At 42.7% G+C, this 57,671-nt stretch carries 48 protein-coding genes and 1 tRNA gene (1 of these 49 running past the window's edge); 11 read left to right on the plus strand and 38 right to left on the minus strand.

Going from position 1 to position 57,671, the window contains the following annotated elements; all coding sequences use genetic code 11:
* Positions 1-238: 238 nt before the first annotated feature.
* Positions 239-448, minus strand: coding sequence for a DUF1858 domain-containing protein (locus EDD59_RS07290; protein ID WP_132380471.1), 210 nt, complete (start codon positions 446-448; stop codon positions 239-241).
* 841 nt (positions 449-1,289) lie between these two features.
* A complete protein-coding gene (locus tag EDD59_RS07295; protein WP_132380473.1) occupies positions 1,290-2,396 on the minus strand; it encodes a C40 family peptidase in 1,107 nt (368 codons plus the stop codon).
* 783 nt (positions 2,397-3,179) lie between these two features.
* On the opposite strand from EDD59_RS07295, the gene EDD59_RS07300 reads away from it, so the two are divergent.
* From EDD59_RS07300 to rbr, 4 genes are all read left to right on the plus strand, one after another.
* The gene (locus EDD59_RS07300) at positions 3,180-3,578 is read left to right on the plus strand and encodes a Fur family transcriptional regulator (protein ID WP_132380475.1); all 399 of its coding nucleotides are present in this window, start codon (positions 3,180-3,182) and stop codon (positions 3,576-3,578) included.
* Positions 3,579-3,963: 385 nt separating this feature from the next.
* Entirely contained in the window at positions 3,964-4,365 is a 402-nt protein-coding gene (locus tag EDD59_RS07305) for a Fur family transcriptional regulator (protein ID WP_132380477.1), read from the plus strand.
* A 104-nt stretch (positions 4,366-4,469) separates the two neighbouring features.
* Positions 4,470-5,012 (plus strand): NADH peroxidase, encoded by a 543-nt coding sequence (locus EDD59_RS07310; protein WP_132380479.1) that lies wholly within the window; start codon positions 4,470-4,472, stop codon positions 5,010-5,012.
* A 66-nt stretch (positions 5,013-5,078) separates the two neighbouring features.
* Entirely contained in the window at positions 5,079-5,615 is a 537-nt protein-coding gene (gene rbr / locus EDD59_RS07315; protein WP_132380481.1) for a rubrerythrin, read from the plus strand.
* 80 nt (positions 5,616-5,695) lie between these two features.
* Here rbr and EDD59_RS07320 read toward each other — a convergent pair whose 3' ends face one another.
* The 6 genes from EDD59_RS07320 to ileS all read right to left on the minus strand — a co-directional run bounded on the left by EDD59_RS07320 (position 5,696) and on the right by ileS (position 14,405).
* Complete coding sequence (locus EDD59_RS07320; protein WP_132380483.1) at positions 5,696-5,947, minus strand: GIY-YIG nuclease family protein; 252 nt, start codon at positions 5,945-5,947, stop codon at positions 5,696-5,698.
* An 80-nt stretch (positions 5,948-6,027) separates the two neighbouring features.
* Entirely contained in the window at positions 6,028-6,777 is a 750-nt protein-coding gene (locus EDD59_RS07325) for a M23 family metallopeptidase (RefSeq protein ID WP_132380485.1), read from the minus strand.
* A gap of 42 nt (positions 6,778-6,819) precedes the next feature.
* Positions 6,820-7,809, minus strand: coding sequence for a SpoIID/LytB domain-containing protein (locus tag EDD59_RS07330; RefSeq protein WP_132380487.1), 990 nt, complete (start codon positions 7,807-7,809; stop codon positions 6,820-6,822).
* Between the two features lie 117 nt (positions 7,810-7,926).
* Positions 7,927-8,760, minus strand: a complete 834-nt coding sequence (locus tag EDD59_RS07335; RefSeq protein ID WP_132380489.1) for an RNA-binding protein — start codon at positions 8,758-8,760, stop codon at positions 7,927-7,929.
* 9 nt (positions 8,761-8,769) lie between these two features.
* A complete protein-coding gene (locus EDD59_RS07340; RefSeq protein ID WP_330571972.1) occupies positions 8,770-11,247 on the minus strand; it encodes a glycogen/starch/alpha-glucan phosphorylase in 2,478 nt (825 codons plus the stop codon).
* A gap of 2 nt (positions 11,248-11,249) precedes the next feature.
* On the minus strand, positions 11,250-14,405 hold the full coding sequence (gene ileS / locus EDD59_RS07345; protein WP_132380493.1) for an isoleucine--tRNA ligase: 3,156 nt from the start codon (positions 14,403-14,405) through the stop codon (positions 11,250-11,252).
* Between the two features lie 515 nt (positions 14,406-14,920).
* Between ileS and EDD59_RS07350 the strand changes: the two genes are divergently transcribed.
* Positions 14,921-16,114 carry an AfsR/SARP family transcriptional regulator gene (locus tag EDD59_RS07350; protein ID WP_132380495.1) on the plus strand — a complete coding sequence of 398 codons (1,194 nt, stop codon included), beginning with the start codon at positions 14,921-14,923 and terminating at the stop codon, positions 16,112-16,114.
* A 22-nt stretch (positions 16,115-16,136) separates the two neighbouring features.
* Here the strand turns inward: EDD59_RS07350 and EDD59_RS07355 are convergent, their stop codons facing one another.
* The gene (locus EDD59_RS07355; protein ID WP_132380497.1) at positions 16,137-17,525 is read right to left on the minus strand and encodes a D-alanyl-D-alanine carboxypeptidase family protein; all 1,389 of its coding nucleotides are present in this window, start codon (positions 17,523-17,525) and stop codon (positions 16,137-16,139) included.
* 370 nt (positions 17,526-17,895) lie between these two features.
* Here EDD59_RS07355 and EDD59_RS07360 point away from each other — a divergent pair, with 370 nt between their 5' ends.
* From EDD59_RS07360 to EDD59_RS07375, 4 genes are all read left to right on the plus strand, one after another.
* Positions 17,896-18,954, plus strand: a complete 1,059-nt coding sequence (locus tag EDD59_RS07360) for an ABC transporter substrate-binding protein (RefSeq protein ID WP_132380614.1) — start codon at positions 17,896-17,898, stop codon at positions 18,952-18,954.
* Positions 18,932-19,705, plus strand: coding sequence for an ABC transporter permease (locus EDD59_RS07365; protein WP_132380499.1), 774 nt, complete (start codon positions 18,932-18,934; stop codon positions 19,703-19,705). The genes EDD59_RS07360 and EDD59_RS07365 overlap by 23 nt, the downstream gene beginning before the upstream one ends.
* A 3-nt stretch (positions 19,706-19,708) precedes the next feature.
* Positions 19,709-20,284, plus strand: coding sequence for an ATP-binding cassette domain-containing protein (locus tag EDD59_RS07370; RefSeq protein ID WP_132380502.1), 576 nt, complete (start codon positions 19,709-19,711; stop codon positions 20,282-20,284).
* A 393-nt stretch (positions 20,285-20,677) separates the two neighbouring features.
* A complete protein-coding gene (locus EDD59_RS07375) occupies positions 20,678-22,411 on the plus strand; it encodes an ammonium transporter (protein WP_330571974.1) in 1,734 nt (577 codons plus the stop codon).
* Positions 22,412-22,442: 31 nt separating this feature from the next.
* Here the strand turns inward: EDD59_RS07375 and EDD59_RS07380 are convergent, their stop codons facing one another.
* The 24 genes from EDD59_RS07380 to EDD59_RS07495 all read right to left on the minus strand — a co-directional run bounded on the left by EDD59_RS07380 (position 22,443) and on the right by EDD59_RS07495 (position 50,924).
* Positions 22,443-23,153: a DNA/RNA non-specific endonuclease gene (locus EDD59_RS07380; protein ID WP_132380504.1), complete on the minus strand. Its 711-nt coding sequence runs from the start codon at positions 23,151-23,153 to the stop codon at positions 22,443-22,445.
* A gap of 159 nt (positions 23,154-23,312) precedes the next feature.
* The gene (locus tag EDD59_RS07385) at positions 23,313-25,391 is read right to left on the minus strand and encodes an ABC transporter permease (RefSeq protein ID WP_132380506.1); all 2,079 of its coding nucleotides are present in this window, start codon (positions 25,389-25,391) and stop codon (positions 23,313-23,315) included.
* On the minus strand, positions 25,384-26,148 hold the full coding sequence (locus EDD59_RS07390; RefSeq protein ID WP_132380508.1) for an ABC transporter ATP-binding protein: 765 nt from the start codon (positions 26,146-26,148) through the stop codon (positions 25,384-25,386). Before EDD59_RS07390 ends, EDD59_RS07385 begins: the two co-directional genes overlap by 8 nt.
* Before the next feature lie 81 nt (positions 26,149-26,229).
* Positions 26,230-27,027 (minus strand): sensor histidine kinase, encoded by a 798-nt coding sequence (locus tag EDD59_RS07395; protein WP_243117364.1) that lies wholly within the window; start codon positions 27,025-27,027, stop codon positions 26,230-26,232.
* A 215-nt stretch (positions 27,028-27,242) separates the two neighbouring features.
* Positions 27,243-27,911, minus strand: a complete 669-nt coding sequence (locus tag EDD59_RS07400) for a response regulator transcription factor (RefSeq protein ID WP_132380512.1) — start codon at positions 27,909-27,911, stop codon at positions 27,243-27,245.
* A 163-nt stretch (positions 27,912-28,074) separates the two neighbouring features.
* Entirely contained in the window at positions 28,075-28,347 is a 273-nt protein-coding gene (locus EDD59_RS07405; protein WP_132380515.1) for a hypothetical protein, read from the minus strand.
* A 353-nt stretch (positions 28,348-28,700) separates the two neighbouring features.
* Positions 28,701-29,774, minus strand: a complete 1,074-nt coding sequence (locus EDD59_RS07410; protein WP_132380517.1) for an alcohol dehydrogenase catalytic domain-containing protein — start codon at positions 29,772-29,774, stop codon at positions 28,701-28,703.
* Positions 29,775-29,800: 26 nt separating this feature from the next.
* A complete protein-coding gene (locus EDD59_RS07415; protein WP_165920887.1) occupies positions 29,801-31,195 on the minus strand; it encodes an FAD-dependent oxidoreductase in 1,395 nt (464 codons plus the stop codon).
* A gap of 10 nt (positions 31,196-31,205) precedes the next feature.
* A complete protein-coding gene (locus EDD59_RS07420; protein WP_132380521.1) occupies positions 31,206-31,775 on the minus strand; it encodes a hypothetical protein in 570 nt (189 codons plus the stop codon).
* A gap of 11 nt (positions 31,776-31,786) precedes the next feature.
* The gene (locus EDD59_RS07425; RefSeq protein ID WP_132380523.1) at positions 31,787-33,946 is read right to left on the minus strand and encodes a hydantoinase/oxoprolinase family protein; all 2,160 of its coding nucleotides are present in this window, start codon (positions 33,944-33,946) and stop codon (positions 31,787-31,789) included.
* A gap of 12 nt (positions 33,947-33,958) precedes the next feature.
* On the minus strand, positions 33,959-35,260 hold the full coding sequence (locus tag EDD59_RS07430; protein ID WP_132380525.1) for a C4-dicarboxylate ABC transporter: 1,302 nt from the start codon (positions 35,258-35,260) through the stop codon (positions 33,959-33,961).
* Positions 35,261-35,534: 274 nt separating this feature from the next.
* Entirely contained in the window at positions 35,535-36,665 is a 1,131-nt protein-coding gene (locus EDD59_RS07435; protein ID WP_132380527.1) for an ROK family transcriptional regulator, read from the minus strand.
* Positions 36,666-36,840: 175 nt separating this feature from the next.
* Complete coding sequence (locus EDD59_RS07440; RefSeq protein ID WP_132380529.1) at positions 36,841-37,596, minus strand: response regulator transcription factor; 756 nt, start codon at positions 37,594-37,596, stop codon at positions 36,841-36,843.
* Between the two features lie 34 nt (positions 37,597-37,630).
* A complete protein-coding gene (locus tag EDD59_RS07445) occupies positions 37,631-38,485 on the minus strand; it encodes a carbohydrate ABC transporter permease (RefSeq protein WP_132380531.1) in 855 nt (284 codons plus the stop codon).
* 11 nt (positions 38,486-38,496) lie between these two features.
* On the minus strand, positions 38,497-39,381 hold the full coding sequence (locus tag EDD59_RS07450; protein ID WP_132380533.1) for a carbohydrate ABC transporter permease: 885 nt from the start codon (positions 39,379-39,381) through the stop codon (positions 38,497-38,499).
* Between the two features lie 177 nt (positions 39,382-39,558).
* Entirely contained in the window at positions 39,559-40,899 is a 1,341-nt protein-coding gene (locus EDD59_RS07455; protein ID WP_132380535.1) for an ABC transporter substrate-binding protein, read from the minus strand.
* Positions 40,900-41,086: 187 nt separating this feature from the next.
* Complete coding sequence (locus tag EDD59_RS07460) at positions 41,087-42,880, minus strand: sensor histidine kinase (protein ID WP_165920888.1); 1,794 nt, start codon at positions 42,878-42,880, stop codon at positions 41,087-41,089.
* A 20-nt stretch (positions 42,881-42,900) separates the two neighbouring features.
* Positions 42,901-44,325 (minus strand): phosphoglucomutase/phosphomannomutase family protein, encoded by a 1,425-nt coding sequence (locus EDD59_RS07465; RefSeq protein WP_132380539.1) that lies wholly within the window; start codon positions 44,323-44,325, stop codon positions 42,901-42,903.
* Positions 44,318-46,738, minus strand: coding sequence for a glycoside hydrolase family 94 protein (locus EDD59_RS07470; RefSeq protein ID WP_132380541.1), 2,421 nt, complete (start codon positions 46,736-46,738; stop codon positions 44,318-44,320). The genes EDD59_RS07465 and EDD59_RS07470 overlap by 8 nt, the downstream gene beginning before the upstream one ends.
* A 159-nt stretch (positions 46,739-46,897) precedes the next feature.
* A complete protein-coding gene (locus EDD59_RS07475) occupies positions 46,898-47,761 on the minus strand; it encodes a MetQ/NlpA family ABC transporter substrate-binding protein (RefSeq protein ID WP_132380543.1) in 864 nt (287 codons plus the stop codon).
* A gap of 50 nt (positions 47,762-47,811) precedes the next feature.
* Complete coding sequence (locus EDD59_RS07480; protein WP_132380545.1) at positions 47,812-48,477, minus strand: methionine ABC transporter permease; 666 nt, start codon at positions 48,475-48,477, stop codon at positions 47,812-47,814.
* The gene (locus tag EDD59_RS07485) at positions 48,467-49,489 is read right to left on the minus strand and encodes a methionine ABC transporter ATP-binding protein (RefSeq protein ID WP_132380547.1); all 1,023 of its coding nucleotides are present in this window, start codon (positions 49,487-49,489) and stop codon (positions 48,467-48,469) included. The genes EDD59_RS07480 and EDD59_RS07485 overlap by 11 nt, the downstream gene beginning before the upstream one ends.
* A 490-nt stretch (positions 49,490-49,979) precedes the next feature.
* A complete protein-coding gene (locus tag EDD59_RS07490; RefSeq protein ID WP_132380549.1) occupies positions 49,980-50,339 on the minus strand; it encodes a molecular chaperone Hsp90 in 360 nt (119 codons plus the stop codon).
* A gap of 102 nt (positions 50,340-50,441) precedes the next feature.
* A complete protein-coding gene (locus EDD59_RS07495) occupies positions 50,442-50,924 on the minus strand; it encodes a metal-dependent transcriptional regulator (protein WP_132380551.1) in 483 nt (160 codons plus the stop codon).
* Between the two features lie 149 nt (positions 50,925-51,073).
* Between EDD59_RS07495 and EDD59_RS07500 the strand changes: the two genes are divergently transcribed.
* The gene (locus EDD59_RS07500) at positions 51,074-51,340 is read left to right on the plus strand and encodes a FeoA family protein (RefSeq protein WP_132380553.1); all 267 of its coding nucleotides are present in this window, start codon (positions 51,074-51,076) and stop codon (positions 51,338-51,340) included.
* Positions 51,327-53,480: a ferrous iron transport protein B gene (feoB, locus tag EDD59_RS07505; protein WP_132380555.1), complete on the plus strand. Its 2,154-nt coding sequence runs from the start codon at positions 51,327-51,329 to the stop codon at positions 53,478-53,480. The genes EDD59_RS07500 and feoB overlap by 14 nt, the downstream gene beginning before the upstream one ends.
* A gap of 39 nt (positions 53,481-53,519) precedes the next feature.
* Here the strand turns inward: feoB and brnQ are convergent, their stop codons facing one another.
* The 5 genes from brnQ to EDD59_RS07530 form a co-directional block, all read right to left on the minus strand.
* On the minus strand, positions 53,520-54,872 hold the full coding sequence (gene brnQ, locus EDD59_RS07510) for a branched-chain amino acid transport system II carrier protein (protein ID WP_243117365.1): 1,353 nt from the start codon (positions 54,870-54,872) through the stop codon (positions 53,520-53,522).
* A 219-nt stretch (positions 54,873-55,091) separates the two neighbouring features.
* Positions 55,092-55,165: transfer RNA gene (locus EDD59_RS07515), tRNA-Arg, on the minus strand.
* A gap of 116 nt (positions 55,166-55,281) precedes the next feature.
* Entirely contained in the window at positions 55,282-56,157 is an 876-nt protein-coding gene (locus tag EDD59_RS07520; protein ID WP_132380557.1) for a DUF3881 family protein, read from the minus strand.
* A gap of 92 nt (positions 56,158-56,249) precedes the next feature.
* Positions 56,250-57,536 carry a serine--tRNA ligase gene (serS, locus tag EDD59_RS07525; RefSeq protein ID WP_132380559.1) on the minus strand — a complete coding sequence of 429 codons (1,287 nt, stop codon included), beginning with the start codon at positions 57,534-57,536 and terminating at the stop codon, positions 56,250-56,252.
* A 134-nt stretch (positions 57,537-57,670) separates the two neighbouring features.
* Position 57,671: a 1-nt sliver of a DUF4446 family protein gene (locus EDD59_RS07530; RefSeq protein WP_132380561.1), read on the minus strand. The gene runs 524 nt beyond the window's last position; just 1 of its 525 coding nucleotides falls inside the window; the start codon falls outside the window, past its right edge — the gene reads right to left on this strand; the stop codon is cut by the window's right edge — 1 of its three bases falls inside, at position 57,671.

Genomic DNA, 57,671 nt, shown 5'->3' on the forward strand with positions numbered 1-57,671 from the left:
TACGCAGCCCTGCTGCTATCTCAGGGCCTGCCTGAGGCAGTCCCTGAGATGAAGAAAACCCCACACTTCTGACGAAGTGAGGGGCTTTCTTCTGTAGGGGAGGATACTCGGAATCCGCTCCGCTTCTTCCTCGTAATCTTACGCAGCCCTGCTGCTATCTCAGGGCCTGCCTGAGGCAGTCCCTGAGATGAAGAAAACCCCACACTTCTGACGAAGTGAGGGGCTTTCTTCTGTAAGATTATATACCAGCAGCTTGCATTGAAGCGTTAATTTTCTCAAGAAGTAGTTCTGCATCCATACCGTGTACCATAGCGGCCTCTTCTAAAGATTCTACCTGTGAAGCCGGGCAGCCGAGGCAGTGCATGCCAATTTCCATTAGGATTGGTGCTGCATCAGGGTATATTGTCAATAATTCACCAATGGTGGTGTCTTTCGTAACCTGTCCCATCTTTGTTCCCTCCTTTGTTATAAGATGTTTTCTATTATAATCCCTATTTTTTAAATAATCAACCATCGAAAGTATAAATCACAGTCATTGGACCTTCTGAACTGTTATGTAATTTTAGAAAAATGGAATATCTCAGGCCTATTTACCAAATTGTCGGAACAATTATTTTCACTTTTTGACTTCTTAAAAGTCAATCTTTTTGCTGCTTTTTTTCGACAAAAAACCAATTTCATCATAACTTAACAAAACGTTCGTTCTTTTTTTTATAAAAGTAATCCACCAAAAACACATGTTTTTATGTGGATAATGTGAATAACTTTTACAAAATCTGGGTTTTTCCACGTTTTTTCAGGTTTTGAATGTGGATAAGTTGAAAACTACCCTTTTTCGACTTTCGACATAGTTTTACATTTTTGTGCATTTTGTATATGCCATCCTTTTCATATCAGCGGCAAAAATCGATTGTTTCCCGCCAAAGAAGAGGAAAATGTCTAATAAAAAACTACACTTTAAGTCGAATGACCCGAAGTAACCGACAAGGTCAATCAAATTTGACTTTAGTGCGGTATTTTATCGGAAAACTGACTGTTTAACTTTGCTTCAGCTAAATCCGAGTCAAAGACCCCGCAGCAAGCTGACGGGGCATCAAACTTGCAGCGCAGCAAGCTGCGGGGTCTTTGACCCTCGCGGCAGTCGCCAAATGGAAATGCAAGCATTTCCATTTGGCTCGTTGCCCGCGGGAATAAAAATATCCACAAGCACCCCTTAGCAAGCGAGCTTGCGTGGGCTGTTTGTGGATATCTCTGCCCTTTTAAATATAATTCCCAATATTTTATAAAATCTACAATACTCTTCTGACCGTTATAATAGGTGTATAGGTTGCACTACAAATTCCAATTCCATCTGCCTCATTCATCGCGTTGACAATATTGCCATCTCCCATATATAGACCTACATGGCCATCGTACAATATAATATCTCCCGGCAGCGCCTCTTCATAGCTTACCGGAGTACCTACGGATTCCATATCCCAGGTGGTACGTGGAAGGCCGACTCCAAAGTGTGCATATACCGCCTGTACAAATCCGGAGCAGTCGGCACCGTCTGTCAGGCTTGTCCCTCCCCATACATAAGGATTGCCTATAAACTGACAGGCATAATCAATGATGGCCTGTCCACTGGAGGTCTGAGACTGAATAGCTGCTGCCCTCTGGGCTTCCTGCTGCTTTTTGGCTTCCTCTGCAGCCCTGGCAGCTTTCTCCTCAGCTACACGCTTTTCCTCCTCTTCTTTGGATTCTGCATAGGCATAATTTTGCTGAACATTTACGTAATCTCCATATACCCATCCAGGTGTCTCTCCGACTTCGACCGGGTACCAGCCGTTCACTGCTTCACCAGTCACCTCATACTGTTCATTCGCTGTAATCTGTGTAATTATGCTGGCTGAGGTATCCTGACCATCCCGCACATTTAACACATCTACAGTTACTGTGGCCTGATTCTGTTCATATTCCCCTGCATGTTCCTCGGCTTCTTTACCTGTAAACAGGCTGTCTGCGGGTACATATCCTTCTACAGAACCAGATCTAATTTTTGTCCAGTCGCCGTTATACTCCAGTACATCAGCTGTTGAATTGCTGTACAGTTTTCCTGTCCAGTCACTTGTTTCATCCGGAGCGCTTCTGATATAAACATAATCACTCACATTAGAAAACGCTCTATTTAAATACTCACCCTTGTCATCTTGTACCAGATATAAATCAATGTTATTTTTTACATCCTCCTTGTAACATTCTTTTAGCACCGATTCGATTCCTGCAACCGGCAGGATCTGGGTATCCTCAGAAGGCTTGTCCTCTGCTCTGGCCGTCATTACACTCCCCGAAATCAGAATCGTTCCTGTTAAAGCAGAAAGAATCAATTTCTGCTTTACACTTACTGTCTTCATATAAAACCTCCTTATATATGTTTCATCTTTTGTAGGAAGTTCTAAATATTACATAATTGTTAAGTTTGTTACGTTTCCATTATATCAATCTCATATCCGTATGTCAACCATTTTTATAGGATTTTTAGCTTACACATTTCGACATAAGCTATATTGTTTTTTATTTTTACGTAATCATTTAATTCGTTTGTTAAATATTTTGTAACATTTTCTGTATTGTATTCCTTAATATGATACCAGGGTCAAAAGGTCATGCGTTTCATGCTTGCATGAAAAAGCATGACTTTGGGACCCGCAAAACATGAGAAAGTAGCCCGAATAGGGCGGATTTCGAATGTTTTTAGGATTGCGGGAGCACAAAGTGCGGAGCAATCCGCAGGTATCAAGGGTCAAAATACCTTTTGACCCCAACATCTTAATATGATACCAGGGTCAAAAGGTCGTGCGTTTCATGCTTGCATGAAAAAGCATGACTTTGGGACCCGCAAAACATGAGAAAGTAGCCCGAGCAGGGCGGATTTCGAATGTTTTTAGGATTGCGGGAGCACAAAGTGCGAAGCAATCCGTAGGTATCAGGGGGCAAAATACCTTTTGCCCCCTACATTATAATATATATTTTTTCTAAAATACCATTGACATTTCATAGAAATATATTATATTCTAAATAGATATGATTACTAATATTCGTGCAACTATTCAAAACTAAGCTCAAAAACCTATGGTTTTCTCTCTGCTTGGTTCTGAATAGTTACATATTCGTTTTAATTTGAAAGGAGGCCTACATTGACAGCATTAAAGTATAGCCGGCAGCGTGAAGCTATTAAAAATTATCTGATGGCAACAAAAGAACACCCGACCGCTGATATAGTCTATCTCCATGTAAAGGAAGAATTCCCTAATATTAGTCTGGGAACCGTCTACAGGAATTTGAATTTGCTGACAGATATCGGCGAAGCACTTAAAATTCCTTCGCCGGATGGTGCCGATCGGTTTGACGGAAACGCATTGCCCCATAATCACTTTTTCTGCACTACCTGTGGAAGAGTCTTGGATTTAGATTTAGACATAAAGAAATTAGAAGAAATTAATACATCTGCCTCGGAAAACTTTGACGGTAAAATAGAGTCCAGCAGCATTGCGTTTTATGGTAAATGTGGTAAATGTATTTCCAGGCAAAATTAAACAATGTATTTCCCAGTGATACAGAACTCCCGAAAACGAAAATCTATTTTGTTTCGGGAGCTTTTTAGTTTGTAACAGTTCAGCCATGCGAATTTTCCACAGCGTAGGCAGGAGAAAGCTTGCTTTCGTATGCATATGCTGCCGAAAATTCATATGGCGCTCTGCCACAGCGAGATGAAGCGCAGCACATGTCCTTGGTTAGCAACCGTAGTGTGGTTGTTTAACAAGGACGGTACCCTTGGGGTAGAATCGAGCTGATAGCTGAACTGTTACTTTAGTTTTATTTATTTTTCAAAACTCTATTGACATTTCATTAAATATGTATTATATTCTTTTATAGATAACAATTACTATTATTATTTTAGTTTTTGAAAGGAGGTTCCTATTGGCAGCTTTGAAATATAGCCGACAGCGTGAAGCTATTAAGAGCTATTTGATGTCAACCGAGGCGCACCCAACTGCTGATACCATTTATTTACATGTAAAGAAGGAATTTCCCAATATCAGCCTGGCAACTGTATACAGAAATTTGAATCTACTTACAGATATCGGGGAAGCAATTAAGATTACTTTACCAGGCAGTGCCGATCGATTTGATGGAGTTGTTACGCCGCATAACCATTTTTTCTGCACCAGCTGTGGAAAAATTATAAATTTAGATTTTAATATAGAAGAGTTAGAAGAAATCAACAAAACCGCAGCGCAAAATTTTGACGGAAAGATAGAGTCCAGTAACATTACTTTTTATGGAAAATGCAGTGACTGTATTTCCAAATTATGCAATTAATATAGAAAGTACACCACACTTCCTATATTAATATAAACCGCTGGAGCCTTAAGTGCTGCCGGCAGCAAAACAACTAAAATATATGAGAGAAGGAGACTTTAACTATGAAAAAATTTGTATGTTCAGTTTGTGGCTACGTTTACGAAGGAGAATCTGCACCGGAGAAGTGCCCTGTCTGCGGCGCACCCGCTGAGAAGTTTAAAGAGCAAACAGGTGAGAAAACTTGGGCTGCAGAACATGTTGTAGGTGTTGCTCAGGGTGTGAGTGAGGATATCCTGGCTGATTTAAGAGCTAATTTTGAGGGAGAATGTTCAGAAGTAGGCATGTATCTTGCAATGGCAAGAGCTGCACACAGAGAAGGTTATCCTGAAATCGGACTGTACTACGAAAAAGCTGCTTATGAAGAAGCAGAACATGCTGCCAAGTTTGCGGAATTATTGGGCGAGGTTGTAACAGACAGTACAAAGAAGAACCTGCAAATGAGAGTGGATGCAGAGAACGGCGCAACAGCAGGCAAATTTGATTTGGCAAAACGTGCAAAAGCTGCTAACCTAGACGCTATTCACGACACAGTACATGAGATGGCAAGAGACGAAGCACGCCACGGAAAAGCTTTTGAAGGCTTGTTGAAGAGATACTTTGGCTAATCTCCATTGATTCATAAAGGATAAACTGTTATACTATACGCAATACACATACTAGGAGGATTTACAATGTCAAAGTACGAAGGAACAAAAACAGAAAAGAATCTTATGGAAGCATTCTCAGGCGAGTCACAGGCACGCAATAAATATACTTTTTATGCATCTGCTGCAAAGAAGGCAGGCTATGAGCAGATTTCCGACATCTTCTTAGAAACAGCTAATCAGGAGAAGGAACATGCAAAACTTTGGTTCAAAGAATTCCACGGAATCGGAGATGTTGATGCCAATCTGGAAGATGCGGCCGCTGGTGAGAATTATGAGTGGACAGACATGTATGAGCGCATGGCAAAAGAAGCAGAAGAAGAAGGCTTCAAAGAACTAGCTGTAAAATTCAAAGGAGTGGCAAGAGTAGAAGCTGCCCACGAGAAACGGTACAACAAACTTCTTGAACATTTCCGTGCCGGTGAGACTTTCAAGGATGAGGCTCCTCTCGGGTGGAAATGCAGAAACTGCGGATTCATATATGAAGGAAACGAGGCTCCGGAAATTTGTCCGGTCTGTGCTCATCCACGTGCCTACTTTGAAAGAAAAGCAGAAAACTATTAAAATAATGGTAACTATGCGGGACCTCTGTAAAGGGGACCGCATTTTTTAATCTTTTGCTGAAAGTCAATGAGATAAGCACACTAGAAGCTTTCCTTTTTATTCACCAACTGCAGCTTTTGTCTACGCGACATTTTCTTTATAATGCACTCTCTTTTCATCGCTTCTTCCTTTGTCTTAAATGTCTCAAAATATACCAGTTCCACCGGCCTGTGCGCTTTTGTATACTTTGCGCCCCTGCCCAGGTTATGGTCACTGATCCGCTTCTCCAGATGATTCGTCCACCCGGTATACAAACTTCCGTCTCCACATCTTAATATGTATGTATAATTCATAATCACTGTCTTCTCCTTCGCACATATTATACCATTAAATAGGGCATAGCACATTAAAATTTCTGCTACGCCCTAAGTCATTATGATTCCATAAAATCCATTGGATTTACCGGATTTCCATCCTTTAGTAATTCAAAATAAAGATTTGGACCTTCTACACTGTAATATTTTGTTGGTTCACTCATATACCCCACAGTCTCTCCTGCAGCTACATAGTCGCCAATTTCCAGTGGAACTTCTTTTAGCTGTCCATACACTGCGCTGTATCCATTACCCATGTCCAGCGTGACCGTAATTCCTGTTTGGGCAGTCTGCTCTATATTTGACACAATTCCTGCTGCAGAGGCACCTATCACTTCTCCTACTTCTCCCCCTATAACGAGTGCCGGATTGTATTTATACTGCTCCAGCGTGGAGAAATACACGGTCTGGTCCATACTATAGTTAATCAGTACAGCCCCACTGGCCGGCCATGTAAGCAGACTGTTCGCATCAAAATATACTTCTGCTGCACTTCCCGCTGTATTGGCATCTGCTGCTGCATCATCCTGAGTACTGTTTTCGCTGTCTTCTGTATCATTTTCTGTGGATGTATTACCTTCTGCTTCAGGCAGGACAATATCGTTTGTTGTTGTCGCCTCGCTTTTTTCTTTTGTAAGCTCATCTGTTTCTTCTTCGGCTTTCGCAAGCTGCGCATCCATTTTCTTTTCATAATTGTTGAATGTATATGCTCCTACCATCACAATTACAGCAACAAAGCAGATTACGATGCCGACTGCTGCGCCTTTTCCTTTTAGTGAAAATGGCTTTTCGTTGTTATTTTTATTCATATTCATCACCTCTGGCTATATTTTTGCCAGAAAAGTGATGCCTTATTCTATTTTTGCAAATATTTCTCCGCCATCGGTCAGATTCGTGCCTTCAAAAAAATTTTGAAGAATTTCTTCATAACTTTTTCCTTGTTTTGCCATTTCATTTGCCGTCCACTGACTCATCCCAAGGCCATGACCGACCCCCACCGTTGTGATACGAAGTCCACCATCTGCCTCCTGCAGAGTAAATGAACTGGAAGATAGAGAAAGGGCCTCACGGAATTGCTCGCCTGAGCAGACCGTATCCCCAATCCTAAGCTTCGACACATAGCCCGCAGAGTCATATTCCTGAATCTCAAAGTCCGAGAATTGATAAGTTTTTTCTGCGCTCTCTTTATCGACAGCAACTAAAAACGGCTGGCATTTTGACTGGATTTCCTTATATCCCAGGCTATAGACATGCATCTCATCCTCTGCTTTTTTATCTTCCGGACAGTCCCTGACAACAAGATAGGGATAGTCTGCACTCCCCAGAACTTCCTGGCCGTTTCTTGTTTTCCCATTGCTGGACTGATGAAACGGAACCATGGCGTAAGTATCATTATAGTACAACACTTCATTTGAGGTTTCATCCATAGCCTTCTTCAGCTTAGCCTGGTAAGTGTCATATTTCTTTGCCCCCCACTTTTTTTCCAATTCCTTTGAGCTTAAGTAGCTGTCCTCCAAAATCTTATCTTCACTGCTATCCAACATCTGGTATAAATGAGTTCTGATAAGTACAGCCTGGGCCTTCAGTGCCTCCATCTCATACGCTGCAGGCATTTCTTTTGCAAGTACCCCTGTAAAATACTCATCCCAGGGGACCTCCAGCGCTTTTTCTTTGCTGTCTGCTGATGTGTTTTTTACCCGTACAAAGGCCCTGCCTTCCTTTCCCGCGGCTTTCATGTCACCTCCGTTGACAAAAACGGTGACCACATAGGGAAGCAATATTAAAATAATTAAAAATGAGCAGCCCATCTTAAACTTCTGCTTCATATACCTTTGTCCCATAAAAAGCCTCCTTACTGGTGTACTGCCTCTTTGACAGTACACCAGACACAGTGAAATTTTATCACCTTTAAGTATATGAGAGCCATGAAAGAATTTATGCACCGCTCATACAATTTGTTATTCTGTTATATCTGTATTGTCCTGATCTCTTGTCTCTTCTCCATCCGTCTGTACATCCTGATGCTGTTCCGCTGTCATATCCGGCTGGGATGATGTGTCCGTTTCTGGAGTTATATCTGAATCTGCTCCGGATTCGTCAGCTAAAAGAATTGGAGGAAGGGGACTTACAAAGGAATCGCCCAGATCGGGCTCCATTCCCGGATTAAAGTCTTTGTTCCTCATCACAAAGAGACAGATAGATTCATAAAGTGGTATCACACTGCACAGTACAGCATGCGCAACAGACATATTCTTTGTTGTAAACTTTTCCAGAATCTGGTGGTTTACAAGCACCCCGAACACCTTATATATTGCTTCATAAACAACAAGCACCACAACCCAGATGATTGCCAGAACAAGTATTCCCAGTATGGCCCCTGAACTTACCTGAGGTCCGTAAGAATAAGAATAATCCTCAAAAGAGCGAAAATCAAATATACTGGAAAATGCTGTTCCAAATCCCACAATAATAATGAGCAGATAGAATATAAAATTCACTGCCCCGGCAATAAATGGCAGGGCAAGGAACCATATTCCGGGATTTTTAACAGTTTTAAATTTCAGCGTAATGTTTCCGCCCAGTTCACCGTGAAGATATGTCCTTGCAAATGGAATGAAGGCAAGCCACGGCGAGTCCATCCCCTGGCGCTTTGCAATGGTGTACATTCCAATCCCCTTAAATATATAGCTGATGATATAAAAGATAAAACAAAGTGCAAGTATAATCATATAGATGGCCAGAACACCTGCCATTACCGAATCTATATTTCCATAATTATAAGAATTAAACATAAATACCTCCTAATCCGGCTGTCCCGATGGTACAGCCACCTTTTCCAGTTTCCAGATATCCTCTACATACTCTTCTATGGTTCTGTCGGATGTAAACTTTCCGCTGCACGCGGTATTCATGAGTGCTATTTTGGACCATCTGTGATCATCCCTGTATGCTTCTTCTACCTTTTTCTGAGCCTCCGCGTAGGATCGGAAATCTTTCAGAATAAAATACGTATCTGCCCTGTTTGTACACTGTGTATTAAGAAGGGAGTTATACAGATTCCGGTACATATTATGATCACCGTCCGAATAGGTGCCATCCGTAAGCTGATCAATTACACGCTTTAACTCCCAGTCATTAAAATAAATATCAACCGGGTTATACCCTCCGTTGTTTTCGTAATTAATGACCTCTTCGGAGGACAGCCCAAAGATAAAAGCATTCTTCTCTCCTACTTCTTCCACAATCTCCACATTTGCACCGTCCATAGTGCCCAGTGTGGGGACACCGTTTAGCATGAACTTCATGTTACTTGTTCCTGATGCTTCTTTGGATGCAGTGGAAATCTGTTCACTCACGTCTGCCGCCGCAAATATTAATTCTGCATTGGATACCCTGTAATCTTCTATAAACACGATTTTCAGTTTCCCATTAATACTTCTGTCATTGTTCACGACCTCTGCCACAGAGTTGATCAACTTAATCGTTTCTTTTGCTCTCTGGTATCCGGCCGCAGCCTTGGCTCCAAAGATAAAGGTTCTTGGATAAAATGACATTTCCGGATGCTCTTTAATCTGGTTATACAGATACATAATATGCAAAATGTTCAGGAGCTGCCGCTTGTATTCATGCAGACGTTTTACCTGCACATCAAAAATAGATTCCGAATCCACCTCTATATCGTTATGCTCTTTGATATATGCCGCCAGACGTACTTTATTCTGATATTTAATCTGCATAAACTCTCTTCTGGCCTGCTCATCATTTACCAGGACCTTCAGATTTCCGATCTTTGACAGATCCGTAATCCACCCATCTCCGATTCTGCCCGTGATCCAATCCGCAAGAAGCGGATTGCCGTGAAGGAGAAAGCGTCTCTGGGTGATGCCATTTGTTTTATTATTGAACTTCTGCGGCATCATTTCGTAGAAATCCTTCAACTCCTGATGCTTTAAAATTTCAGTGTGAAGCTTTGCCACACCATTGACAGAAAAACCGGAGATAATTGCCATACGTGCCATGTGCACCTGGCTATCCCAGAGAATAGCCATTTTTTTAACCTTTTCTTCATTTCCCGGATACTTTGCACGTACCTCGCTGACAAACCGGCGGTCTATCTCCTGCACAATCTGGTAAATGCGGGGGAGCAGCCTTGAAAATAAATCTACAGGCCACTTCTCCAGTGCCTCCGCCATAATCGTGTGGTTCGTATAAGCACAGGTCTTTGTGGTCACATCCCAGGCTTCATCCCAATCCAATCCCTCCACATCAATCAAAAGGCGCATCAGCTCAGGAATCGCCACCGTGGGATGTGTATCATTCATTTGAATCACAACTTTCTCAGGAAGTTTCCTGATATCGTCATGGTGCTTTTTATATTTTGCAATCATAGCCTGCAGGCTGGCTGAAATAAAGAAATATTGCTGTTTCAGCCGGAGCTCCTTGCCGGCATAATGATTGTCATTAGGATACAGTACATCTACAATCATTTTTGCCAGGTTTTCCTGTTCCACAGCCTTGTGGTAGTCCCCTCTGTCAAAGGAGGCTAATGAAAAGTTCGTAATGGCCTCCGCATCCCAGATGCGCAGCGTATTCACGACATGGTTGCCGTACCCCACAATGGGCATATCATAAGGAATGGCCCGGACAGATTCATAATTCTCCTGAATAAATATATCCTTTCCGGTCTCAGGGTCCTTCTCAAAACGGATATCACCTCCGAAACGCACTTCCTTCGCATACTCTTCCCTGCGGATCTCAAAGGGATTTCCTTCCTTAAGCCATTCATCCGGGGTTTCTACCTGATATCCATTTTCTATTTTTTGTTTGAACATTCCATACCGATAACGGATTCCACACCCATACGCATGGTAATTCAACGTTGACAGAGAATCCAGAAAACACGCAGCCAGACGGCCAAGTCCACCGTTTCCGAGAGCCGGGTCCGGCTCCTGATCCTCTATCACATTCAGGTCGATGTTCATGTCTTCCAATGCTTCTCTAACCTCTTTATAGGACATCATATTAATCAGATTATTACCCAGGGCACGGCCCATGAGAAATTCCATGGACATATAATATACCATCTTTGCATCCTTTTTCCGGCACTCCTCCTGTGTGGCCAGCCAGTCATCAATAATAATGTCTTTTACCGCGTAAGACACCGCCTGAAATATCTGTTGGGATGTGGCTTCTTCAATGGTCTTCCGATACAATATTTTTACGTTGTCTTTTACCATCTCTTTGAATGCTTCCTTCTCAAAGCGTTTACTGTATGCCAATATCACATCACCTCCTTCTCTACGCCCATTGTAACCGCTTCCCCATTCACCTTCCACTCCTTTACATATCCGGCAGGAACTGCTTTTATGATTTTGTCTGCCAATACTTCGCCTCTGATTTCTTCACCATATTTTGCAAAGATACTTTCTGCCTTCTCACTTCCTGTATAGGTAACTTTAATCTTATCCATGACCTGGAAGTCCGCCTCCTTACGCATAGTCTGAATCTTGCTGATAATTTCCCGCACAAATCCTTCTTCCAAAAGCTCTTCCGTTAGATTTGTATCCAGAACTACGGTAATTCCATTATCATTTTCGGAGACATATCCTTCCATCTGAGCAGTATCAATCAATAAGTCTTCCTTAAATAAAGTAACTTCCTGGTCATTGATGTTCAGCTTTAATGAACCTGTTTCATTGACCTCATCCATCGCCGCATTTCCATCCAGATTATTAAGAGCAGGTTTGATGCTTCCTAACATTTTACCATATTTGGGACCCACTGTCTTTAATTGTGGTTTAAAACTATAGGAAGTAAACGCTCTTACATCCTCTGTAAACTCAATATTTTTTACGTTTAATTCGTCTGCCACGATTTCCTTGTAAAACTCAGTAAGAACAAATGGCGCTTTCACAAACATCCGGCCGATTGGCTGACGGTTCTTGATGTTCGCAGTATTTCTGCACGCCCGGCCCATGACTACAAGTTTCAGGACATTTGACATATCCGCTTCCAAATCCTTGTTGATATACTCTTCATGAACAGACGGAAAATCACAGAGATGGATACTTTCCAAAGCCTCACTGTCAATGCTGCACACAAGATTCTGATAAATTTCTTCCGCCATAAATGGTATCATGGGAGCAGCCGCCTTAGATACCGTCACAAGTGTGGTATACAGTGTCATATAAGCATTGATTTTGTCCTGCTCCATTCCTTTCGCCCAGAAACGCTCACGGCTCCTTCTCACATACCAGTTGCTCATATCATCCACAAAATCCTGAAGCGCCCTTGCACTCTCCGGAATCCGGTAATTTTCCAGGTTCTCATCTACCAACTTTACCAATGTGTTCAAACGGGACAGAAGCCACTTATCCATAACATTCAGTTTATCGTACTCCAGACTATATTTTGTAGCATCAAAGTCATCGATATTTGCATACAACACAAAGAATGCATAGGTGTTCCATAACGTCCCCATAAATTTGCGCTGCCCTTCCTGCACCGCCTTTCCGTGAAAACGGTTGGGCAGCCAGGGTGCACTGTTCACATAGAAATACCAACGGATTGCATCTGCACCATATTGTTCCAGTGCGTCGAAAGGATCTACCGCATTTCCCTTGGACTTACTCATTTTCTGCCCGTTTTCATCCTGGACATGGCCCAACACGATTACATTCTTATACGGCGCCTTGTTAAACAGCAGCGTAGATATTGCCAGCAGAGAATAGAACCAGCCTCTTGTCTGGTCCACAGCCTCGGAGATAAAGTCTGCAGGGAATTGCTGCTCGAACAGATCCTTGTTTTCAAATGGATAGTGATGCTGTGCAAAGGGCATAGAACCACTGTCAAACCAGCAGTCAATTACTTCCGGAACGCGGTGCATCTCACCCCCGCACTCCGGGCACTTAATGGTAACTTCATCGATGTACGGACGGTGAAGCTCAATGTCCTCAGGACAGTTATCGGACATAGACTTTAATTCTTCAATGCTGCCGACAGAATGCTGATGCCCGCAGGGGCACTCCCAGATATTCAAAGGAGTTCCCCAATAGCGGTTGCGGCTGATTCCCCAGTCCTGCACATTTTCCAGCCAGTCGCCAAAACGCCCTTTTCCGATATTCTCTGGAATCCAGTTAATCGTATTGTTGTTGGCAATCAAATCCTCCTTCACCGCCGTCATCTTGATAAACCAGGATTCACGGGCATAGTAAATCAGAGGAGTGTCACATCTCCAGCAGTGAGGATAGCTGTGCTCAAACTTTGGTGCATCAAAGAGGAGCTCCCGTTCTTCCAGGTCCTTTAGCACCAATGGATCTGCCTTCTTTACAAAAATACCGGCAAAGGGAGTAGTTTCTCCCATCAGTCCTTTTTCATCCACTAACTGCACAAAAGGCAAATTATACTGTCTTCCTACTTTGGCATCATCCTCACCAAATGCCGGTGCAATGTGGACAATTCCGGTACCATCTGTCAATGTTACATAGGTGTCACACGTCACAAAGAAGGCTTTTTTATTTTGCTTTTTGGCAGCATCTGCCGCACATTGGAACAGTGGCTCATATTCCTTATATTCCAGGTCTTTTCCTCTATAGGTTTCAAGAACTTCATATGCAGCTTTTCCATCATCTGCCAGCTTTCCAAGTACGGTATCAGTAAGTGCCTGGGCAATATAATATACATATCCATCTGCTGCCTTTACCCTTACATAATCCTCATCCGGATTTACGCAAAGTCCCAGGTTGGAAGGCAGTGTCCAAGGAGTCGTGGTCCATGCCAGGATATATGCATCCTCGTCTTTTACTTTAAATCTTACGATTGCGGATCGTTCCTTTACATCCTTATACCCCTGGGCAACCTCCTGGGCAGAAAGAGGAGTCCCACAGCGAGGGCAGTAGGGTACGACTTTAAAGCCTTTATATAGTAGCTCTTTATCCCAAACTGTTTTCAGTGCCCACCATTCAGACTCAATAAAATTATTATCATATGTCACATATGGGTGTTCCATATCCGCCCAGAAACCAACTGTGCTGGAAAAATCCTCCCACATACCTTTATATTTCCACACGCTCTCCTTACATTTGTCAATAAAAGGCTCCAGTCCATATTCCTCAATCTGCTCCTTGCCATCCAGCCCCAGAGCTTTTTCCACTTCCAGCTCCACGGGAAGGCCGTGAGTATCCCAGCCGGCCTTACGGGGAACCATATACCCTTTCATTGTCCGGTATCTTGGAATCATATCTTTGATAACACGTGTCAGCACATGGCCGATGTGAGGCTTGCCATTGGCGGTAGGAGGTCCATCATAGAAAGTGTACTCCGGCGCCCCTTCTCTTTCATCCATACTCTTCTGGAAAATATCATTGTCGGCCCAGAACTTCTCAACTTCTTTCTCACGCCCAACAAAATTCATATCTGTAGAAACTTTCTTATACATAGCTATCCTTTCCCTTTCTGATTCTGATAAAGTAAAAGACCTCCGTCCTGTAATAGGACGAAAGCCTTAGCTTGCATTTATACCACCTGTTACAACATACTCAAGGCCCAAAGCCGGCCCTTTATATGCGTTCCCATAACGGAGGAAACCCGTCAGCCCCTACTGTCGGTTCGCAGGCTGCGGCTCGGAAGTGATCTTCAGAAACACCTTATTCATACCGGGCTTCCACCCCTCCCGGCTCGCTGTGATTTTCAGATATATCCTACTGTCTTCGTCAAAACTTTTTCTTTATACATACGTCTATATGAAAATATTATATGAAAACACCTTTCAATAGTCAAGGCATTCTACAGAAATTGGACGATATTTGTTGAACTATAGATTTTTTGTGTGATATAATCATCTCATATGTAACAGTTCAGCCAATCAACTCGACTTTACCCTAAGGGCACCGTCCTTGTTAAATTCGCATGACTGAACTGTTATAATCAAATACTATTAAGGAGAATCATTGCATGAGAAGAAAACATGATCTTCGTATCCGCTTTTTTAATGAATTTTCAATATCAAGCCCTTATTACGAGTATGCGCCGAGTTCACACAACAGCACACAGCTTGCCCTATTGATATCTTACCTCGTAGCAAATCAGGACACGAAAGTCCCGAAAGAGGTCCTGATGTCCATGCTCTGGCCCGAAGAAAAAGACAAGGAGCCGGTGGGCGCCCTCCGGAACCTTGTGTATAGAGCAAGAAAGGAACTGCAGTGTCTGTACCCGGATAAAGATATCGACTACATTAAATTTACCCAGGATGCTTATTACTGGAATCCCGATTTATACTGCCAAATTGATATTGTAGATTTTGAGAACTACAATAATCTGGCGCGCCAGGAAACAGACCCGGAAAGGCAATTCCGATATTATTACCGGATGAACCGCCTGCACACAGGAGAATTTCTCTCCAACCTCACAGCCGTGGAATGGGTGCAGTACCGTTACACTTATTATAAGAATATGTATATTAACTGTGCACTCAGCATGTGCGAATATCTCTATACCAGGTCCCACTATGATGAGGCCATTTCTTTATGTGATAAGCTTATTATTCTCTATCCAGAGAAAGAAGGCTTTTACCGCTACAAGATGTTGTCTTACCTGGGGGTTAATTCTATTAAGACTGCCCTGGAATATTACCACACGGCTCTTGACCTCTTTTCTTCCAAGTATGGAACCGATATCAGTGACTCATTCAGAGACATCCATCAGGAGATTCTGGCGCGCCTGCCCAATACAGAGTGCAGCATTGATGAACTCGAAGTGACCCTTGAAGATGACGGCGAGGCTGACAAGACTTTTTACTGCAATTTAGACATATTTAAGAATATATACCAACTGAATGCCAGGTCGGCAAAGCGGTCAGAAGCCAAATACTACCTGCTGCTGCTGACATTGCTTCCTGCCAAAAAGGAAAGTATACCTGATTCTGTAAAAACAAAAGAAATCATGAACGACCTGTATCGGATTCTTTCTGTTAATCTGAGAAAAAATGACGTTTTTACCAGAACCTCACTTACACAGTATTCCGTTATACTGACAGTGATGGACGACAGTAATTTAAATCTCATTTCCCAGCGCATATTGAAGGCCTTCAAAGTAATAAACCACGATACTGATATCCTGATTGATATTGACTGGAAGGTCATCGAATAAACACTAAGAGGACAGTACTTCTTTACCTTCTGTGCTGTCCTTTTTTCTTTCTGCTATACAATAATACCGTGCCAAGCAATATCAAAAATATCACCGCTGCTCCCGTGGCTATATAGAGCTTTGATTTCCCACTGTCTGCAGGTTCCGTAGGGTTATCCTTAGAAGTATCTTCTTGTTTGCTGCCTGCATTTTCATTTTTTACCACGACAGCTTTTCCCGCCAGCTTGCCGTATCCTTCCTCTGTCAGAATAACAGCTGTGCTTCCTACATTTTGCCCTTTATAAGTATAAGTAACCTTTCCATTGCGAATTCCATCTCCCGTTAAAATTATGTTTTTTTCAAGCTGTGAAAAATCTATTCCTTCAGGCAGTACCACATAACCCTCAGGATCGCTGAAGTGTCCTATGTCTCCAGATGTTTCCTTGTCTTTTACTGGTACTTTTTCAAAATTGTCAAAAACATAGTCAAGCATCGCTTTTGTGTCCGTGTAGGCATCTACCCCATAATCATAAAGTACAACTGCTGCCAGATGCATTTTCCCGTTATCCGCCATTGTTACCAGAGTAGTCTTTGCCTGGTCTGTATAACCAGTTTTCCCTCCGGTGCAATATTTGTAATAATAGTAGTTCTCCGGCCACAGCATTTTGTGATTCTGCTGAAAGATCCGTTCCTCTTTGGTCAGGTTCGTGGGACCTATCTTATATTCCAGTGTCCCCATAATTTTTCTGAACTCTTCCTGCTGATACACGGCTGATGCAATCAGAGCCATATCATGTGCTGTCGTATAGTGCTGGTCATCGTGGAGACCATTTGCATTCACCCAATGAGAATTTGTGCAGCCAAGCTCAGTAGCTCTTTCGTTCATTTTTTGTATAAAGGTGTCATAATTACCACCCAGCCTCTGCGCACCTACATTCTCGGCGACCGCATGTGAAACTTCATTTGCAGATGCCAGAAGCACTGCATGCAGAGCATCATCAAGATTAAGCTCCTCTCCTGCCTGCATACCGATCTGAGCATCATCATACTGTAAGAAGGATATGCTGTCCTCTGTAAACTTTACTTTATCTGTTAATTCTGCATTCTCCACTGCGACCAGTGTGGTCAAAAGCTTTGTAATGCTGGCCGGACAGTGTTGTTTATCCCCGTTTTTCTCAAACAGAACAGCACCGCTTTCCATATCCATCACTACGGCTGAATCTGCATAAACCTGAGGACCCTGGGGCCAGCCGGCAAGTTTATTTGTATCGACGTCCGTCACATAAGAATCCGCCTTCTCTTTCTCCTCCTGGGCCGCAAGCTCTTCCTCTGTCTTTTCCTGCGGCTCTGCGTCTTCTGCATATACTGCGGCAGGGTGAAGAATCAGTACTGCAGCGGCCATAATAAAAAATAATATCCGTTTTCCCCTCATGATGTCCTCCAAATAATGATGTAGGGGTCAAAAGGTATTTTGCCCCCTGATACCTACGGATTGCTCCGCACTTTGTGCTCCCGCAATCCTAAAAACATTCGAAATCCGCCCTATTCGGGCTACTTTCTCATGTTTTACGGGTTCCAAAGTCATGCTTTTTCATGCAAGCATGAAACGCATGACCTTTTGACCCTGGTATCAAATAATTAGTTACAATAAAGTATACACCTTTACCGGAAAATATACGAATCCTTTCTTGAATCTTTTATCCAGTATAGTAACAGTTCAGCCATATGAATTTGACATATAAAATCAGGTTAACTATAATGGTTTTAACAAAATAGACTTCAATCAGAAAGGAAAATTTATGATGAAAAAGTTTTTATCCATGTTATATGTCCTGTTCCTTTCCGCAGCCCTGCTGGCGGGCTGTTCTTTTACATCTGCGAAGTCTGCCCCAAAACCCGCTTCCACCTCTGAGGGAAAGGCCTCCGCCTCGGAGATAGAAGCGTCCGCGGCAGAGCCTGTTGATGTAAATATTATGGCATTGAAAGGACCCACAGCTATGGGCATGGTGCAATTCATGTCTCAGTCCGACAGCGGTGCACTGACCGACAATCACTATAATTTTACGATTGCCGCCGCGGTGGACGAAGTTACCCCCAAGCTGGTGCAGGGCGAGATTGATATTGCTGCCGTACCTGCCAATTTATCTTCTGTTTTATACAATAATACGAAGGGCGGTATAGAGGTTCTGGCCATTAACACACTGGGAATTCTCTATATTGTAGAAAGTGGCGGGACAGTTGCATCCATTGAGGATCTGCGCGGGAAAACTATTTATGCCAGCGGTAAAGGTGCTACACCCGAATATGCACTTAATTATATTTTAACGAAAAACAACATTGATCCTGCAGCTGATGTGAATATTGAATGGAAGAGTGAGCACGCAGAGTGCCTGGCTGCACTGATGGCAGAGGAAAATGCAATCGCCATGCTGCCGCAGCCCTTTGTAACCACAGCCCAGATTAAAAGCAAGTCTATTAGAGTGGCTCTTGACCTGAACAAAGAATGGGATACACTCCAGGAGAACAATGACAAGCCTTCTGCTCTTATAACCGGTGTCGTTGTAGCCCGGAGGGAGTTTGTTGAAATAAATCCCGGAGCAGTAAGCGCTTTCATGGATCACTATCGGTCCTCCGTGGAATTTGTGAACACCAGTGTGGCTGAGGCTGCCCAGCTGGCAGGGAAGTATGATATTGTCCCTGCAGCGGTTGCAGAAAAAGCACTCCCTGCATGTAATATTACATTTCTGGACGGCGCCAAACTAAAGGAAAAGCTGTCCGGCTACCTGACTGTACTGCTGGAGCAGAATCCTGCCGCTGTAGGCGGGGAGCTTCCTGCAGATGACTTCTATTATGCACGGTGACAGAAGCCGGTTACGGGGAATCCGAATCTGGGCGGTGCTGTTCTGGCTGATTATCTGGCAGCTTGTCAGCATTGCTGTAGCTAACGATATTCTGCTGGTATCGCCATTGCAGGTCATACAGCGGCTAGGAGAATTGATTTTCACGGAATTCTTTTGGTATTCCATTTTCTTTTCACTGCTTCGGATTATTGGAGGATTTATTTTGGCAGCCTGTGCGGGAATTCTTCTGGCAGTGTCTGCATACCGGTTCCGGCACATTCGAGAGCTGCTGGAACCTGTTATGCTGGCCATTAAGAGTGTTCCTGTGGCCTCTTTTATCATCCTTGCCCTGATTTGGTTTTCTTCGCACAACCTGGCCACCCTGATTTCCTTCCTTATGGTACTGCCTGTAATCTATACCAACGTGCTGGATGGTATCTGCTCTGTTGATAATCAGCTGTTGGAAATGGCACAGGTCTTTCGGCTGCCGGTAATCCGCCGAATCCGTTATATCTATGTCCCCCAGGTCATGCCTTTCTTCCGATCCGGCTGCACAATTTCGCTTGGATTGTGTTGGAAGTCCGGTATAGCAGCGGAAGTAATAGGGATGCCAAAAGGTTCTATCGGCGAGCGGCTTCAGCAGGCAAAGGTATATTTAGACACCCCGGAGCTGTTTGCCTGGACTCTTGTTATTGTGCTGGTGAGCCTGACATTTGAACGGCTGTTTTTACTGCTGTTAAAAAAAATTGCCGGGAGATTGGAGCGAATGTAATATATGGAGCCTATTGTATTATACAAAGTCTGTAAATCCTTTGATGAAAAAACTGTCCTGCAGGAGTTATCTATGAACATTCCACAGGGGGAAACTACCGCCCTTATGGCCTCCTCCGGGCAGGGGAAAACCACCCTGCTCCGCATCCTTATGGGACTGGAACAGGTAGACAGCGGGTACATTTCCGGCATGGAGGGCCTTCAAAAAAGTGCTGTTTTTCAGGAAGATCGGCTGTGTGAGAATTTAAATCCAATTGCTAATATTCGTCTGACCAATCCTTCCTTGTCCTATATACAGATTTTAGAAGCTATGCATGAGATGAAGCTATTTGACTGCGAACACCAGGCCGCCGCTGAGCTTTCCGGAGGGATGCGGCGCAGGGTTGCTATTTTGCGTGCCCTGTTGGCAGAGTGGGATATCCTGTTTCTGGATGAACCCTTCAAAGGACTGGATGCCGAGACAAAGCGGCAGGTCATGGCAGTGACCTGCCGTCTATGCAGAGAGCGTACTGTTTTGCTGGTTACCCATGATTTGTCAGAGGCAAAAGCTATGGCAGCAAGCGGGTTAATCTCGTGGTAAAACAATTTTTCGAATCATTAATGAGAAAAGAAGAGTACTGGTGCTGCTTGGAGTAACTGTTACTAAATTTTACCGGCTCAAGTGAAATCTTCTTGACAAAACAATGGCAATGTATTATAAATGTTTTAAAGGCAAGGGTGCTGAAACTTACTGTTTCAAGCACCCTTGTCTTTCTTTTTTTCCATGATGAAAAGACAGAAAACAAAGGTAACATTAGAAATTGCCTCCAGTTGAAAAATAATGTATTCAACTGGCTTCGCCACAAACTTTTATAGATTTGTCAAGTGTTTTTGGTGAAAAAACAGGTGATTTTTAATATAGGGGTTGAAGTGCCTTATGAAATAAGGACTGCAGATTCCGGGAACTTATTATTTTAAAGAGGAGGAATTGATTATGTCACAAGTTATCATTGACAGCTTCTGGGTGGCCTTGGCGGCCTTCCTGGTGTTCTGGATGAACTTAGGCTTTGCCTCGGTTGAGGCTGGTATGGCCAGAGCCAAAAACACCGTCAACATTTTGAGCAAAAACTTTATTGTTTTTGCAGTATCTTCCCTAGGCTTTATGCTTTTAGGTTTTGGTTTGATGTTCGGCAGCGACAACCCCTTTGTCGGCACCGACAATCTCTGGATCTTAGGTAAGATTCCGGAATGGTATACCAATGAGGAAACTATTCTCCTGGGCTCACCAATTACCTTTTGGATTAAGTTTTTCTGGCAGTTGGTGTTCTGCGGCACTGCAGCTACTATTGTGTCCGGTGCCGTGGCCGAGCGCGTAAAATACATCTCCTTTATCATTTTCTCGTTTGTCTTAACCCTCTTTATCTACCCAATTGTCGGGCATTGGATCTGGGGCGGCGGCTGGCTGGCCGATATCGGCTTTCAAGATTTTGCAGGCGGCGCTGTCGTACATGGTTTGGGTGGTATAGCTGCTTTAGCCGGTGCTATGGCTTTAGGACCCCGCATCGGCAAATATGGAAAGGACGGCAAACCCAAAGCCATTCCCGGGCATAACATGAGCCTGGCGGTCATTGGCGTTTTTGTGCTCTGGCTGGGCTGGTTTGGTTTCAACCCTGGCTCCACCTTGAGTTTTGCCGAACCAGGTGATGTGGCACATGTACTCCTGACCACCAACACGGCAGCCATTATAGCTATTTTGGCTTCTACCGCCACCAGTTGGATTAAAATCGGCAAACCTGATTTGGGTATGACCATCAACGGATGTTTGGCTGGGCTGGTCATCATTACCCCTGGGGCTGCGTACGTCAGCATTCCTGTTTCCATGCTTTTAGGCGCTATAGGCGGTGTCATTGTCGTTTTTGCGGTTATGATGTTTGACAGGTTAAAAGTAGACGACCCGGTCGGTGCTACTTCGGTGCACCTGGTTAATGGTTTTTTGGGCACTATTGCGGTCGGCCTGTTTGCTAAGGAAGGGGTTACCACACTCTCTCCCGCCAATGGCTTGTTCTATGGCGGCGGCTTTAAGCTTTTAGGTGTACAGATTTTAGGTGTTGTGTCTGTAGCCGTCTTTGGCTTTTTGACCTCAATCCTGGTCTGGCAAATATTAAAAAAGACCATAGGTATTCGCGTGACTGCGAAAGAGGAACTGGAAGGTCTGGATATCGGCGAGCACGGCAACGAAGCCTACCCCGGGTTTGCCCCGGCTGTGGAAACGTTGGCCGACGGTGAGGAAGTCATTGCTGTCAGTGTTCCCCAAGAGAGTGTACCTTCTGACGAAGCGGTTAAAGTCATCAACACTGCGGACACCGGTGCCAAGATTACTAAAGTTTCCATTGTAACCGCCCCCGGCAAGTTACATAAGCTGCAGACCGAGCTTGATGCCATTGGCATTACCGGCCTGACTGTTACCAATGTACTGGGCTTTGGTATGCAAAAAGGTCATGCCCGCGAGTATTACCGCGGCAACCCGGTCGAAACCAACCTGCTGCCGAAGATAAAGGTAGATATCGTCGTATGCAAAACACCAGTTCCCGCCCTGGTAGCCGCTGCCAAAAAGGCACTCTACACCGGCAATTACGGTGACGGCAAGATTTTCATCAGCAATGTGGAGAATGCCGTCAAGATCCGTACTGGTGAAGAAGGATATAGTGCTTTACAGGATGAGATTTAAAAATAATTAAAAAAAGGGCTGCCCTGCCATGTTATTGGCGTTGCATAGCGCTATTTGCTTCATCTGGATTAATATTATCAAAGTCATTTATTACATTTTTGCCATTAAGAATATATTCAAAATGATAGTGGGATGGGATTTGGGTTGTTGTATTAGGATAGGTGATTGTAGCAACAAAGCGCTTGCAGCCGCCGGCAGCTCTTATCCCTTTTTCCATGTATGCTTGATTTCCATGTCTGTTTAATATTCTGTTTTGTGGAGTAATGTTATATGCATTAGCTACTCCGCCAAGAGAGTCTGCTATAACATGTCCTTCATCTAAATCTTTCCGCTCGGTACCGGGCACTTTTGCTTCATCGTCAAAATATCTTCCGGCTGTATTAACAGGCTCCTTTGACTCATCTTGTAAAATAATCTTATCTGCAATTACATTAATCAATTGTCCGTATCCATTTGTAAACGCCCAATATGTTCTATCTCCATAACCAACATCCACCGCAGCCTTTAGTTGCCTTTTTCCTGACAAATCGCCGCCATCGACCTCAATAATTTTGTATGTCACACCGTTATACTTTATTGAGCCTTTATTACTTTGTATCTTTATGTTATTGAAGGCCTGCACAGAATCCGTGCCTGTTGATTGGTTAGAAACAGGATTAAATACAATTGAGTCTATTAATACTAGCAATAATAAAATAAATACTTTTATAGACTTTTTCTTTAATGTTTTCTTTTCCCGCATTCTACTACTCCCAGTTGTAACATTAACTTACTGTAACTATATTCCCCCTGTTTCTTTCATTTTATTATGAACTACGCATTTAAGCGTCCAACCTTTGAAAACAATATAATAGAAAGGGACCGCAGCCATCATAAGATAACTTCCGGTCCCCGTAATCCCTTATTTTTTTCCTTCAATATTTCTTTTAAATCCCACATAAGTCGCCATGAAATATATCATGTATATCCCAAAAAATAATAAAACAGAAATCCCAAAATACTGTAGTACAGAGGTGTGCACACCTGTTGCCATAATAAAAATTCTGCTGACACGTATCATGACGCTTCCACTAATGATCATTGCAAACAAAGCGGGGCAAAGATAATACGCCGTAAGCTGCCTGGCAATCAGATAATTAATCTCCGAACGTTCTAGTCCTATCTTAGCCAGCACATCATACCTGAATTTATATTTTGCAGAATCACTTAGCTGTTGAACAGACAATACTGTAAGTGCAGCACATAAGAATACCAGTCCCATATAAAAAGCGGGAACAATAAGTGATGCCAGCATATACTTAACTTCAGGTATCACGTTATCCCTTACCAGATTTGTTGCATTGTAACTGACCATATTATCCGAACCACTGCAGCTGTTTCCTTCTAACGAGAGATCCGCATGTCCGGCAAAATCTTGCTCTTCTTCAGGCACCAGATCATCCAGTTTTTTCATTAACCCGGCAGGAGCCTTCCCTTTAAGGTCAACTGCCATTTCTGAATAATATGGTTTCATTGTCTGAATGACACTGTCGGGGACTATCAGAATGTAATCTCCGCCATTATGCCCATCCTGGGAAAATGGTTCAGTATAAATACCGGCACAGGTTAACTCCTCATTTCCCCCCGCATCTGTTACCTCAAGGCCCTCCGGCATTTCATCTGTCTCCGAACTCAAACGCGCCTTAATTTGGATTGCATATTGCCGGTCTGTCAAAGTGATCTCCTTGTACCCCAGCATTTTCCTCAAATAATTGTAATCCGACAGCCCCATGTAAGTGTCATAAGTGCAATATGTTCCGTCGGTCTTAAGAGCCTTTTCTATTTTTTTCATATTGGGGCGTCCATCGCTGTCCAGGTACATATTGCCAAATGCCTGCAAGTGGGTATACATCCAGACATTTGCCTGGTTGGTCTGATTTGTATAGATACGGTAAATGTACGAGTCCGCGATTTCCACATCCTTGTTCAATATTTCCAGATCATCCTGAAACTCATCCTCCGCATCAGAGCTGTAAATCAGAACATCAAAGGGCCACTTCGTATCCAGTACCTTATTCTCATAATCACTAAACATCATTGCCACTGAACTACCCATCAGTGCAATAGTAAAAAGTGCTGTCAGAGTTCCCATGGTAAACTGCATAGTCCGCACCTTCGAGGAAAACTGACGCAGAAGAAACAAATTCTGGCCCCTGTAAATTCCTTTTTTCTTCTTACGGATGTAGCACATGACCCAGGCAGAAAGCCCTATATAAAAAAGATAAATTACCAGTACCAGTGCTATCAAAAATATACAGGCGGCCCCTACGCTGGAAAGTCCCGGGAAAACGGTCCAGATTGCAACAATAACAGCAATAGATACCGGAAACAGCAGACGCTTGATTCCCTCATTAGATTCTTTGATTTCCTCATTCTGCCGTTTTGCATCCATCAGGTCATGAATGTTCATTTTCTTAAACTTTCGTTTGCATCGAAAAAGTGCCAGCAGATAGCACCCCGCATAGAACAGCAGTGTTACCAGAAAGGTATATTTGTTAAGCGTCGGATGAAATCTGTATTCTACATGTACCATATTTCCGAGAACCGCCATCAGAACCTGCTGCAGCAGAATCCCTGCCGGCACTCCGGCAAGGAAGGCAAAAATTCCAAGTAAAACATTCTCCCGCATATAAAGTCTTGCAATGGCTTTTTTCTTCATGCCCAAAAGCATATAAATCCCAAATTCGCTGCTTCGTTTTTCCAGCATAAACCGCACCATATAGTTAATCAGCCATGCGACAATCAGAACAATAAAAAAAGTAGCCATCCCCGTCATCATCTGCATCATCTGGGCTATTTCAAACAACCCGGTAAATTCTTTATCAAAAAAGAGACTGCTGAAAGCATACATAAGTGCGGTTACAACAGCCATAGTAAACATATAAACCAGGTAATCTTTTGCAGAGCGCATGACATTTCGAAAAGCAAGTTTACTATACATTGGACAGTTCACCCCCTGTCAATGACAGTACATCCAAAATCTCCTGCAAAAACTCTCTGCGCTTTTTTCTTCCCTTCACAAGCTCATGAAATATTTTTCCATCCTTTAAAAACAGAATCCTGCTGCAATAGCTGGCAGAAAATGCGTCATGCGTCACCATGAGTATTGTCGCCCGCATAGTTTGATTCAGCTCAGTAAATGTCTCCAGCAAAATCTGTGCTGATTTAGAGTCCAGCGCACCAGTAGGCTCATCGGCAAGTAAAAGCTTCGGATGATTAACCAGTGCCCTTGCACAGGCACAGCGTTGCTTTTGCCCGCCTGATACCTGATAGGGAAACTGACTGCGGATGTCTTCAAGCCCCAGCAAGTGCAGCATCTGATTGCTCTGTTTTTGAATCGTTTTCCTGCTGCCGCCGCGTATGGTAAGTGCAAGTATAATATTTTCCTCAATAGTCAGGGTATCTAAAAGATTATAGTCCTGAAATACAAAACCAAGATTGTTCTTTCGAAATTCAGACAATTTGTCCTCAGACAACTCCGTAATATCCGTATCTCCATAATAAATATGTCCTGCTGTTACCCGGTCAATAGTAGCAAGCATATTTAAAAGGGTTGTTTTTCCTGAGCCGGAAGCCCCCATGACACCCACAAATTCTCCTTCTTCAACATTAAAGCTTACCCGGTCTACAGCTTTGGTCACATTAGAGCCATTGCCGTAATATTTTTCAATATCACACACTCGAATATATTCATTCATTCTCAGTCACTCCTCTTATATTGGTAACCTTATTCTACCAATTATAAGCAGACTCTGGTATCTGGCTGGCTTACATTTATCTTACAATTTTGAAAGATAGCTGCTGATCGGGAAATCCAGAATCATCCGGGTTCCTTTTCCAATTATAGATTCTGCCCAAACTTCAATTCCAAGCTTTTGACACAGCTTCCGGCACAGATATAGTCCCATGCCGGTAGCCCGTTCATGGCTGCGCCCATTGCTGCCGGTAAATCCCTTTTCAAAAATACGCGCCAACTCACTTTCCCCGATGCCTGTTCCGTTATCCTCCAGAGCCAGCAGTACTCCCTGTTCCTGCTTTGTTGTATAAAACTTAAACATCGGAGTATCTCCCCGGTATTTGATACTATTTAAAATCATCTGATTCAATATGAATGCAATCCATTTCTTATCCGTATATACTAAATCCGGGCAATCAACTTCTGCCTGTACCTGATTCTGGATCAGATATCCCTGGTTCTTCGCCAGAACTTCATATACTACTTCCTGCAGGTCTGTCTCGGAAATTAGATAATCCTTATATACCTCATCTGACCGGGCATAATAAAGCGCCATATCCACATAATTTTCAATTTTCTGGTTTTCCAGCCCTATAGTCCGGAACTCTTCTACATTGCTCCTCCTACGGTTTTCGCATGTTAGTGCAATACTTGTAATCGGCATCTTTATCTCATGAACCCAACTTTCAATATATTCCCTGTAATCCTTCTTCTCATCTTCAATCTGATGTATCTTCTCGATAACAGATTTATTAGATTTCCGAATCATCTCCCTGTATAGCTTATCCTCCAGGCGATAGGAGTCCGGCAGCATTTCCCCCAGAAGATAGCGCTGGTCCATCCTATCCAATGTTTGCTCAATTTGCCGGAAATAGCAATATCTCTGAATATATGTTACGAGCAGCCATGTACCCAATATGAGAAGCCAAAATATCTCAATCAGTATGAGATTGGAAAAGGAATAACCTGTTACATGCAAAAATATCCCGAGTGTGCACATGCAGAAAATATGTAAAAGTATGAGCAGAAATTTATCCTTTAAAAAGTCAATCAATCTCATACTCTGTACCCCATACCTCTCTTCGTTTCAATCAATCGGGTCACTCCGATACTTTTTAGTTTCTCTCTTATACGTGTCACATTTACGCTCAACGTATTATCATCGATAAACACTTGATTTTCCCATAAATGCTCAATCATATCCAGACGTGGTACTATCTCACCTGCATGTTGAAACAGGTAGTGTAAAATCTTTAGTTCATTTTTAGATAAATCAACACGTTTTTCACCATATTCCAGACAGGTATGTACAAGATCCAGATGCACTCCATGGCAGGTCAAGACTGTGGATTCTTTTGTTTCTGAGATTCTTGTCCGCTTTAAAACTGCGGCTATCCGTGCAAGAAGTATAGGGGCCTGATATGGCTTCGTAATATAATCATCTCCGCCTTTCAACATTCCTGTCAATTCATCCATAGAATCCGTTCTGCCCGTCAGAAAAATAATAGGAATCTCCGACTGTTCCCTGATCTCTGTGCAGATGTCAAACCCCGTGACATCGGGCAAGTTTAAATCAAGCAAAACCAAATCCGGTTTCTTCCTGATTACCTGCTCCGCGACCGAGTCAAAATCCTCCAGTGCAGTCACCTGATAGAGAGCATTCTCTAATAAAATTTTTAACTCTTTTCTGATGACCGGTTCATCCTCAATAACTAAAATATACATATTCGTTTCACTCCGCAACAATAAAACTTATTATAAAAATTGAACCCCGATTGCAATAGAAAAGCAAAGAATTGCACCGAAAAGGAACAGCCAAAATGTCCATTTTGCATTGCAATACCTTAATACATAAGCCAGCTTCGGTTTATTTGGATTGTAAAAAACATCAATTGTAGAACCTTTTGGGAAAAGCTGGGCCAATAACCTTATACTCCTTTCCATTCACTGTATAAGCTACAACCGGCAGGTGAACCGAACTATCCTCACCGCCTCTGGACGCGAGAGTATAGCTTGTTACAGTACCTGTTGTCTTAGCTGTACATTGCCTCTCCTGCACTAGATATTTATAACTTCGCATAAATCCAATTAACAGTAGTACCAGGCCTCCAATCGCAGGCAATATTCCAAAAACAATTTTTATAACTTGTATATCATCCATATTAGTGCCTTACCCCTTTTTATTTTGATTTTACCGCATTTGCAAATTATTGTAAACTTATGCTATCATAAAAATGATACATAAGTAACAATTCAGAACTTATATTATAGGGGATTTTAAACTTGAAATGGGATAGCGCTCTGGTGTAAATGCCTATCAGAGATTGCTGATTACCGAAGGCTCAGGGTAATCGCACATAAATAACTTGGCCGGCTTTTAAGGCTTTTAATGCCCTAAAAGCCGTAGTAATCCACTATAAGTTATTTTCCTGAAGCAGCTGTTTTCTGAACTGTTCGTATTCAGCCCTACAAGATAAACCGTTAAACAAATCTGCAAATATTTTAGAACTTCTGTCAGAATTTAATAGCCACCTTAAAGTCACCATGGCTACCGGCTGCATATTCGAACGCTTTCTCCCATTCTTCAATATGAAACACATGCGAAACAATGCCATCTGTTTTCAGCTTTCCATTCATAATATTTTCAATAACAAAGGGATAACAATATGGACTTAAGTGAGATCCCAGTACATCCAACTCTTTTCTATCCCCAATGATAGACCAGTCTACCGTCGTTTCTTCGCCGAAAACACTAAATTCCACAAATGTACCCAGTTTTCTGATCATATTCAGTCCCTGTTTTACACTTGACGGATGGCCTGTAGCCTCTATATAGACATCACACCCGTATCCATCTGTCAGCTCCAGAACTTTTTCGACCACATTCTCTTTTCCAGGGTTCATCGCAATATCTGCACCGAATTCCTTAGCCTTTTCAAGCCTTTCATCAATTATATCCAGCGAGATCAGTTTAGCTGGATTCTTCATTTTCGCATAAGTAATCATGCCCAGACCCAGAGTCCCTGCACCGGATATTACCACAATATCCTCATTGCCGATTCCAGCTCTGTCTACCGCGTGTTTGGAACAGCCGTAAGGCTCAATAAGTAAGGCCTTTTCAAGTGATAATTCCGCAGGAACCCTTGAAATTACAGCTGTCTTTGGATACCGGACATATTCAGCCATTCCACCGTTATTTTCCTTTTGAAAGCCAAACGTAGCATGAGGCTGACACATCCAGTATTTCCCGGTTTTACAAAATCTACATTTCCCACAAGGAACAATCTGATCAGCTGTAATGCGCTCTTCTGTTTTAAATTCTGTTACATTTTTTCCCACTTCGGCAATCTCTCCCAAAAACTCATGTCCCGGAATAAAAGGAGGTCTTACCCATGCGGGCTGATCTTCATTTCCCCAGAACATTGCTGCCCCATGAAAACACTTTAAATCGCCCGCGCAAATACCACATGCCTCTGTTTTAATAATAATATCATCCGGCCCACACTCCGGAGTTGGGTAATCAATTTCCAGCTTATAGTCCCCTTTCCCATAAGCAACCAAAGCTTTCATCTTTTTAGGTACCGACATTTCAAAACCTCCTCCAAAAATACCAGTTATTTTGCCTCATCCAATGTTAGAATAGCTCCCTTTTGGAGCAAAATTTTCCTCACTTCTTCTGGGTCAACTTTTCTCGGCTGTATTTTATTTTTAGATGCCAGAGCAGCACCTACCCCTGCACCCTGTCCTATTGCCATACATAAAGTCATAATTCTCGTTGACCCAAAGGCAACGGCATCGACACTGATACAACGCCCGGTCATCATCAGTCCATCAATATCCTTTGCAACAGTGCATCCATAAGGAATTCCATACGGTTCTTCTATAGTCTTAGTATAGGTCTTATCGCCCTTTCCACTATGTATATCAATAAAGTAAGAAAACAGTCCGATTGCATCATCCGGTATGCTGCCTGAAACAGCATCTTCCTTTGTGAATTTTTTAATACCCATAATCCGCCTAGACTCCCTGACACCAATCGTTGCATTCACTGATGTGAGATAACATTTTTCAAATCCCGGCACATGCTCCTGAAGCATTTCAATTAGTGGTATGATTTGAAGATGGCTTTCCAGCTCTCCTCTGCTTAAATCATGAACATTACTCCCGTCAAAATTCAAGATTCGAATTGTATTTACAGCTACGGTACCGGGTATAGGCTGGCGTATATAGATCACTGTATCCCTGTCAACGGGGCATTTTGATTCTGATCTAAGCTTTTTGATTGTATTATTCAGCCCAAAGAAAATATGTCCTGGGTTGTTGCGAAAGAACTCAGCATTATACCCAGGTTGTATATGAGTAAGCCCCATGTTGTAAGGCAGCTCTTCCGGATGTTGCTCTATGTAATCACAAAACCTCTCAAAATCAACTCCGCTTAAGTTAAACATTAGCGACGGCGGCTGAAGTTCTCCACTTTCTGACTGTCCCTTCTCATATTCTGCTCCTGCCATATAAGCCACATCACCATCTCCGGTTCCGTCAATAAAGACATCTGCCTCTATTTCAATTTCTGTACCCTTACCGGCAACAATTATACTGCAGAGTCTTCCATCTATCACTTTCGTTTTAACCAGTTCGCAGTGCATTAATAGCTCTACTCCGGCTTCTTTTACCATTTCAAAACATATAACCCTGGAATAAAATGGATGAATTGTGGTAGAAGAAAGATGAAACGGACAGTATTTATGTCCGGCTGTCCCATCTTTTTCTTTGAGCCGTTCTACAAATTCCTCTGCAATTCCACCAACAATTCTTCTTTGATGCATATCGAGAAAAGCTAAAAATGGAAGACCTGAACCAAGCTGTCCCCCAAGATATCCCAGCCGTTCTACCAGTATGACCTCTGCGCCTTCTCTCGCAGCTGCCACAGCAGCTGCAAGTCCTCCGGGACCACCGCCAACAACGGCTACATCTTTTTTAATCATTTCTTTTTTCATATCATTTTTCATATCGCACCTCCTACTCATCTACGTTCGCATTATATACAATGTCAAAATGTCGCCCAGCGGCGTAAAAGGTTCTGGAAAATCCATGCGCACCTATTTCCGAAAGAGCACGGATCCCCGATTTTCCAATTTTCCAGCGGCCAATTGTCAACCTTGGAACCTTATATTGACTGGATGTCAGTCCTAGTACAGAGCACTCCAGATGGTGGAAAAACTCATGGGCCAGGATTAACTCTTCACCATATTTCAGTGATACTCTATTTTCTGCTGCCCACATCTTTACCGACTTTAAATACAGGGTGATTGTCTTTCTTCCTGAATAATATTCACTGAAGCACCTCATACCACCAATGACGTTATCTTTATCAACTTTAATTACTTTCAGACCTTCTTGTTTTATCACTTCCCAGATAGATTTTCCCGGATACTTATCTAGAATATCTGATGCAGCTGCGGCACCTGTATCCCAAGCTCTGTCCGCGATATGGGAAATATCCTCTTGGGGAATCTTATGATAGTGAATATCCCGAATCAGCTCCTGTCTGGATCCTATATGATCGGGAAACGGAAATTCAGTCTTCATGCACTGACCTCCTAGCCTCTTTCATTTTCCGTAGTTTTTGTGCAAATCATAATCAGATTCTCATCACTTTGAGTCCCTGCCAGTTCAACCTCACATAAAGAAAGTATCTGAGACTCACTCTGCATACCCGCCATATCTACAATCCTGCTGCCTGATACTACATAGATATTTGGAATCTCTGCTCCTCCATCTCCATATACAGTGTGTTCCTCCAGCAGATACTTAACATTTTTCTTCCATGCCGATACCGGACAGGCCAGTACCTGTGCATTTTTCTTTTGAAGCCGTATAACTCCATCCCGGTCTACTAAACGAACCGGTTTAACTTTCTTTGTGAAAAAGAGGTGAGAGCGCACCTTTATTTCGCTTGTGACCGCACATATACTGCCGTTGTCAACTTCGATTTTAACCTGGTTCTCCGAAACCTTCAGATTTTCAGCCACCAGCGATTTAATCTCCTCATCCGTTTTTCTTGCCCCCGTCAATTCCTTGGTGCGCAGCTCTGTCGCACCTATAGCAATTGCGCGAACCTTTTGCTGCTGCGTATCAATTTCCACCTTTACTTCAATGGTCTCCGGATTAGCACCTGAGGCAATTGCCTTTCGTTCAGCCTCTCTCCTCACCGCTAATATATCCGCTTCTGTAGGATTCATAATCGTACGTTCTACCATATCCCGGACCATAGCCAAAGCTACTCCTATTGGTGATATTACTGCCGCATTTTTTGCAATTTTAAAAACACATCCAAATTTTTTTCCCAAGTGGGGAACCACTGTGGCTGCCCCTCCCCCGCCTCCAACAAATGTCAGCATATTCTTATCCAGTCCATAATCTTTAATGAAGCTTTCCACAACTTTTCCATTCTTTAAAGCTGACAGACGAAGTACTTCTTCTGCAGTTTCTTTTACACTCATGCCCATGTTTTCAGCCAAGGGTGCCCATGCCTTTTTTGCTGCTTCAATATTTCCTTTTGCATAGCTGTCCTCAGGCACATAGCCTGCAATGTTGGCAGCTCCCGAAAGAGTAAGTGCATATTTCTTGCCATTAGAGCATTCGATATATGCATATTCTGGATCCGTAGAAATCGGGTGTACTGCTTTGAGCACAGGTTCTATAATATTCTCATCCTCTGCAAACACTTCATAATCCAGGTCGGCAATATGGGCACTCCTGGGACCTACGTCCTTTACCTTTCCATTATGGATTTCAATCATGCTTCCTCCGCCGATTCCCACTGTCCGCACATCCAGTGATGTAAGATAAGTCTTGTGCCCCCCGACTTCCGCATACTTAACCGCTACATTTCCATCCTTGACACAGGAAATATCCGTGCTGGTTCCTCCTACTTCGAAAAATATTCCATCTGTCAATTTTTCATACATCAATGCACCTGCCACACCTGCAGCGGGCCCAGACAAAATAGTAAGTATCGGCCTGTGGCGTACCTCATCCACAGTCATAACCCCTCCGTCACAGCGCATAACCATCAACGGTGACTTGATCCCTGCATCTTTAATACTTTTTTCTGTCATATTAGCTGCATCCAGCATTTTGGGTAAAATACTTCCATTAATTACAGCGGTCCTCGTACGGACTTTAAGACCATACAGCTTAGATACATCATTTCCGGCTGTGGAAGGATATCCATATTGATTACAAATCTCGATTGCTTTATTTTCATTTTCAGGGTTGTCTACACTGAATGCCTCCGTTGCTACCATAGCCTGAGCACCCGAATTTTTCAGTTCCTCCAGTGCTCTTTCTATATTTTTCTCAAAACCTTCCTGATCGGCCGAATTGACAACAGCATTGTAAGAGTGCAGATATTTACCTGATGCAAGTTCGATATCTCCTATAGTTGTGTCACTTTTTGCCTTCAGCCCCTGCACACCGCTGCTGAGAGTAATAATGCCTACCTGAGATACATCTCCCTCCAAAAGTGCATTCGTAGCCTGTGTTGTCCCATGGGCAATAAAAGTAACATCCTCCGGAGCAATCTGATACTTTTCCATGATTTCCTTCAGCACCTTAACAATGCCGGCCGCCACACCTTCCTTGGCTGTATGAGTTGTAGGCATCTTGACACTTCCGATCAGCTCGAAAGTGTCATTATTAATTGCTACAGCATCTGTGAATGTCCCGCCTACATCAATTCCAATTCTAACCTTCATCTTCGTCTCCTTTTACATATATATAAATGTTAGTATAATCACCGTTGCTGCCGTAACAATCCAGTTTGGAAGCTGCATCGGATTAGAGGTTGTTACAGGATCATACCCAACAAAGTTAGACGCCCAGACAACTTGTGTCGATGTCGGACAAGACTGGGAAGGCCAACGGAATGCTGCATAAAATACTGCCGACAAAGCTGCCACCGGAAGTACTCCTACCGCCAGCATACTGGCTGCCAGACCCGCTCCAAGTCCCATCAGATTGAACGGTCCACGGTATAATCCCAGTGGGCACAGAATACATACAAAAGCAATCAGTCCCCAAGCAGAATGCGGGGTAATTGCAACCATAAATGGCTTTATTACAGCCTGTGTTGTGGGAGCTGTCATAGCATTTAAAATCATACCAATTCCAAACATCAGCGCAACAGTAGGTGCGCCCTCTTTAAATCCTTCATAACAGCTCTGTACGATTAAATTAGAGAACTTAGACCACTTTCCTCTGAATGTAAATACTATTGCCCAAACGATACCGATAACAAATACCGTTGTTGCCTCCAGCTTAAAAATTAACATGACTGCAACTACAACCACAGGCGTCAGGCAGGCTAGAACTCCCCGCCAGCCCTTCACATAAGTACTCTTAACTTCCTCCTCTTCCTGCTCCTTTTTAACCGGAGCGGCGAACGCGTACTTTATACCATTTTTTTTAAAACTATAGGTCAAATAAACAAATGTAAACAGCAGACCTGCTATGAAAAGAATTACGGCGCAAAGATTAATATCCTTGGCCTCTACCCCTGTTATCCCGGTAATGGCTGCTATGTTGGCAGGATTCAGAGAATACCCTGCCGACATGGCAGCTAAAAATGTATTACATGCAACTATCGGTGGGATTCCAATAGACATCATAATAGGCAATACTATAGTTCCAACCATCGCAACCGCACCTGTCCCATATAAAACAGTAAACAAAAATGCTGTTACAGCACACAATGCCAGTGAAATGAGATAGGGCTTATCTCCCCCCAGCTCGGCGGCATTTTTAATAATCACATCCGTAACACCTGTGCGGTAAAGTATCTGAGAAAGCCAGCAACTAAACAGAATTGCCACATATGTACCTGCAAGTTTCAAAGCTCCACCGGATATAACATTTGTAAGTATTCCTTCTTCTCCCGTGAGAGGCAGCCCGGCTGCAACTGCTATCGCCACGGCCATTACCGGAAGCGCCAGAACTGCTGGGATCTTTCTCATCATCATTAATGCTGCTATTAAAATAAAAATCAATACAATAATAATCCCTGTTATCATAACAATCTCCTTTCTGCTCCTTTTATTAAATGGTTCCACTGCCTTAGCTTACAATTATTACCTCCTTTCATTTTATTAATACAATCCAATAAATAAAACCATTTCATATAACGGATTATATTATTTGAGGTATGAAAAGTCAATTGAATTATTCACAAATGTCGTATTATGTATTTATTTCAGCATTTTTCATTAAATTTATGTATGCGTTTTGTCTGTTTTAACCAAAAAAGTCGATCCAGCTCATTTACTGATCGACTTTCTATTTCTATATTTAAACGGCACCAACAAATTCTGTAATATAATTAAGTGCAGCCCCGGCTGCAATTGCATCTTTTTTATATTTACTAACCCTTATATATTTCTTATTATAATCAAAAGAACTTAATGCCTGAACTCGGTTTCGAATATCTTCGATATAGGGATCCAGGTATTCTCCCATATATCCCCCTAAAATAATTGTACAGTCAAATAAAGTCTGAAGATGATTGATCGTAAGTGCCAGAGACTCCAGATATTTCCCCCAGGACTGTGTTGCCTGTGGGTTCTTCTTATCCAGCTCTTGGAAAAAGTCTTCAAGATTTCCTTCGCACATATTTGAAAGAACCGTTGCAGAACAATAGGCATCCACACATCCCCTCTGTCCACAATAACATTCTCTTCCTCCCGGATGGATTTTAATGTGGCCCACTTCACCTCCGTGTAATGTTTCTCCTGTATAAACTGAGCCATTCACCACAACTGCACCGCCTACATTATTACTCAGCATCAGATAGAAGGCATTTTCTTCAATTCCTCCCAGCCATGTTTCCGTAATCCCTGCTGCGTTTGCATCGTTAAATAATGCCGTCCTGTATGGGATATATTTTGAAAACTCTGAGCATGTGGCTCCTGTAAAATTCAGTATTTTTCCGTAAAATACCTCCTGATTGTCCTTCGTAATCAACCCAGGAACACCGATTCCTACTCCGAGTATAGCTTTTGCACGTTGCTTTGCTTTGGACACAGTCTGCTCCACCATCCTGCCGATTTCTTTATAATATTTGTCCGTCCTCTGAAAAGGAACTCTTTTTCGTATTCTGGAAATAATCGTTCCTTCAAGGTCTACTGCTAAAACTGTAATATGATTCTTCGTGATGTCAATCCCGATTGCAATCCTTGCATCAGGAACTATATCATAAGACTTTGCTCTTCTCCCCCCAGTATGTCCTATAGAACCCGATTCTCTGACCAAACCTTCATCTTGCAGTTCCTCAAGATTCTGTATCACGGTAGGAAGACTTAATTGCAACTCCCTTGCAATATCCTGTCTGGAAAGGTTTTTATGTTCACGTAGAAGTTGATAGATATTTGACCGATTCAATTTTTTTATTTCAAGATTTGCTGATGTCTTTTGTCTTATCATTCTGTCCTTCCTCTATAAACCAAATTTGTTATTTATAAATCCGTTTTCTAAATCCGTTTTTATAATTATAAACATAAGTAGCTTAAAGTTCAAGTATTTTCCACTTTTCTGCATACTTAAAAAGACCTATAACAGTATTTTAAAACTGCTACAGGTCTTTTGTCTGCTTATCGTCCTACATTATTTTATTTCTATATTCATTAGCGGATACCCCTGTTACTTTCTTAAAAACCCGTGAAAAGTGTGCAATATCCAGAAACCCAACTTCCTCCGCTATATTCCCAATCCTCAGAGATGGATCCCGCAAGAGCTCTTTAGCCTTGTCAATTCTGATATTATTCAAAATATCAGAAAAGCTTTGCCCTGTCTGCCGATTTAAAAGTTTACTCAAATGCCATTGGCTTACATATGTATGCTCAGCCACATCTGAAAGCTTTAGTTTCTCTCGATAGTTTTCTTCTATATAAACAAGGGCATTTTTTACAATAAAATTATTTGCCGGAGAATTTAAGATATCCTTTTTTCCTGTCCCTTCCGGGAGTCTGGCCGGTTGATATTCCTTAAGACGGTCTGTCATCACTTCCATAGCCTCTTCCAGTTCATCCATCTTAGAGGGCTTCAGCAGAAATCTGGCGACACCAAGGCGAATAGCCTGTTGGGCATAATCAAAGTCCCTGTAACCTGTCAGGATACAGACCTGCATCTGGTCATGCTGGGATTTGATTCCGGCCAGCATAGTAAGTCCATCCATCTGAGCCATGGCAATATCTGTAAACACAATATGAGGTTTTTCCTTTTCTATTAACTCCAATCCTTCTTGTCCGCTGCCGGCAGTCCCCACCACCTGGCAATTCCACTTTTCCCAGTTCATGCCCCTGGTCATTCCTTCCAGTATCACCGGCTCATCATCTATCAAAACCACTTTATACATCTCACACCTCTGCACCCTTTAGCAGCAGACACAATTATCCTTTGATTGCCCCCGCTGTCATACCTTTAATTATATACTTCTGGAGAAAAATGTAAACGATTAGTATAGGAATGACTACCAGTGTAACCGCTGCAGCCATAAGCCCATAATTGGTACCCTCTCTGGAAGTCAGCTCATTTAACAACCTGGTAATACCATACTGATTCCCCCGCAGCATAAATGTCTGCGTAAACAAATCATTGTAGCTCCAGAGAAAACTGAAAATTCCCACAGTTGCAAAGGAGGGTTTCGAAAGAGGCATAATGACCTTCCCAAATATCTGGAAAATATTTGCCCCCTCCATGTAAGCTGCCTCCTCCAATTCCACCGGCAGCCCTTTTATGTAGCCGCTTAAGACTACAATGGCAAAGGACATATTCCCTGCAATCTGGGGCAGAGCCGTAGCCAGCAATGACTTCCAGAGAACCGGAGTGTTTACGATTCCCCAGCGCGCCATCAGCTGGAAAACCGGTATGATTGTGGCAAAGACCGGAAACATCATGCCGGCTATTACCAGGTTATTCAATAAATTTTTCCCCAGAAATGTATACCGCACAAGTGCATAAGCTGCCATCCCCGCCAGCACAATCACCACCAGTGCCACCGTGATGGAAATAATCAGACTGTTACGGTAGGCACCGAACACATCCAGCCGCCCGAAAGCCAGCCGGTAATTGTCCATGGAAAACCTTTCCCCAAGAGGGAGTGAAAACGAATCCGATACAATGATTTTTTTATCTTTGAAAGAGTTCAGCACAACCCATATGATAGGGTAAATCGTAGTCAGCGCCCAAAGTGAAAGCAATACAAAGATACCTGCCTGACCAGGGTGTAGCTTTTTCTTCTTCATGACTTTTCCTCCTAGTAATCTTTCTCTTTGAAAACTGTATTGACAACTTTTGAAAGAATCACCCCCAGAACTACAATCAAGATTGCTATAGTACTGCTGTAGTCCACATCCGATACATTAAACACCTGATAATACATATACGTTCCGGTGAGCCATGTCCGGCCGAAAGGTATTCCTTTCGGGAACATTACCCAGGGCAGGTCAAAGACCTTAAGAGCTCCGGTCACCGCCAGTACGATACAGGTGCAGATTACATTGTGCAGTAAAGGAAGCGTAATATAGCGGACTCTCTGCATTCTGGTTGCACCATCAATTGCTGCCGCCTCATAAAGTTCATCAGATATATTGTTCAAGCCGGTAACCAGGATAATAAAGTAGAATCCTACATATTGCCAGGTTACAGGAATCATCATCGTTATTAGTGCATGTGTTTCATTCTTCCAGTCTATCAGTCCCTTAGAGCCCAATGCTCCAAGCAGCTGATTAATCATACCTTTGTCATACAGGAAAATCAAATTAAAAAGTAGCCCAAGTGCCGTAGCCGAAATCACAATTGGAAAGAAAAATACAATTCTAAAAAACTTGCTTCCATGTTTTACATTGTCAACCAGAATTGCCAAAAAAAGAGCAATGCCAACCTGGCCCACAATCGTTACAAGAATCATAATTAGTGTATTTTTAAGCGCAATTCTCATATTTTCATCTTCCACCATCCTAGTGAAATTCAGATACCAAGGATCATTCCAGCCCTTTGCCGCCGTTCCCAATCCTCTGATATTTTGAAAACTGTTAACAATATTTTTTATAAATGGATAATACAGAAATACTATCATAAACAAAAACGCTGGAACCAGAAAAAAAACCAATGGCTTTTTATTTTTATAAATATTAGGCATAACATTACTCCTTTACAAGGCCGAATGGCCATACAGGTATACCCGAAGGGTGTTACTCCTTTACAAGGCCGAATGGCCATACAGGTATACCCGGAGGGTATTTCTCCTTTTACGGGCCCAATGGCTATTATAGAAATGGCTGTCACACCGGGTTTGTGCGACAGCCATTTCTATCACTTATTGCGCCGATTCTTCAGGAGTATAGTCTTTTATAAGTGTCAGAACTTCGGATACTGCATCTTTTATTTCTACTTTTCCGGTTACCAGATTCGGCATGCCGTCAAATACCGGAACCCTGCATTCTGTAGGAATCTGATCCTGTACCGCACCTGCAATTCCAGTGATACCGTTTACCATCTCAAGGCCTGATTTCCCCAGGCTGCTCAGCTGGCTTTCATCCACCGTAGCGCCGTCTTTTAATGCCGTTGCAGATGTCTGTGCAAATTTTGACACCATTTCATTGGTTGTCATATACTCTACAAAGCTAACTGCTGCCTCTCTCTTGTCCGGATTGTCCCAAGCCTTTTTTGTAATATAGTATCCAGAAGAAAGTCCGCCAATAATATCCGTTGCCTTGCGGTCACCCTTTGCCGGGACATAGGTAACTGTAAAGTTGTCGATATCATCCGTAGCTTCCTCGATACCGCCAAGTTTCCAGGAACCATCAATCAAAAATGCTGCCTTCCCATCCAAAAATGCCTGGAAGGTTTCATCGTCTGTCCCTGAGAGAGTGTTGTCCGGGAAATAGCCCTTTTCGTACATTGTCTTGATATCACCAATGCCGTCTACCCATGCTTTTCCATGTTCGTCATCCACACTTTCAGGAAGTACGTTATGTGTTGCCGGTGAAAGCTGGTTGTAAATAGTAAATTCAAACCAGTAATGGGGAATCTGTGCAAGTGAAGCTGCAACAGGTGTATATCCGGCATCCTTAATCTTCTGGCAGTCCTCCATAAATTCATCCCAAGTGGTAGATGCATCCGGCACTTCAACACTTGCCGCATCCAATACAGTTTTATTCACATACATCCCTTCCCAGTATCCATTTACCGGAACAGAATAGTTCACGCCGTCCACCGGAGATGCCCCCATAAGTTCGTCCTTCATATTGTCGGCATATTCCGGGTATTCCTTGCGGATCTCATCGATAGAAATCACTTTTCCGGCCTCTACAAAAGAGTTGGAATCCATGCCGTTGAAATAGAAGAGTACATCTGGTTCTGAACCCACCTCAAAGTCTGCAGCCACTCTGGCTTTAAAGGTCTCGTCAGAAGTTGCCGAAGAATCATTGACGCTGTTGCCTGTCTCCTCCTGCCAGCCCTCTACGGCATCTTTAAAGTTCTGGGCATTTGTGTCATTCCCTGCAAAAGTGGTCGTAATATCCAGTGTTACACCACCGCTCTTCTCCTTGGACGCGGATTTTCCACTGTCATCCTTTGTGTCCCCTTTGTTCCCACAGGCTGCAAGCGAAAGCACCATGGCGCAGGTTAATAAAATTGCTGCCGATTTTCTCTTCATACCTTAAACCTCCCTTTCTTAATATAATCATTATACGAAAGAGTATCGTCATAGTGAATAGACAGCATTGCCATTTATTGTTTTTTCTTGTTACTTTTGACACTATCTGGGAATGCAGAAATATCCGGCGCTTAGTCCAAGCGAGATGGAGTAGCGTGCAATTGAGCTTGCCCTCCTGAATAATTGTCTACCCTTCATCCGGAAAATAACGTAAAAGTGTAAGTGTACTGACAGTATATCCCTCGGCATTTGTCTGAATCTTAAGTCCACAGCCGGGGCCGTAAATAATTTTCAGACGCTGATTCACATTGCGTATTCCGATACTTACAGATTTTTCGTCCCGTTCTATACCTCCTCCCAGAAGGTATTCAATTTTTTTCTCATCTGCCGGTAAAAGAACACCGTGATTCTTTATTTCAATAATTAGAGTATCTTCATCACGAAGTATTATGTTAATGTGGATAATAATCCGGTTTTGTTCATCCACCCCGTGTTCCACGGCATTTTCTACAATAGGCTGTATAATCAGACGGGGAACCTTGACCTGCAGGAGATTATTGTCAATGTTTTTGTGAATTTCCAGCTTATCTTCAAAACGGCGGGCTATGATATACAGGTAGGCATCCATATAGCTAAGTTCTTCCGACAGGGCTATATAAGAATTCTTTTTACGGTCCAGTGTTGCTTCCAGCATGGTGGACAAGGCCTCAATCATGCCGCTGGCCTTATAGTTCCCGTTCATACGTGCCTCCCAGTTGATGATTTCCAGGGTATTGTTCAGGAAATGGGGATTTATCTGGGATTGGAGCGCTTTAATTTTAGCATCGCGCAAAGCCAGTTCCTCAGAATATATGGTGTCAAACTGATGCTTCAGCTCCGCAGACATCTGGTTGAAGGCTTCCCCCAGATAAACCATCTCCCGGCTGTTTCCAATCTGGCACATGGCGAAGCCAAGATTCCCATTCTCTATTTCTCTGGACGCATCCACCAGCTCTGACACAGGCCTGGTAACCTCCCTGTGAAAGAACCAGATTACAAGAAGAATCATCGGAATCATAGAAACAAGGAAGAAACCAATAATGTAAGTGAAGTTCTGTTCATTCATCACGGAACGGGTATCCAATGACAACATAAATTCCATGTCGTGACTTTCAAAGCGGAGCTTATTATAAACGTAAGTATTTTTCTGTCCAATATTGTGAACCTTGTGGTCATTCGTGTCATTTAGCTCGTAAAAGCTCCGGATACTTCCCGGTTCGCCTGAATTGGTATCTGCAACCTGCTGCCCATCCAGATAGACTTCATAGCCCTGGTAGCCCATGATGCCCTCAAAACTCTTAAACATTGCCGAAGGATCCAGCTCCATAATAATAACAGCAAAGGGCTGAAACCCTGTGGTCATCATATTTCGAACCATGTAAATATTTCCCCCCACATTTAGAAAGAGAATGTCTGTATCCAAGCCTTTAGCTTCTTCGTGTACCTTATCTAAAACCTCGGTTTCAAAATATTGTACCCGGTCAAAGGTACCGCTCTTGATATTGCTGTATGTATAATATATTTCATCAGGGTCTGAATTGAAATATACCATGGTTGTCAGAAACGAAGTATTATAGCGGTACTGGTCATTTAAAAAGTCTGTAACCGTATTGTAAAGCTGTCTCTTCCTTTGCCCTATACTGTCCTCACCTACATTATACTCGGTATATGCATCCCGGATTACATTCAGATAAGAGGCATTCCTCGACGCGCCTACCGCATCGGAAAAATTCATTTTACAGATTTCAGCCGCCTTCTCGGCAGAAACAGATATATTCTCTTTCAGATGGGATTCCAGTTTGTCAGAAATATAAAAGAACATGACAGAAGCAGCCAGTGTCAGCGGCAGAAGCCAGCCGGCCACCAGCATCACAATCATGTTCCATTTCAGCGGATACTTTCTACCCGCTATTTTCCTGAATTTTCTTCCTATACTTTCCATGTGATTATTATATAATACAATCATGCTCCCGTAAATATTTCCAGGTACTTTTCGAATATCTCACATATATTTGCTGCATCGGCCCGGCGGTCCATTTCACAAAAAATCCTAAGCAGCGGTTCAGTCCCAGAAAACCGGGCACTGATCCAGCCTCCATTTTTGAAATATACTTTACAGCCATCCAGATAGGATACCCTGTCGATTTCACAGGGTAACTCCGGCAACTCTTTATCTTCCAGAAGAATTTTATAAATACTTTCCTTCTTTTCATCCGTAAATTTATAGGAGCGCTCTTCCATATAAACCTTTCCAAATTCTTCTTGTACATCCCGGTAGAGTTCGGAAAGTTTTTTTCCGGTAACAGAAATCATCTCCACCAGCAAGGCGGCAGCATAAATTCCGTCTTTCCCATGGATGTGTCCGCGCACTGTAAGCCCACCGGAGGACTCCCCCCCTATCACAGCATCGGTGGCCTGCATCTTGGCTGAAATATGTTTGAATCCTACAGGAACCTCGTAGCAGACTTCCCCAAATGCAGCCGCCTCTCTGTCCAACACGTGAGTGGTGCAGATGTTTCGGACCACAGGTCCTTTCCATCCTTTATACCTCACTAGATAAAAGTATAAAAGCACCATAATATCATTGGGGTGCAGAAATCTCCCTTCATCATCAATCACACCGATTCTGTCTGCATCCCCATCTGTTGCCAGTCCGATATCACAGTGACGCTCCAGCACATAAAGCTGAAGACTTCTCAGTGTATCTGCATTGGGGGCCGGAAGTTTTCCTCCAAACAAAGTGTCATGCCGTCCGTTTATCGCAGCCACATCACATCTGGCCGTCAAGAGTATCGTTTTCAATGAAGTCTCACTTACCCCATACATTGGATCAAGAGCAATCCTCAGATGCCGCCTCCTGATTGCATTCATATCCACCGCAGTGATAATATTATCCAGATACTCATTGAGAGGATATATTTCTTCAATCAGGCCCGCTTCCTTGGCCTTACTGTACGCCATCTCTTCGACGGGAATATCTGTAACATCCTCGATATACGCTTCAATCTCCATAGTCTGCCGTTCATCCGCATCTCTCCCCCCGTAAGTAAATACTTTAATTCCATTGTAAATAGCTGGATTGTGACTTGCTGTTATCATCATTCCATAATGAAGCCGGTGCTTCATCACATAGAACATCACAAGCGGAGTTGGAACAGACTGATTAATCAGACTGGCCTTAATACCCTGGGCAGCAAATACCTGTCCCGCCCACTGCATGGCCTCCTTTGACAAAAAACGCCTGTCGTACCCAAGGACAATTCCTTCACTTTTGACTCCCTCTTCTTTCATCTTATCTGCAATTGCTCTGGATAAAATCTGAATGTTCTCTTTGGTGAATTCATCACCGATTACTGCACGCCAGCCTCCTGTACCGAATTTAATCATCTGTTTTTCCTCCCATACGTACAATTATCTGATGAACCGTGCCCTCCTTCATCTGTGGTATCTCTGAAACCTCTTTTCCATCCAGCAGCACAGATCTGATTCCCTTCATAACCCCATCCGGATTCTCCACCCTGATTTGATATTCTGCATTTCTCCACCGGCGTTTTACCGCAAATTCTTTCCATTCTCCGGGAATACAGGGATCAATCAAAAGGCTGTCCATCTCCGGGCGTATTCCCAGAATATAATGTGTGACTGCAAAATATGCCCAGCCGCCGCTTCCTGTCATAAATGGATGACGTGCCCTTCCATAACATTCATGGTCCTTTCCCATAATAAACTGGCAGTAGGAATAGGGCTCTGCTTCCCGTATCTCAATCTTATCATTCTGGTAATAAGGACAAAGTGCGTCATAAAATTTCACTGCCTTGTCCCCCCTTCCCAGAACGCACTCGGCCGCCCAGGCCCAGGGATTAGGATGACTGAATACAGAAGCATTTTCTTTCAGCCCCGGACATACCCGGGTGACAAATCCAATATCATCGTCTCTTTTTGTATAAGCCGGAGCATTTAGCTGCAGTCCATAAGGGGTATACAGCCATTTTTCCACACTATCCATGGCTGCCGCGCCACGCCCAGGTTCTGCTGCCCCGGAAAGTACCGCCCAGGCATTGGATTCCAGATGAACTTTTCCCTGTTCATCCTCCATAGTGCCAATTGACTTTCCATTCTTTGTAATTCCGCGTATATACCACTCTTTATCCCAGAGCTGTTCGCTGGCCTTTTTCACCTGTTTGCCCATATCTCTATATTTCTTTATATCTCCATCGATCTCCCAGCCCTCTGCTTTATCCTGAAGGTATTCTGCAAGCTCCAGAAAATTGGAAATAGCCCAGTAATGCAGAAATGTGACAAGAGCACTCTCTCCACCGCCCAGGTTCAGACAGTCATTCCAATCCGCCCGGAGTCCTTTGCAGATACCCGTTTTGCCCACTTGTTCATGAGAAAAATCCAGAATACGTTTCATATGCTCGTAAACCGTATCTTCACCGCCATCTGCATAAGTCACCTTTTCTTTTAAAAACTCCATCTCTCCGGTTTCTTTTACATATTCAACTATAGAAGGAACCAACCACAGGGCATCATCTGAGCAGGCCTGCTCCAGCTTATGTACGCGGTCTTTTTCTGCTGTGGGGACAACAGTCGGGGAATCTGCATACTCCGGCTTTACATCCGGGTCAAACCATTCCGGTTCAAAAAGATGAAGTCCATAGCCTCTTGTTGTCAACGCTCTGAGAAGCTGCAGAATCCTCTGCCGGCATTTTTCAGGGTTGGAATGCGGTACGCACATGGCATCCTGCGCCGTATCCCTATACCCTAACCCAGTTCTTCCTCCGACTTCAATAAAAGATGCAAATCTGGAAAACATTACATTGATTTCAGCCTGATATAAAGTCCATGTATTGGTCAGCACATTCATTCCCTTATCCGGAGTCTGAATCTGAAGACTACTCAACTTATCATCCCAGTAATCTCTAAGTTCCCGGTAAGACTGATCTACTCTATTCAGGTTCGAATACTTTTCCCGAATCCTCAGTCCTTTTTTCCGATTTCCTGACCCCAGCATAAAAATTAGCCGAATACTTTCCCCTGCTTCCAATTTCAGATTCTTTTGAAAACTACCGCAGTGATTATTGCCCGCCTCCGCTGAACCTGTACATTGCCCTTTAAGCACTGCCTCAGGATTTTGCTCTGTGTGATAAAGTCCCAGAAAACTATCTCTTAAAGTGTCATAACCGTCCGGCCGGAAGGACGCTGTGAAATACTGCTCCTTTCCCGGCTCGTAAAACATTTTCTGTTCAATCACACCGTCCTGATAGCCGGCTCCGGCACAGTACATACTCATCTGAAAGTTCTGATTGTCACTTGCAACGCCATGAAAAGAAAACTCACAGAAAGAAAATATTTGCAGCTCTCTCATTTGGCTGCCGGCATTTTCCACAGTAAAATCCCACAGCAGTACATCTTCTCCCAGGGGAATTGTCAACCGCATTTCCGTTTCTATGTCCGCATATCTGCTGAAATACCTGCTGTAGGAAAGTCCGTGACGACAGCTGTAATCCACCTGTTCCAGCGGTTTTCCCACAGGCTGCCAGGTAGCACTCCAATAATCCTTTGTCTGCGTATCCCTGAGATATAAATCAAATCCCGGACGGTCCATGGGAACTGCGTTTCCCCTGAATCTGGTCATCCGGTGATACTCGGGGGATTTGTGAAACATATATCCTCCTGCAGTCTGGTTTATTACAGCACAAGTGTCTTCCACACCGAGATAATTTGTCCATGAAACCGGTACATCTACACGCTCAATTACATATTCTCTGTTTTTTTCATCAAAAAAACCATATTCCATACAAAGACATCCTCCACTCACTATATTTTCGAGCCTGGCTCTGAATAGTTACGATACTTTTATTATAGAGAGTTCATACTTTGTATGGAATAGTCATTCCTGTTAATATTTGATTTATCTTGGCTATAATTATAACTGTGTCTTCTTTTAGCATTAGTTTTAGAAGGAAGGAACTACAGCTCCTTCATATTTGTCTTCCATAAACTTTTTCACAGTATCACTGGTAAGTGCTTTAATAAGTGCTTTTGTTTTATCACTGTCTTCATCTCCTGAGCGGACTGCAACAACATTGCTGTAGGTTGTTGCCGCAACAGAATCTGCATCCTCTGTTGCCAGGGCGTCGGATACTTTTAGCCCTGCCTCAATTGCATAGTTTCCGTTGATGACAGCTATATCCGCATCCTGTAAGGAGCGTGGAATCTGGGCAGCTTCAACCTCAGTGATTTTTAAATTCTTCGTATTCTCTACAATATCGTTTTTGGTTGCGTCCAGCTCTACACCATCCTTTAAAGTAATAAGGCCATTGTCAGCCAATAAAAGAAGTGCTCTGGCTTCATTGGAGACATCGTTGGGAACTAAAACCTCAGCACCGTCTGCAAGATCATCCAAAGATTTTGTCTTTCCCGCATAAATGCCGAAGGGCTCATAATGGATTGCCCCTGCACTTACAAGATCGGTTCCGTTTTCTTCATTGAACTGATCCAGGTATGGTTTGTGCTGAAAGTAATTGGCATCCAGATCTTCGGAATCAAGCGCCAGGTTTGGCTGAACATAATCTGTATATTCTTTGACTACCAGTTCATAGCCCTCTTCCTTCAAAATATCTTTTGCAGCATCCAAAATCTCCGCGTGAGGTGCGGGAGTTGCACCCACAGTAATCTTTTCCAAATCTCCAGATTTTTCCTTTGATTCTGTTGTGGTTTCTGTTTTGTTAGTATCAGATTTTTCACTGTTGTCTGCGCATGCGGTAAGTACTCCTATTGTAAGAGCCGCAGCGGCAAGTACATATAATGATTTCCTCATAGTCATATCCTCCTTGATAAATTTTATGTTGTAACGCCTTTGGGCGGTTACTACTTAATTCGTTTGTCGCTTTTTCTAGATAAGCCCATCCCCGCTTCCTGGATAATTTGGACAATAATAACCAGAATAGCCACTGTAATAAGCATCATGTTTGTCTCATATTTATAATATCCATATCGGATGGCAATATCTCCGAGACCTCCGCCGCCTACAAAACCAGCCATAGCAGAATATCCTAAAATAGTCGTAATAGCCAGTGCCGCTCCTACCAGCAGGGAAGGCTTTGCTTCGGGGAGATAGACTTTCCAGATGATCTGAAAGGTGGAAGCTCCCATAGATTTTGCCGCTTCAATGATTCCTCCGTCTACTTCCTTAAAGGAAGATTCTACAACCCTGGCTACATAGGGTGCGGAAGCTAAAGTCAAAGGAGGGATTACCGCCGTTGAGCCTAAAGTGGTGCCTACGATCATCCTTGTAAGAGGAAGCATCATAAGAAGAAAAATAATAAAAGGCACGGAGCGGATCAGATTTATAATTATGCCCAGGGGCTTGTGAAGCCACGGCATTGGATGAATCCCGTCCTTATCCGCAACAATGAGAATGATGCCCAAAGGAATTCCTATCACATAGGCCAGTAAGGAAGAGACCGCTATCATGTACAGTGACTCCAGGGTTCCTGTTAAAAGCATTGAAATAGTTGCCGAATCAAATGTCATAATCCTTTACCTCCTCATGTGATATTTTTGCTGTTTTCAAATAATTAAGTACCCGGTTCTGCTCTGTCTCATCCTCCGGCAGCTGAATCACCATCTGCCCCATGGCAGTCCCGTGAATATCTCTTGTCTCTGCATGCATAATGTTGACCGGAACCTTACAGGCTAAAATTAAATTGGCAAGAACCGGCTCAAAAGAAGAGCGTCCGTCAAAGGAAATCCTGACCTGTCTGGAACCTCCAAACCGGCTGACTTGTTCTGCCGCATCCCCCAAAATAAGCTGGCGGCCGATTTTAGATTTTGGCTCCGAAAATATCTCTGCCACAGAGCCAACCTCCGCAATATGGCTTTGGTCAATGATCGCCACCCGATCACAGATTGCTTCTATAACAGACATCTCATGTGTGATGACAACCACCGTAACCCCCATGCTCTTGTTAATTTCCTTTAACAAATCCAAAATAGACTTTGTAGTATTGGGATCCAGAGCACTGGTTGCCTCGTCACAGAGAAGAATCTTTGGATTAGTGGCCAGAGCCCTTGCGATAGCCACTCTCTGCTTCTGCCCTCCCGAGAGCTGTGCTGGATAAGCTTTTGCTCTATCCTCCAGCCCGACGACCTTCAAAAGATCCTTCGCTCTGTTTACAGCCTTCTTCCTGGGCCATTTGGCGATTTCCAGAGGAAAACAGACATTCTGAAGCACATTTCTCTGGTCCAGCAGATTAAACTGCTGAAAAATCATTCCCATAGCTTGTCTTGCCATCCTCTGTTCCTTTGGACTCATGGCAGCCAGGCTCTCATTTTCAAAAAACACATCCCCCGATGTAGGTATCTCCAGGTAATTGATACAGCGGACAAGCGTACTTTTCCCTGCTCCACTGAGACCGATGATTCCAAATATCTCCCCTTCCTCAATGGACAGGTTGATATCATCTAAAGCCTTAATAGGGCCGTTTGCAGTCTGGAACTCTTTTCCAAGTCCAACCAGCTTAATAATAGGTTCTGATGACTCCATATCTCACTTTCCTTTCTTAAAAGGGGACTGTCCCCTTTGCAGTTATTTCCTATTACATAAAAAAGCCGCAAGCCCTGCACAGACCTGCGACCTGATAATCCTGCATTTTTACTGCAGCTGCCAAATATCAATCACATCCCATACAAATGAAAATCTATTATCGATTTTTTGCACACTCTGAAACACAACACATCATCATACACATGCTGTCCATCAGGGTAATATTCATCTGCATGGCTTTCCACTGATTCATAACGGCAACTCCCTTCATATCTCCTATAGGTAAACTAAGGATTAAATGAATGCTTCTTATGAGGCGTATTTTACCTTTTCTTTAAGAGTTTGTCAAGACTTATTTCTCCTTTTTCTAATCCTCCAGTGGCCTGGACTGCCTGTCCATATCTCCGATATGAACAAAGCTGATATGAAAGAGGCATCAATCATTTCTGACTGATGCCCTGTAAAACATATTGGCTGTTTATGTTGTATACTATTTAAGAAGTGCATCCTTCTTTTCAAGGATTTCTGCTGCAGCCGTACATGCCGCACAATCACAATGCTGCGCTCCGGCAGTCTTGATTTCCTTTGCGTGTGCCGCCATATTTTTAGCATTCTCAGCTCCAAAAATCTGTATTCCGTCTTCAGATTCGGCAAGGCCTATTAACCCATCAATCGGTGTGACATCTTCTTCCAGCTCTTGAATATATTTTTTTGTCTCTGCGGCCTCTTCTCCCGTTCCAATAGCATCCAACCAGATCTGTGCCGCCGCTTTTGCCTCAGCACTGCATGATGGTGCACTCATTAAGTCGTGTGTTTTCTCAACAGCATAATCTAATACTTCTTTCTCCATGATTGTTCGTCCTTCTTTCCTATGAAATTTATCTCTATGTTAGCACAAATTCTTCCTATTGTATACGAACCCATTGTTTAATACCTAAAATTCTTTTTTTATTCATTTATTTAGCTGTGAATAATAACGCTTAAGCTGCTCTTCAATCTCCGGGTTCTGCTCAAAAAACTCCAGCATAGCCTGGATTCTCAGCACACTGGACGAACATATCATATGTTCCACCAGCTCCGTTTCCACTAAGGGATCTGCGCTTCCAATCAAAGTAAAAAAGCGCTCCATGATATGATGGCGCTCCAGCAGATATGCGCCGCTCTTTCTTCCATCCTCTGTCAGCAAAATACTATCATGCTTATCGTATTTTAAATATCCAAGCTCAACAAGCTTGGATATCATTTTTGACGCGGAAGATGGACGGACATGAAGACTTTCTGACAGCTTATTGACACGCGTGTAGTTTTCCACCCGGCATAACCGATATACCATCTCAAGATAATCCTCCAGAGCAGGCGTAAGCCTCCCTTCATTTTGTTGCTTCAGCTGATAACCGCGAACAGTATGAAATTCGTTTTCTATAGGTTTACTCATAAGCCTCCATCCTCTATGCCAGATTTTTGTATCATTCATTTGTAACACTTTATGCTTTCACTTCATAAATTAGTCATAGGAAACGGCATTTCCCACCCCTAACAAACAGACAGCCCAATTTCAAATATATGGTTTAGGAGGATTTTACCGTGAATACCACTCAAATATCATTAGATAAGCTTCCAATTGGAAAAAAAGCAAACGTTTCCGCCCTAATCTCCGACGGTGCAGCCAGAAGGCGTATGCTGGATCTTGGTATTATTGACGGAACCGAAATAAAACCGCTGTATAAAAGCCCTTCCGGTAACCCTGTTGCCTATCTTATTCGGGGTGCTGTCATTGCGCTGCGTTTGGACGTATCAGAAAAAATCATGGTATCAGTCACGGAGGAGGAGTCATCATATGGGGTTAACTAATACTTCGACAGGAGCTGGAGTCTTAAGCCACTGCGGCTTATATATCGAAAAGGCAACACTGCAAGATAAGGTTATAGCTTTGGCCGGAAATCCGAATGTAGGAAAAAGTACAGTTTTCAACGCTTTAACAGGGATGAATCAGCATACAGGTAACTGGCCGGGAAAAACAGTTGTAAACGCCCAGGGAAAGTATCAGTATCAAAATACAAATTTTATCCTAGTGGATATTCCGGGTACTTATTCACTGATGGCAAACTCAGCCGAGGAAGAAATCGCCCGGGATTTTATCTGCTTTGGCGGAGCCGATGCTGTGGTAGTGGTAGCCGATGCCACCTGCTTGGAGCGGAATCTAAATCTGGTGCTTCAAACCATGGAAATCACCGGCCGAATCGTGTTGTGCGTCAATTTGATGGACGAAGCCAAAAGAAAAAAAATCAACATTAATCTCACGGCACTAAGTTCCAAGCTAGGGATTCCGGTAATCGGAACCAGTGCTCGCTCCGGCAGAGGCTTAAATGACTTGATGGATGCTGTCAAAGAACTTACAGAGAGCAAGCCAAAACTGTGTCCGCTTCATATAAAATACGGAGAAAAAATTGAAGATGCCGCCGATTTGATAGAGTCAGAGCTTGATGATGTTTTACAGGGACAAATTAGCAGCCGGTGGGTTGCTCTGAAACTACTTGACGGAGATGAAAGTCTGCTGCACTCTCTAAAAACCTGCCTCGGCTTCGATCTTTTAAAGAATGATGAAATCGCTCAGGCAGTTAAAAAGGCAAGACTTTCCCTGGGGGAAGTGAACATGCCGGCCAATAGGATTCGTGATCAGATTGTCACAAAGATTGTCAGAGAATGCGAAGATATTTGCCGGGATACCGTCATCTTTGGAAACAAAGAATATACGGGACGGGATAATAAAATTGATAAAATTCTTACTTCAAAGCTAACCGGAATACCCATCATGATTGCAATGCTGTTTGGCATCTTTTGGCTCACCATTGTGGGATCTAATATTCCATCGAACCTTCTTTCCACTGGACTATTTTCATTGGAGGAGCCACTTTCCCGGTTTTTTGAATGGTTGTCCGCCCCGGATTGGCTGCGCGGAGTCCTTGTAGATGGCGTCTTTCGGACACTGGCCTGGGTAATCTCCGTAATGCTGCCGCCAATGGCAATTTTCTTCCCATTGTTTACACTGTTGGAGGACATGGGCTATCTGCCAAGAATCGCATTTAATCTTGACAACTTTTTTCGCAAAGCTTGTGCCCACGGAAAGCAGTCGCTGACTATGTGTATGGGATTTGGCTGCAATGCTTGCGGCGTTATTGGCTGTCGAATCATTGATTCCCCCCGGGAGAGATTGATTGCCATCCTTACAAATTGCTTTGTACCCTGCAACGGAAGGTTTCCCACTTTAATAGCCATTATCACCATGTTTTTTGCCGGTGCCTTAAGTGGTGCATTCCAGTCTGTCATTTCCACACTGATGCTGACCGGTACGATCATACTTGGTGTTGCCATGACGCTTTTGATTTCAAAGCTGCTGTCAAAAACAATTTTGAAAGGAATGCCTTCCTCCTTTCATCTGGAACTCCCGCCTTATCGCCGTCCGCAGGTCGGTAAAGTAATTATCCGTTCTATTTTTGACCGTACACTTTTTGTACTGGGCAGAGCAATTACCGTTGCCGCACCTGCAGGCATGGTTATCTGGGTACTGGCCAACATCCATATCGGAGATTTGAGCCTACTTGCCCATTGTGCCGGGTTTCTTGATCCATTTGCAAGATTTATTGGTCTGGACGGATACATCTTGATGGCATTTATTCTGGGATTCCCAGCCAATGAAATTGTTGTGCCTATCCTGATTATGAGCTATATGGCGGCAGGAAAACTGACTGATCTAGAAAGCCTGTCAGAATTGCATACACTTTTTGTAAATAACGGATGGACCTGGCTGACGGCAGTGTGTACCATTCTGTTTACGTTGCTGCACTGGCCTTGTGGAACTACTTTCCTGACGATTAAGAAAGAAACCCAAAGCATGAAATGGGCACTTATCTCCTTTGCAATTCCTACAATAACCGGTATTATTGTATGCATGATTACAGCGAATACCATCCGGCTGCTGGGACTCATATAGGCAGCCGGCTTGCCCGCCGTTTCAATTTTCCCTTTATACTTATACTGTCCTTTTAATCCGATGCCAGACCAGACCAATAATAAAGCCCGCAGCTGCCGGCAATATCCATCCCATACCAATTGAGAAAAATGGTAAGTAATTTTCTCCAAAATGTATCAGTGCCTGTGCTGCTCCTGTCTGACGTATAAAATCCGGACTTGCATTAATGGCATCAATTATTGAAGCAATAAGCGTAAAATAAGTTGTCATCTGATATACGCGTAAATCATGATGAAAAAGCGATCCGATAATAGAAAGTAAAATCAACGTCATTGCCAGCGGATAAAGAAACATTAATACCGGAATTGAAAAATGGATGATCTTGGTTAAACCAATATTGGCGAGCAGGCAAGCCAACAGACTGACCCCTGTCGCGAAGGTTAAATATTTTTGTGACGGAAATAGCTCCACAAATGTTTCTGAAAAAGCAGTAATCAGTCCAATAGCAGTCTTTAAGCAGGCTAAAATAACGATGAATGCAAGAATGATACTTCCATAGGTCCCAAAATAATAATTGGCAATCTGCGCCAGGGCAATTCCTCCATTTTCACTTAAAGGAAACTTCCCCAGACTCATCGTTCCCACATAGGCCAGCAGGCTATAAATAACCCCCATTGCAACAATACTAATGGTGCCGGATTTAATGGTGTCCACTGCAATCATCCCAGGATTCTTTACTCCACGGCTTCGAATCGTTGATACAATAATAATACCAAACGCCAAGGAAGCCAGAGCGTCCAATGTATTGTAGCCCTCAACAAATCCTTTAAAGAAAGCATTTGCCTGATAATCCGGCTGTACCACAGTCCCGGCAATCGGCCCCATTGGCCGGACAAGCGCCATGATTAAAAGAGCACCCAATAAAATCAAAAATAAAGGATTTAGAATTTTACCGATATAATCAAGTAATTTTGTTGGTTTTCGCGCCAACAACCATGCAATAAAGAAAAAAAGACAGCTGAAAAGTGCAAGCGCCAATACTAACTCATTTTCAGAAATAAAGGGAGCGAGACCAATTTCAAATGAGGTCGTTGCCAATCGCGGAATTGCATAAAGCGGGCCAATCACAAGATAAAGTAAAATGGTAAAAATATATGCATAACGGCGATCCACCTGAGCGGCTAATTGAAACACCCCTTCACTTTGTGAAATACCAATTGCGACAACTCCCAAAAAAGGCAGACCAATTCCCGTTACAAGGAAGCCTAAATTTGCCCAGATAACCTCCATCCCCGATGCCTGACCCAGGTGTACGGGAAAGATCAAGTTTCCCGCTCCAAAAAACAGCCCAAATAACATTGATCCAATCATTAAATAATCACTAAATGTTAATTTCTTTTTCTCATCTTCCAAAGTTCAAGTCCCCCAAATAGTTTATCTTATCAAAAAAATAGCAGTTAACAAGCATATTTTTGCTAACTGCCATCTTATCATTTTTGCAAGTAAATTTCCAGTTAAACAGTGGTGAGGAACGAATTCTTACGCCCTTTCGGAGTTAGTACTTTTCCATCATGGATATTGCATACCCCGACAATAAACTTCCTTTATAATAGTCTTACAAAATTTTTCAGACGTTCCCGAGCGGATTCGAACCGCTGGCCTTCCGCTTAGGAGGCGGACGCTCTATCCTGCTGAGCTACGGGAACTTGTGTGAAATGCTCTGTTTCTACAGAACACAACTAATAATATAACATGAAAATCAGAAAATCTCAACTTATTTAATTAATATCTTCTAGATTTGCGTAACAGTTCAGCCGATTTATCAGAAATTTATATATCCCTGGAGCCATATTGTTGCTTTAAATCTTCTCCCAATTTCCGGTTCTCCCATTACTTCTTTGGCCGGAACACAGATGTCAAACTGCATTTCATTTACATCTAGTTTCATTTGATATAAGGGTTCTCCAGTTGCAATATTTTTTCTTTCCCTGACTGCAAGTATTTCCCCCATTATGGCATACAAATCACACTCCACACCATACGGCATAAAGTATGTATCTACAATAGTAAAAATGTCTTCGCTGATTAATCTTCTTGATACTTTTGAATATGTATCAATGTCATCCAATGTCAATGTTTCAATTGCTTCCTGATCCCCGCCTCTGGCTGCTTTAAGCAGTACTTTTCTGTTATCCGATGCTTCCTTCTCACTCTTTACCTGTTGTTCACTTTTTTTCACAGGAAATAATACTTTTCCTGACAGTGCCAGTCCGGAAAATGTAATGGATGTAGCTATTTCGGACTCAAATCCAAGCTGACGTTCTCTCATATATTCGATACCGTTCTGAAGATGAAAAATTAAACTGATTCCCAATCTTGGATCTTCACAAATTCCCACGTATTCTTCTTTTTCAATACGTTTTTCTACAGCTACATCTGCATATGTAGTTATTCCACTTCCTTCAAAATATGGAAAATAATAATCTGCATCAAACTTTTCCTCTTCATCCAATTCCCCGCATAGAGTAATTCCAACTTTTTCTCCATACTCTTTTTGAAATTCACAGTAATCTGCCCAACTTTGATATGACACAATTATCTGATGTGTAAAATTGGTTTCCACCTGTTTCAAAAGTTCTATTACTTCTTTTTTTGTATGCAGTTCATTAAAACCAATTGCTTTTAGATATTGATGCATAATATTCTCCAAATTTCTATTCACAGTTCAGCCAATTTGAAAGTATAAAGCTCAATCAGACTCATGACTGAACTGTGATAAACTATATTACTTTAATTTTTAGGAGTAATGACGACATTTTCTCCCATATATGGTTGAAGTACTTTGGGTATCTTCACGGAGCCATCTGCCTGAAGGTTATTCTCCAGAAACGCAATAAGCATTCTTGGAGGGGCCACTACTGTATTATTCAATGTATGCGCAAAATATCTGCCATTCTCGCCTTTTACACGAATACCCAGTCTTCTTGCCTGGGCATCTCCCAAATTGGAGCAACTTCCTACCTCAAAGTATTTCTGCTGTCTGGGTGACCACGCCTCTACATCAACGGATTTTACTTTTAAATCTGCCAGATCTCCAGAACAACATTCCAATGTACGAACCGGAATATCTAAAGAGCGAAACAAATCTACTGTATTATTCCACAATTTATCATACCAATCCATACTTTCTTCCGGCTTACACACAACTATCATCTCCTGCTTTTCAAACTGGTGAATGCGGTATACTCCACGTTCTTCAACGCCGTGTGCACCCTTTTCTTTTCTGAAACAAGGAGAATAACTGGTCAATGTCTGAGGAAGCTCACTTTCCTCTAACTGAGTATCAATAAATTTGCCAATCATTGAGTGCTCACTTGTCCCAATAAGGTATAAATCTTCCCCCTCGATTTTATACATCATTGCATCCATCTCTGAAAAACTCATTACACCATTGACCACATTGCTGCGAATCATAAAAGGTGGAATACAGTAAGTAAAACCTCTATTAATCATAAAATCTCTGGCATAGGATAATACTGCTGAATGGAGACGTGCAATGTCTCCCATTAAATAATAGAATCCGCTTCCTGCCACACGTCTTGCACTGTCCAAATCAATTCCATTGAATCTTTCCATAATTTCTGTGTGATATGGAACTTCAAATTCTGGTACTGTCGGTTCACCGAATCTCTCTAATTCTACATTTTCACTGTCATCTTTTCCAATAGGAACAGATGAATCAATAATATTTGGAATTGTCATCATAATTTTTTTGATGTTCTCTTCTATTTCTTTTTCTGCCGCGGAAAGAGATTCTATTCTATCAGCATGTTCTGTAACCTTTTTCTTTAATATTTCTGCCTCTTCCCTTTTTCCCTGTGCCATCATAGCTCCGATTTCTTTGGAAGTTTTGTTTTTTTCCGCTCTTAATGCCTCAACTTCCTGCTTAATATCACGATTTTTCTTATCAAATTCCAGAACTTCATCAACTAATGGCAATTTTTCATTTTGAAATTTATTTTGAATATTCTTTCTCACAATATCTGGATTCATTCTTACAAATTTTATATCTAACATAATTTTCCTCCTATTATACTTTCATCCTTTAAAATTTATATACTTATTTCTATCTTGCATATTGTTTCGTTGACATTTTTCCATTTAATCCGTCTAAAATTCAATATCATATTTGGTATATGGTGAAGATAGTAT

The organism is Muricomes intestini (assembly GCF_004346165.1).
In the GTDB taxonomy this organism is placed as follows: domain Bacteria; phylum Bacillota; class Clostridia; order Lachnospirales; family Lachnospiraceae; genus Muricomes; species Muricomes intestini.

What these genes read in the sequence shown, in the direction of transcription:
- EDD59_RS07400 (WP_132380512.1), bottom strand. Translation starts at nt 27,911, where the DNA reads ATGTATATTTTAGTTATTGAGGATGAACCGGTCATCAGAAAAGAGTTA.
- EDD59_RS07445 (WP_132380531.1), bottom strand. Translation starts at nt 38,485, where the DNA reads ATGAAGAAGAAAAAGCTACACCCTGGTCAGGCAGGTATCTTTGTATTG.
- EDD59_RS07455 (WP_132380535.1), bottom strand. Translation starts at nt 40,899, where the DNA reads ATGAAGAGAAAATCGGCAGCAATTTTATTAACCTGCGCCATGGTGCTT.
- EDD59_RS07355 (WP_132380497.1), bottom strand. Translation starts at nt 17,525, where the DNA reads ATGAGGGGAAAACGGATATTATTTTTTATTATGGCCGCTGCAGTACTG.
- EDD59_RS07520 (WP_132380557.1), bottom strand. Translation starts at nt 56,157, where the DNA reads ATGCATCAATATCTAAAAGCAATTGGTTTTAATGAACTGCATACAAAA.
- EDD59_RS07360 (WP_132380614.1), top strand. Translation starts at nt 17,896, where the DNA reads ATGAAAAAGTTTTTATCCATGTTATATGTCCTGTTCCTTTCCGCAGCC.
- ileS (WP_132380493.1), bottom strand. Translation starts at nt 14,405, where the DNA reads ATGTATAAGAAAGTTTCTACAGATATGAATTTTGTTGGGCGTGAGAAA.
- EDD59_RS07460 (WP_165920888.1), bottom strand. Translation starts at nt 42,880, where the DNA reads ATGGAAAGTATAGGAAGAAAATTCAGGAAAATAGCGGGTAGAAAGTAT.
- EDD59_RS07485 (WP_132380547.1), bottom strand. Translation starts at nt 49,489, where the DNA reads ATGGAGTCATCAGAACCTATTATTAAGCTGGTTGGACTTGGAAAAGAG.
- EDD59_RS07475 (WP_132380543.1), bottom strand. Translation starts at nt 47,761, where the DNA reads ATGAGGAAATCATTATATGTACTTGCCGCTGCGGCTCTTACAATAGGA.
- EDD59_RS07295 (WP_132380473.1), bottom strand. Translation starts at nt 2,396, where the DNA reads ATGAAGACAGTAAGTGTAAAGCAGAAATTGATTCTTTCTGCTTTAACA.
- EDD59_RS07380 (WP_132380504.1), bottom strand. Translation starts at nt 23,153, where the DNA reads ATGCGGGAAAAGAAAACATTAAAGAAAAAGTCTATAAAAGTATTTATT.
- EDD59_RS07490 (WP_132380549.1), bottom strand. Translation starts at nt 50,339, where the DNA reads ATGGAGAAAGAAGTATTAGATTATGCTGTTGAGAAAACACACGACTTA.
- EDD59_RS07335 (WP_132380489.1), bottom strand. Translation starts at nt 8,760, where the DNA reads ATGTTTAATTCTTATAATTATGGAAATATAGATTCGGTAATGGCAGGT.
- EDD59_RS07390 (WP_132380508.1), bottom strand. Translation starts at nt 26,148, where the DNA reads ATGAATGAATATATTCGAGTGTGTGATATTGAAAAATATTACGGCAAT.
- feoB (WP_132380555.1), top strand. Translation starts at nt 51,327, where the DNA reads ATGGGGTTAACTAATACTTCGACAGGAGCTGGAGTCTTAAGCCACTGC.
- EDD59_RS07430 (WP_132380525.1), bottom strand. Translation starts at nt 35,260, where the DNA reads ATGATAACAGGGATTATTATTGTATTGATTTTTATTTTAATAGCAGCA.
- EDD59_RS07450 (WP_132380533.1), bottom strand. Translation starts at nt 39,381, where the DNA reads ATGCCTAATATTTATAAAAATAAAAAGCCATTGGTTTTTTTTCTGGTT.
- EDD59_RS07370 (WP_132380502.1), top strand. Translation starts at nt 19,709, where the DNA reads ATGGAGCCTATTGTATTATACAAAGTCTGTAAATCCTTTGATGAAAAA.
- EDD59_RS07405 (WP_132380515.1), bottom strand. Translation starts at nt 28,347, where the DNA reads ATGGATGATATACAAGTTATAAAAATTGTTTTTGGAATATTGCCTGCG.
- EDD59_RS07320 (WP_132380483.1), bottom strand. Translation starts at nt 5,947, where the DNA reads ATGAATTATACATACATATTAAGATGTGGAGACGGAAGTTTGTATACC.
- EDD59_RS07435 (WP_132380527.1), bottom strand. Translation starts at nt 36,665, where the DNA reads ATGATAAGACAAAAGACATCAGCAAATCTTGAAATAAAAAAATTGAAT.
- EDD59_RS07425 (WP_132380523.1), bottom strand. Translation starts at nt 33,946, where the DNA reads ATGAAGGTTAGAATTGGAATTGATGTAGGCGGGACATTCACAGATGCT.
- EDD59_RS07420 (WP_132380521.1), bottom strand. Translation starts at nt 31,775, where the DNA reads ATGAAGACTGAATTTCCGTTTCCCGATCATATAGGATCCAGACAGGAG.
- EDD59_RS07330 (WP_132380487.1), bottom strand. Translation starts at nt 7,809, where the DNA reads ATGGGACAAAGGTATATGAAGCAGAAGTTTAAGATGGGCTGCTCATTT.
- EDD59_RS07470 (WP_132380541.1), bottom strand. Translation starts at nt 46,738, where the DNA reads ATGGAATATGGTTTTTTTGATGAAAAAAACAGAGAATATGTAATTGAG.
- EDD59_RS07350 (WP_132380495.1), top strand. Translation starts at nt 14,921, where the DNA reads ATGAGAAGAAAACATGATCTTCGTATCCGCTTTTTTAATGAATTTTCA.
- EDD59_RS07465 (WP_132380539.1), bottom strand. Translation starts at nt 44,325, where the DNA reads ATGATTAAATTCGGTACAGGAGGCTGGCGTGCAGTAATCGGTGATGAA.
- EDD59_RS07375 (WP_330571974.1), top strand. Translation starts at nt 20,678, where the DNA reads ATGTCACAAGTTATCATTGACAGCTTCTGGGTGGCCTTGGCGGCCTTC.
- EDD59_RS07325 (WP_132380485.1), bottom strand. Translation starts at nt 6,777, where the DNA reads ATGAATAAAAATAACAACGAAAAGCCATTTTCACTAAAAGGAAAAGGC.
- EDD59_RS07290 (WP_132380471.1), bottom strand. Translation starts at nt 448, where the DNA reads ATGGGACAGGTTACGAAAGACACCACCATTGGTGAATTATTGACAATA.
- EDD59_RS07440 (WP_132380529.1), bottom strand. Translation starts at nt 37,596, where the DNA reads ATGTATAAAGTGGTTTTGATAGATGATGAGCCGGTGATACTGGAAGGA.
- EDD59_RS07415 (WP_165920887.1), bottom strand. Translation starts at nt 31,195, where the DNA reads ATGAAAAATGATATGAAAAAAGAAATGATTAAAAAAGATGTAGCCGTT.
- EDD59_RS07410 (WP_132380517.1), bottom strand. Translation starts at nt 29,774, where the DNA reads ATGTCGGTACCTAAAAAGATGAAAGCTTTGGTTGCTTATGGGAAAGGG.
- EDD59_RS07395 (WP_243117364.1), bottom strand. Translation starts at nt 27,027, where the DNA reads ATGGACCAGCGCTATCTTCTGGGGGAAATGCTGCCGGACTCCTATCGC.
- EDD59_RS07365 (WP_132380499.1), top strand. Translation starts at nt 18,932, where the DNA reads ATGACTTCTATTATGCACGGTGACAGAAGCCGGTTACGGGGAATCCGA.
- EDD59_RS07480 (WP_132380545.1), bottom strand. Translation starts at nt 48,477, where the DNA reads ATGACATTTGATTCGGCAACTATTTCAATGCTTTTAACAGGAACCCTG.
- EDD59_RS07310 (WP_132380479.1), top strand. Translation starts at nt 4,470, where the DNA reads ATGAAAAAATTTGTATGTTCAGTTTGTGGCTACGTTTACGAAGGAGAA.
- EDD59_RS07385 (WP_132380506.1), bottom strand. Translation starts at nt 25,391, where the DNA reads ATGTATAGTAAACTTGCTTTTCGAAATGTCATGCGCTCTGCAAAAGAT.
- EDD59_RS07495 (WP_132380551.1), bottom strand. Translation starts at nt 50,924, where the DNA reads ATGAGTAAACCTATAGAAAACGAATTTCATACTGTTCGCGGTTATCAG.
- serS (WP_132380559.1), bottom strand. Translation starts at nt 57,536, where the DNA reads ATGTTAGATATAAAATTTGTAAGAATGAATCCAGATATTGTGAGAAAG.
- rbr (WP_132380481.1), top strand. Translation starts at nt 5,079, where the DNA reads ATGTCAAAGTACGAAGGAACAAAAACAGAAAAGAATCTTATGGAAGCA.